Raw genomic sequence first — 57,671 nt, 5'->3', positions numbered from 1 at the left:
AGATTTTCAAAATATTGAATCTTATCGGTAATTTTTGTGTTGATCTGGTCTAATATTTCCTGTTTGTTCATTGTTATGAGTAGAATTATTTTTATTGTTAGCGGCGGGAAGAAATCCCCTCTAAAGAAGAAGGGAATTCAGGACTGTTTAAAACTAATGGTTAAGATTTTAAAATTTCGGGCAATGTTTCAATGGTATCCACTTTTACTTTTCAAATACAGCATAATCTGAAACCTTGAAAGTAAAATCTTTTCCATTATTGAAATCTCTTTTAGTTTTATCAAAAACATTTCTGAATGCCCCCTCTAAATGCTCATCCTGAACTGAAAAATTCACAGGTTCTTTGGACATATTTAAGACAACCAGCACTTCATTTTTTCCATTTTTTCTTATATACGCCAAAATTTTGTCATTGGCTGTTGTATTCAGAAAATAGGTTGTAACATTGGGATCTCCGCCTCTTAAAGCGGGATTGGAGGCTTTTAACTCTAATAATATTTTATAAAAGTCTGCTACCTGATAGGTATTGGTCCATTTAATAACATCTTTCTCGAAAAACTCCAGCCTTTTCATATTAGGAAGTTCCTGACCGGAATACAGTAACGGCACACCATTCCATGTTGCAGAAAATACGGCCATAGGTTTTGTGATTACTCCATATTTTTCATACTCTGTTCCGTTCCATGAGTTTTCATCATGATTTGATGTAAACCAGGCTCTCATAGAAGCATCACCTATATTGGAATATTGTATCAATAAATCCTTCAGCTCCTGAAGGGGTTCATTTTTCTTGTAATAATCGGCAGATTTATGCATCCATTTCCAGGAATAGCTGGCGTCAAAAACTTTTCCATACTCGGGGCTTTCCAGTTCATCAAATTCTCCCAGCCAGAAAAGAGGCTTTACTTTTTCCACTTCAGGGCGTGCCTGCTGCCAGAAATCAACCTCCACCCATGAAGCAAGGTCGCATCTGAAACCGTCAATATCAGTATCCTGCACCCAGAATTTCATTGCATCAATCATGGCCTGGCGCATTTCCTGATTTTTATAATCCAGCTCAATAATATCATCCATTCCTGATGCAATATGAAATTTCCCATCCGGATCTTTCAAATAAAACTCAGGATGTGTTTTGGTCCATACATGATCCCATCCGGTATGATTGGCCACCCAGTCGATAATGACTTTAAAACCCAACCTGTGAGCTTCATTTACCATATCTTTAAAATCCTGCAGTGTTCCGAATTCCGGATTAATAGAGGTATAGTCTGCCGCAGCATAAGGACTTCCTAAACTTCCTTTTTTATTTTGCTGGGCAATTGGGGTGACAGGCATCAACCAAAGGGTCTTTATCCCCATAGATTTCAGGCGGGGCATTTCTTTTGCAAATGCTTTGAAAGTTCCTTCCTGAGTATATTGTCTGATATTTACTTCATAGATATTGGTAGTATGTTTCCATTCTTTTGGCAGTTCTGTCATCTTCCTTGTATTTTTTTGAGTGGTACAGGAAACAATTCCCAGACCAATTATGCTTAATAAAATTAATTTATTCATGAGTCCGTTTTTAACAAAAGTAAGGATTGTTTTGTGGATGAAAAGACTGAAAGGCAAATTTATAAAGGCCCAGATCAGCAAATTTTCTTACAGAAGCATGAATATAAAGTATTGTTTTCACAAGTTCACCCTTGTAGGTTTCCCTGCGTAGCCGTTTTATCTTCATAAAAAAGCCCCAGACCAAAAATCCGGGGCTCTTATATCTATATCTTATCTTTCCTCATCATTGTCATCCTCATCATCAAAGACATCGTCGTTGTAGTCTTCTTCTTCCTCATCATCATAGCTGTCATCTTCATCAGAAAAGTTTCCTCCTGATCCAAAATCATCATCAAATCCGAACTCTTCTTCTGCCAAAGGCATTGCTGATTTCTTTTTGCTCCCTCCTGCACTTCCATTCTTGCTAGGTGCCTTCAGAGGAACATTTCCAAATCTGTATACCGTAATTGGATAGTTTACTCCTTTTGTTTCTTCTATTACTTCTACAAGCTCACAGAAAAACTCCCACAGATCAAGAAGTCCATACTGGAATTGTGCTTTGTCTCCTGCATTCGCAAAAGCCTCGTCAATGTACACGTCTGACATAATCTCACCATCACCATCATCACTCATATCTTCCAATGGGACATTCTTTACTATTGTTCCGTCATCTTCTAACAGATTAAAAGTAGAAAGTTCATCGCCCTGAAGACTGAATGCACTTTTAATTCCTAAATGTAAGTTCCATAATGTTTGTTTTCCCTTAACTTCAATATCACGGAAAATATCCTCTTTCGCATCTAATATTACGCGGATTTTGTAAACCATATCAGTTTCTTAAATTACTTTTTGCCTTTATAATTATGATAAATCTCTGTTGCAAATATATAATAAATGAAAGGTGACAAAAAAATATTTCAGGATTTTTTAAAATATTTTTTTTTCTTACATTTTGCCAAAATTATTTACTTTTTTCAAGCATAAAACTAAATTTGGTTCCTTCAAGGTAAACGCTTTCTACGGTAATGTTTTCGTTATGAGCTTCAAGAATGTGTTTTACAATGGCTAATCCCAATCCGGAACCGCCTTCTCTCCTGCTTCTGCTGGTTTCTACACGGTAGAATCTTTCAAATATTCTGGGAAGTATTTCAGATTTGATTCCCATTCCGTTGTCTATGACTTCTATCAGCACTTTATTTTTTAAGACGCTTGTTTTTACAATCACTTTAGCTTCCTGCCTGTTGGCATAATGGATCGCATTGGAAATAAGGTTAATAAAAACCTGAGAAATTTTCTGTTTATCTGCCTCCACAAAGATCTGTGGATGAAGGGTTTGAATCTGTAATGTAGTATTTCGTTTTTCGGCTTCAAGATCAAGAAGATCAAAAATCTCTTTAATCAGAAGGTTTACATCAAATTTTGAAACGTTAAGATTGATCTCACCTGCTTCCAGCCTGTTGATCATATCAAGATCTGTCACAATGGCGATAAGTCTTTCCACAGATTTATCAATCCTATCCAGATACTTATCGCGAATGGTAAGATTATCTACGCCGCCGTCCATTAAGGTCTCTACGTACCCCTGGATAGAAAACAAAGGAGTCTTCAGTTCATGGGAAACATTGCCGATATATTCTTTACGGTAGCTTTCCATTTCCTTCATCATATCAATCTCCGTTGCTCTTTGCTGATTGAGATCTGAGAATCTTTCACCCAATTCTTTAATGGTAATATTTTCATCATTATCATTAACCATTTCCTGGGGAAGAATTCCGGAAAGACCTCGTACCTGTTTCTTTCCGTAATAATTGAAAAGAAGTTCAAGCACAACATAGTTGATAATAAATATCAGAACCACAGAGATCCAGAGACCCGTCTTGAATAAAGGGGTTTCGTAATAAATATCCTTTAGTGAATCAAAAATGATTACTAAAAAAAGCATCACCAATGTCAGCAGACAGGAGGCAACGAGGGTAAGTCTGTAAAATTTCAATTTTACAACGTTTTAAGGATTGAACGTAAAGTTAGATTTTTTTTATGATTAAACGATTAGTTTATAACCAATACCTTTTAGTGTCTGAATGGTGTTGATTCCTAATTTTTCTCTTAATCTTCTGATGTGAACATCGATGGTTCTTTCCCCTACAATCACATCATTACCCCATACTTTTTCAAGAATTTCTTCTCTTTTGAAAACTTTTTCAGTATTGGAAGCCAAGAGGTAAAGCAGATCAAATTCTTTTTTAGGCAAAAGAAATTGCTGTCCGCTTTTGGAAACTCTAAAATTATCTTTATCGATAACAAGATCACCTATCTCTATAAGTTTAGCATTCTCGGAAACCTGAGAGGTTAGCTGTAATAATGCATTGACTTTGGAAATAAGGATTTTCGGTTTGATCAATTTTACGACATAATCATTAGCACCGGCCTGAAAGCCTGCCAACTGGGAAAATTCTTCGCTTCTTGCAGAAAGGAAAACAATAAGTGTTTTTTGAAGTTCTTTCACTTTACGAAGTTCCTGACAAGTCTCAATGCCATCTTTTTCAGGCATCATTACATCCAGAAGGATAAGGTCCGGAATAATTTCCTTTGCTTTTTCTATACCTTCATTACCATTGGTGGCCGTATAGATATCATAACCTTCTTTTTCTAAATTGTAAGACAGAATCTCTAAAATGTCCAGTTCATCGTCTATTAAAAGAATTTTTTTGCTCATCTTCTAGTTTAAGAATTCCCACAAAAATAGGTATTTTCACCGGTCTTCTCATTTATGTTATGTTAACTAATTATTAAAAAACAATTTATCAATTTTAAATTAAAAAATCAATAAAAATATCAATATAAAAATACAGATAAAACAAATATACGAAAGATTAATTAAAATAAAAACAAAAAACACAATCATAAAAAGTGAACTCTACTGCTTATTAATAGATATTATCTATTAACATAAACTTCACAATTAATTAAGATTCTCCTAAAGTTTTCTTAAAAACTTAGCCCTTATTTTGCCCTTGAAAAAGAAGTAAAAGAAGTAAAATGAAAAAACAACTCCACAAGAGCATTGTGCTACTTGCCTTGTTTTCTGCTGGCTATGCTTTTGCACAAAGTCAGGTTTTGGAAGGTAGGGTATTGGATGAGAAAGACAACACTCCTATAGAAGGAGTAAAGGTAAAAGTAAATGATAAGGAGGTAACGACTGACATTTCCGGCTACTACTCTATCAATCTATCACCCGGTGCCTCCTATATTGTAACAGTAAGCTCCAATGGATACAACAGAAAAGAAATCAGTGAAGTTATTGTAAAAAATGACGGTAACACGCACCTTGATATCGTGTTGGACAAGCCATCTGCCAAAGAAAAGGAAATTGAGGGAGTTGTTATAAAATCTAATGCAAGAAAGGAAACGATAGCCTCTACTATCGGATTACAAAAAAATGCCGGAGTAGTTTCCCAGGTTATAGGAGTAGAAGCTATTAAAAGAAGCCCGGACAGAAACACAGGTGAAGTTCTGAAAAGAGTTTCGGGAGTGAGTTTGTTTGACGGAAAATATATCGTAGTAAGAGGTCTTTCTGACCGTTACAACCAGGCGATGTTAAATGGTATCCAGCTTTCCAGTACGGAGCCTGATAGAAAAACATTCTCTTTTGACCTTTTTCCTGCCAACGTTATCGAAACCCTTGTCATCAACAAAACTTTTATCCCTGAATATACCGGGGAATGGGCAGGAGGATTGATCCAGGTAAATACTAAGGATATTCCTAATAAAAATTTCTTCAATGTACAGGTAGGTGTAGGAGGAAACACGGCTACAATGGGCCAGGAGTTCTTTATGCAGAAAGGCGGAAAGTGGGACTTTTTAGGAATTGATGACGGTACCAGAAAGCTCCCGACCAATATGCCTGCGAAAAATGCATTCAGCATTCTGACTGAAGCTCAGAAAACAGAAATTGGTAAGGGCTACACAAAAAACTTCGGATATAACAGTGTTGGATATCCTGAAAATATAAGCTTACAGCTGGACGGAGGTTTCAATACCAAACTTTTTGGAAAAGATTTGGGAGTAATTGCTGTTTTGAATTACAGCAACAACAAAAGAAGAACTGAGTCTACCAACCGTTTCTTTACCATCAACAATCAGCTTGCAGACACCAACTTTGATTATTTTACTGAAAAATACAGTAATGATGTTATTTTAGGAGGGATGTTGAACCTTTCTTTAAAGCTCAATAACAATAATAAAATCTCCTTAAAGAATATTATCACCAATAATACGGTGAATCATATGTCTTTCAGAACTGGAAAGGATTTTGAATTTGATCCGATCAACGGAACCAATATTATAGCCAGAGAAATAGGTTTTAAACAGACAACGTTCTACAATTCCACCCTTACAGGTACTCACAAAATAGAGGCTCTTGGAGGATTTAACGTAAACTGGTATGGAAGTTTCGGAATTCTGGATCAGTATATTCCTTTGCTGCAGCGTTTACAGTATAATCAGTATACAAATATGGACGGAAGTCCTTATCTGGCATTGATTTCCAATGGTCTTTCTCAAAAATCAGGAAGTGTTTTTTACTCTACTTTGAGTGACTATCTATATAATGCGGGTGGAGATATTTCCAAAACATTTACCCTGTTTGGACAGAAACAAACAATCAAAGGAGGATATTTATTCCAGGTAAAAGACAGAATATATAACTCAAGACCTTTCTCTGTAAGGCTTGAAAGATATAATGAAGGGTTACTTTCTCAACCTTTTGAAACCATCTTCAATCCGGGTAATTTTGGAAACGACGGAAGATTCACATTTGATGAAATTGCCGGAGACCAATACCGATATATTGCCAATACAATCCTTAATGCCGGATATTTACAGTTTGATAATAATTTCACACCATGGTTAAGAGCAATCTGGGGATTAAGAGTTGAAAATTTTGACCAGTTGGTAGGCAGTACAAAAAGAAGCGATGACCGTTTTGTAAATACACGTGTGACTGACTTTTTACCTGCGGTTAACCTGACATTCAAAGTAAATCCTAAAATGAATGTACGTCTTGCAGGTTCACAAACTGTTGTAAGACCGGAATTCAGAGAGGTTTCTCCTTTGGCATATTATGATTTCGATTTGGGAGCTACTGTGATTGGTAATAAGTCTATTGAAAGAACAAAAATTACAAACGTAGACCTTCGTTGGGAATATTATCCAAGAAACGGGGAAATCATATCCGTAGCAGGATTCTATAAAAACTTTAAAAAACCAATTGAATTATACTTCAACCAATCTGGAGTAGGAACCAGTAATACCTTCAATTATCTTAACGTAGATAAGGCTGATGCATATGGGGTAGAACTCGAATTCAGAAAAAAACTGGATTTCGCAAGCGCTCTAAAAAACTTTACATTGGGTGGAAACTTCGCTTTGATCAAGAACAGAGTAACGGATGAAGCAACTAAGATTGACAGACCAATGCAGGGACAGTCTCCTTATACGATCAACCTAAGCCTTCAGTATGATGCTGAGAAAAGCGGATGGTCTTCTACGGTACTTTTCAACATGATTGGAAGAAGAATTCTTTATGTAGGAAACGATCAGGTTCCGCCAATCTGGGAAGCTCCAAGACCTTTGCTTGATTTTCAGGTTGCCAAAAAAATATGGAACAAAAAAGGAGAGATCAAGCTGAATGTTTCAGATATTCTGAACCGTCGTGCCAAATTCTATCATGACCTGAATGACAATGGTAAATATGACAAAAGCGATGCACTTGCCATTGAAAGACTTACAGGAACCAATATCAGCTTAACACTGGGATACAGTTTTTAATATACTCAACAAATAATCTAATAAAAATAATTTAATTCTTTATAACATGAAAAAGTTCGTTTTATATTCTTTAATGCTTGGCGCTATAGTATCAACTACCGCTTGTAGAAATATAGAAGAAGATGGACCAACCATCGTTCAAGGTGGTAACGGAAACGGAGAGACTGAAAACCTTATTCTTTCAGGAAAAATCACATCGAATCTTACCCTTAAAGCTAATAAAATCTATAAGCTAAGAGGATTAGTATATGTAAGTAATGGAGCTACTTTAACAATCGAACCAGGTACAAAAATTGTAGGTGAGGCTGATAAAAACGGAGCTTTAATTATTACCAGAGGAAGTAAAATCATGGCAGAAGGAACCGCTGCCAACCCTATTATCTTCACATCAGAGAAACCAAGTCCTAAAAAAGGAGACTGGGCAGGTGTTGTAATTTTAGGAAATGCCCCTACCAATGCTTCTTTCGGAGGAGTAAACGGAGTTGGAGAGATTGAAGGTGGTATCAATAACTCTGAAGGTCTTGGTCTTTATGGAGGAACGAATGCTGCTGACAACAGTGGAATCTTAAAGTATGTAAGAATTGAATATGCAGGGTATGCTTTCTTACCGGATAAAGAGATCAACGGACTTACGTTCGGAGGTGTAGGTAATGGTACTACTGTAGATTATGTAGAAGTTGCTTATGCTAATGATGACAGTTTTGAATGGTTCGGAGGAACGGTAAACTGTTCTCACCTTATTTCTTATAAAGGCCTTGATGACGATTTCGATACAGATAACGGTTTCTCAGGAAATATCCAGTTTGGTATTGCAGTAAGAGACGCTCAGGTAGCAGACGTTTCGGGTTCTAATGCATTTGAATCTGACAACGATGCTAACGGTTCTCCTTTAACTCCGCAGACATCAGCTACATTCTCTAACATGACGATTATCGGGCCAATCAATTCTGCTGCTCCGGGCTCAATCAACTCATTATTCCAAAATGCATTGCAGATCAGAAGAAATTCAACAATTTCAGTATTCAACTCTGCTTTCACAGGATTCCCTGTCGGATTATTCATTGATGCTACCAAGGGTACACCAACTGATAACAACATTACAGGGAACAGACTATTCTTTGAAAACAATATTTTAGCAGGAAATACAACTCCTTTAAAATTCGGACCTTCTACTTCTACTCCAACGAATTATACATTAGCCGATCTTACCAATTGGTTTAATGCTAAAGGAAACACCATTCTTGCTTCTACAGCAGATTTAAAACTTGCCGGTGCATGGGCTCCTGCAGGAACTACTCCAAACTTTACTCCTTCTGCCGGGTCTCCATTATTGACAGGTGGAACATTCACAAATGCTAAATTAAGCACTTGGTTCAAGAAAGTAACCTACAGAGGTGCCGTAGCTGATGCTAACGATACCTGGTATGCAGGATGGACCAACTTTAATTTATAGGATTACATACAATATAGTACTTAGATTTAATTTCAAAAAAAAGCCTTCGGATGTATTTTCCGAAGGCTTTTTGATGCTCATCATTCGATATCACAAGAATCACGAATTTTCATTGTTAACAGATGTTTATATTGAATGAGTTTTCTCACTAAATTTTAAAGCAGACATGATACTGTTTGATTATCAGGTACCGGTTATTAATATTATATGAGTTTCAGCTAAAGCCAATTGGATTCATTTATTTCTTAAAGCGCGACAAAGCCCACTCCTATTGATGAAACAATTGATTTGAAAAATAAATATTGATACTAAGACACCCTTTAATTCTCAATTCCCCATTCCCCATTTTCAATTCTCAACTTTCAATTTTCAATTTTAAATTAACTTCGCCAAAATAAATTCCCGTTGTGCATCAGCGCTTTTATATCAGACATTCTGGAAACGGCTTCCGCTGAGCATGAAGCATCCGCCAGAACTATAGCCGCTTCATCACCTGCTTTCGGCCATTGCTGTACTCCTTTTTCATCCAGAGGAAGCGTGCTTTGTGTTGCAAACTGCAATGCTCTCGACAATGCAAATTCTGTCGCATAGCCATACAACTCTGCAATTAGATTTGCTTTCTGAAGCATACTTCCGGACCCGAAAGTACTCCAGTAATCCTGCACATTATCATTTCCTATTAATACGTTTACTCCATATTTTTTTAGCGTTGGAATTGGCATTATTGTTTTGTTGAAGGGTACAGAAGATGCTATTCCTACTTTTCCGGCAGCCAGTCTTTCCGCAATCTGCTCTGTTTCTTTTGAAGAAAGATGCGCCAGAGCAAAAGCATGGCTAACAAATGTTTTTCCCTGGAGTGCGGGATTCTCAATTGCCTTATCAATTAGATAATTGATGGTTTTCATCCCCGAATCTCCTACTTCATGAAGGTGAATATCAATTCCTTTATTGTGATCCAGGGCAAGCTGTACTGTGAAATCCATTACCTTCTCAATACTTCCGTCAATACTTAAAGGATCAAGTCCTCCAATAAAACTTACATTTTTAAGCTTTGCTGCTTCTTTCATTAACGGGGCAGTTTCTGTGTAATATACACCATGTTGCGGGAAGGCAACCAGTTCAGCCTTAAAGGAATCTTTTTTATTTTCAAGAGCCTGTTCAAGGTGTTCCAATGATTTCATTCCTGATGTAGCATCAATATTGAAATGAGTTCTTGCAAAATGAGTCCCGTAATGCTGCTGGAGGCTGATCAGCTGTTCCGCTCTCTCAACGGAAGTTTTCAACAGCTCAGGAATGATTTCCTGTTCATACGCAATCATATCTTTTACGGTTCTTCTTTTCGGAGAAAGTGCCTGCCATGGAAGTCCGTACCATGTTTTATCCAGATGGATATGCATATCCCTGAACGCGGGAAGCATGAGGTATCCCTGGGCATCTACAGCATTGGAAGCAGGATCGTTGGTCTTTACCGCTTTTATCTTTCCGTATTCAATCTCAATACTGAAAAGATCTGTTTTTGTTCCGGTTACCTCTTCATTTTCGTATTCAAAACCTGTTTCCAAACGGACGTTTTTCAGTGAATATGTTCCTTTTGCAGTTAATTGATAAGGGAATTGCATGATTTTAAAATTTTAATAACTACAAAATTACACCAGACGCTGTTCAAAACCGGTGTATCAATTATGTCTTATTTTGTATCAATTATTCTTTGAATTGTGAAGGAGTCATTCCGGTTTGTGCCTTAAAGAATTTTGAAAAACTGGCATGATCATAAAAACCGAGGTCGTACACAATGTCTTTCACTGACATTTCGGAAACTTTTAAGAGGCGTTTTGCTTCCAGCAGAATTCGGTCCTGAATAAGAGAAGAAGCTGAAGCATTAAGATTTTTCTTGCACACAATGTTCAGGTAATTGGCAGAGATATTAAGTTTATCAGCATAAAAAGAGACGGATCTTTCCGTTTTGAAATGTTCATCAATAAGGTGTAAAAACTTTGAAATGATTGGATTGGAATTATACACTTCAAAATCTTTGAAAGCACCTTCTACGGTTTTACTCACCAACAAACCAATCAGTTCACTTCTTTTTTTGATAAGTTCCCAAAAAACATTTTCGCCATTAAGCTCTTTTTGAATGGCCTGAAACTCATACAGAAAAGCATCAAAAACATCCCAGGAAAGATTGATAACCGGATGATTCTGATAATAAGAGGCAGAAAACCTTAAGGATGGCAGAAAAGTTTCAAACCAATCCCTGCTGATCATCAGCTGATACCCTATTGTTTCTTTTTCAATCACCCATTGATGCACCTGATCCGGAAAAACGAGATGAATCTGATGGTCTTTAACCGGATATTCGGTAAAATCTATGGTGTGTGAGCCTGCTCCATGCTCAAAAAGATTAATGATAAAGAAGTCATGTTTGTGTGGATCATCTATGGAACGTGCGCCATAGAGTTCATTGAACAGCAGATTGCAACCCCTCAGCTGATTTTCACTAAACTCCTGAATTCCTAAAATAGGAAAATGATCCGTATGATACCCCACTCTACCCGATTTTCTCCTAAAATTAATAAAATTTATGCAAGAACAAATATAAAATAGCCACAAAAGAAGCCAATGCTCCTTTTGTGGCTCAACACAACAACTAAATATATATCTAAGTCTACATAATATTAAACTCTTTCAGAAATAGCTTTTTAAAACTAAAAACTATGTTCTATCACTTTAATATTCTGGCAATCTCTTTAAATTCTAATGATTCCGCATGCTGCAAAGGTGTTTTTCCTGAATGATCAGGAATATTGAGATCAGCTCCGTTATCTTTCAAAATATGTACAATTTCCTGATATTTTTGAGTTCCGTTTCCAAGGATTACAGCTTCCATTAAAGCAGTCCAGCCTAATCTATTCACATGATTAATTGGAAATCCCTTTGCTTCAGCCAAAACTTTTACTGTTTCTACATGACCACGTTCACATGCAGGAATCAGAGCTGTACCATTATAACGGTTAAAGACCTCAAAACGGGCACCATGATCAAGGAATAGTCTTACCAACTCGGTCTGCCCGCTTGCTCCTGCATATAAAAAAGGACTGTCAAGCTGATCATCCTGAAGGTTAACATCTGCTTTATAAGAAATGAGCATCTTTGCTATTTCGGTCTGCTTCCCTATAGTGGCAATAAGAAGTAAAGAACGTCCATTATTATCCTTGGTATTGACATCAGCACCTTTATCCAAAGCCGATTTTACAGCAGCTCTATTATTTTTATTTACCTGATTTATGATATCACTTTCCTGCATCATCTCTTGTTTTGGAAAATCTATGGGCTTCTCTTCACAGGCACTCAGACTTCCAAATGCCAAAAGAAATACGAATACTTTCATTGTCATTCGTTTTTTGAATTAAAAAACAACATTTCCCTGATGTACCAGCGACTTCACTTCTGAAATCCTTGACACCGCTTCCGCTGAACAGCTTGCATCTATCAGTACAAAATCTGCCTGGTCTCCGGATTTAGGCCATTGCCGGGTTCCTTTATCATCCAATGGAAGAATGTTTCCTGTAGCCAGTTTTAAGCTTCTTGACAATAGAAATTCTGTTGAATATCCATACAATTGTGCCATCAGATTAGCTTTCTGAAGTACACTTCCTGTTCCGAAGGTGTTCCAATGATCTATAATACTGTCGTTACCTGTCAAAACAGTTACATTATGCTTGTACAATGTTGGAATCGGCATAATCATTCTTCCAAAAGGTATAGTAGAAACAATTCCAATCTTTGCATCCCCTAATTTTTCCGCTATTTCTTCCTGTTTGGCCCCTTCCAACTTAGCCAGTATAAAACAATGGCTCAAATAGGTTTTCCCTTTTAAGGAAGGATTTTCATTAACTTTTTTAATCAGATATTCTACTGTTTTCAAACCGGAATCAGCAGTTTCATGTAAGTGAATATCTATTCCTTTTTTGTTATCCAAAGCAAGCTGAACCGTGAAATCAACTACTTTTTCAATATTGCCATCAATGTTGAACGGATCTACCCCTCCAATGAAATCAATATCCATTTTCGCGGCCTCCTTCAGGTAAGGCGCTGAATCTGTATAAAACACACCATGTTGCGGAAATGCCACCAGCTCTGCTCCAAAGCCCTTCTTTTTATTTTCTAAAGCTTTCTGAAGATTCTTTAAAGACTGAAGTTTTGAAGTGGGTTCAATATTCACATGGCTTCTGGCATATGAAGTTCCTTTGGACTGCAATAATTCAATCATTTTTTCAGCTTTAAATGTTGAGTTTTTCAACATTTCAGGTAGAATTTTCTTCTCCAGCTCAATCATTCCCTTTACTCCTCCGGTTCTTTTTCTGACGGCTTGCCATTGATCTCCATAGAAAGTTTTATCCAGATGGATATGCATATCTTTAAATGCAGGCAGCATCAGCAACCCTTTTGCATCTATAGCTTTTGCATCAGGTTGGTTGGAAGCGATTTTTGTTATCTTTCCATTTTCAATTTCTACATAAAACAGATCGGTTTTGGTAGAAGAGACTTCTCCTTCTTCATATACAAAACCCGTTTCAAGACGGACATTTTTAAGGCTCTGTTTTCCTTTTACTGAGATGTTATTTTCATCAAAAAACGGGGATGCTGTCATGATGTTAGGGATTAAAGTAAGTCCCGCCATTGCCAATGCTGAATTTCTGATAAAATCTTTACGGGATATATTGTTGTCTGAAGCCTTCATTTCCAATCTATTTTATGACAAAATTAAAAAGTTCTGTCATGAACGAAGTGTATGGTTTATAACAACATCTGTATAATTTATTGATAAGTTATTTCATATCAATAAATTTATGCAGTATTCAATGCTCATTGGGAATTATAAAGAAGCGTGTTCATTATGTATGCGGATTATTTTTCAGATAAAAAAACCGGATATAAAATCCGGTCTGTTTATATTACTTATTAGAATATTCAAATTTTCTTACAGCTTCCAGCGTTATATCAAGCTCTTTATCTTTGATTGCGTCACTGATAAAGTATGTTTCATAACCACTTGGTGGAAGATATACTCCATTCTGAAGCATTTGATGGAAGAAGTTATTAAATAATGAATGATTAGCTTCCTGCGCCTCATCAAAGTTGGAAACTCTGTTGGTATCGAAGAATACAGACATCATAGAACCTTTTCTGTTAATTCTATGAGCAATTCCCTTTTCGTTCAGAATTTTTCCTATTTCAAAATCTAAGATCTCAGTTGTCTTCTCTAATCTGTTGAAAAATTCAGGATCATTTTTAATCAGCTGAAGTGTTTTTAATCCCGCTCTCATTGCCAATGGATTTCCACTTAATGTCCCGGCCTGGTATACTCCTCCTTTTGGAGCAAGATGATCCATAATTTCATTTTTCCCTGCAAAAGCTCCTACCGGAAGTCCTCCTCCGATTACTTTTCCATAAGTAACGAGGTCTGCTTTCACATTAAAAAGTTCCTGTGCCCCACCAAAAGCCAATCTGAAACCGGTCATTACTTCATCAAAGATTAATAAAGCACCGTTTTCATCACAGATTTTTCTTAAGTTCTGAAGGAAACTATTTTCGGGTAATACACATCCCATATTTCCGGCAACCGGTTCAATAATAACGGCTGCTATTTCTCCCTGGTTATGACGGAACAGATCTTCAACCTGCTCAAAATCATTATAACGGGCCAATAAAGTATCTTTTGCCGTACCTGCAGTTACTCCAGGAGAATTTGGATTTCCGAATGTAGCAGCACCACTTCCTGCTTTGATAAGGAATGAATCTGAATGTCCGTGATAACAGCCTTCAAATTTTACAATCTTATCTCTTCCAGTATATCCTCTTGCCAGTCTGATAGCACTCATACATGCTTCTGTTCCCGAAGAAACCATTCTGATCTGGTCAATATTCGGAACATTTTCAACAATGAATTTTGCAATTTCGGTTTCAAGTTCTGTAGGAGCCCCAAAAGAGAACCCTTTCTCTGCCTGGATTTTAAGCTCTTCAAGCACTTCAGGATGTGTATGTCCTAAAATTGCCGGACCCCATGAATTGATATAATCGATATAGGTATTATCGTCTGCATCGGTAAGGTAAGCACCTTTAGCAGATTTCATAAAAACAGGCACTCCTCCTACGGATTTGAATGCTCTTACCGGAGAGTTTACTCCTCCCGGAATGTATTTGTAGGCTTCATCAAATAAAGCCGAACTTCTTTGATACTTCATATAGTAGTTGATAGCTAATAGGTGATAGTCAGCAATCCAATGTCAACTACCAGACTATTAACAAAAATTAGTTTCTAGGTTTTTTGTCTATTAAATAAATCAATTGTCCTGCAGATGGCTGTTGTCCTTCATCCATTCTGTTTTTAGCATATAATTTATTTAATTTGATTCCGAATTTCTGAGCGATATCATGCATATCTTCTCCAGATTCTGCTTTGTATGTGGCTGTATTTCCTGTAGAGTTTTTGGATTCAAGGAAAACAATATCATTCTTCTTCAAAGTTTCACCTTCAAGCTCGTTCCATTTCATCAATCTGCTTTCGCTGACTTTGAATTTGTTGGCAATGAACTTTACGTCTGTATCTTCAGGGATTACAATATATTTAAGACCGTCATTAGGATGGCTTTTAATAAGAATTGAGTTAAGAATTTCAGCTTTCGTTTTGATTCTCTCTACTCTTTTCTGCTGCTGTGCGTAAGAAGTCTGTTTGTAAGGAACTTCTACGGTAACCGGCTCTTTGGCTTTTCTTCCTGCTTTTGCAGGTTCCAGCTGTGCCATGAAAGTTCTGTCGTCTTTCAGGTCCGGATACATTTTAAGAACGGCATACAATACTTCGTTAGAACTGGTATTGTCGTACTCATATAATTTATATTTTTCAATTTTAGTGATCAGGATGGCAGCATAGCGGGGATTGGTTGCATAACCTGCCTTTTTTAAGCCATATGCCCACGCTCTGTAGTCTTTCATATCCAGTTTGAAAAGATTTGCGTAATATTTTCTGGTAGATAAGAATATGGAATGGTCTTCATAAGACTGCCTTGGGTCTTCATATACACGGAAGCATTCATTGGGAGCGTCGTCAGTATGTTTCATCGTTTTACCGGCCCAGTCTTCTTTACATTTTATGCCGAAATGGTTTTTACCTTCCAACGCTAATCTGCTTTGCCCGCCTCCGGTTTCCAGAAGTCCCTGTGCTAGTGTAATAGAAGCTGGAATTTTATATTTTTCCATTTCTTCTACTGCATATTTAGCAAACTTCTGAATGTACTGATCTTCGGTTGCCCAGCTCTGGGCTGAAAATTTTGATAAAACTAAAAGGCTTATGGATAGAAAAAGTCTTTTCATGTTTTTCAATTTTACTTATATAATTAAATTTCTATTCTGTTTTTCTAAAAGCAGATTAGCGCCTTCAATTCCCTGTAGTCCTCCAGTATGAAAGCATAAAATCCTGCTGTTTTCAGGAAAAAAATCTTCTTCAATGAGTTCAAAAATCTTATGCATCATTTTTCCTGTATATATCGGTTCTAAAGGAATACCATATTTCTCTTTGAAATCATTGATAAAACGGATATTCTCATCATTTATCCTGCCATAACCTCCGAATCCTGAATCTATTAGATTAAAATTCTCTTTCAAAGTTAATTCAGATATTTTATTTTCCAGTGAAGCATCATTAACTACTTTAAATCCTACAACTTTCTGATTGTCTTCACAGAATTTTGAAATTCCGGCAACGGTTCCTCCGGTTCCGACTGCCGTGCAAAGATAGTCAAAATCTTTTGTTTGCTCATTGAGCATCATTTTCACCCCTGCCACAGCATCTTCATTGGTACCTCCTTCAGGAACCACTAATGCCTCCGGAAACTCTTGCTGAAGGAATTCTGTGAGTTTTTCTTTATGACGATATTCTTCACGGCTGACAAATTTCAGGTTCATTCCGTTTCTTTTGGCAAAAAGTAAAGTAGGATTATCTCGCCACTTATGTTCCAGCTCTTCTCCTCTTATGATCCCCAAGGTAGGAATGCCTGCGAGATTTCCTACTGCAGAAAGGGCCGCAATATGGTTGGAAAATGCTCCGCCAAAAGTGATAATATAAGGTTTATCAGGATCTCCTGCCAGATAGTTATTAATATTATAAAAAAGTTTCCAGTATTTGTTCCCCGAAATTTGAGGGTGGACCAGATCTTCCCTTTTAATGAAGAGCTTTATATTTTTATGGATTGGAATTTCCTGAATAGGAATAGGTTCTGTAGGAAGTTTTAATAGCATTTCAGTTTTGACTATTCAAGATTTATTTTGCAAAAGTAGGAAAAGATTTAGTGTTGTGGAGGTTTTATGTTTTTATAGAGTAAGGGTTCTTTTTTTGACCACAGATGACACGGATTTTCACAGATGATTGGACTTGAGATGAGAGGGGTTTGGGTTTGAGTAAAATTATATGTGTTTTGACTTATTTGGTGAGAGGGATGAACCCGCCGATCTTATTGGATATATGGAATATTGGGATTCATGAGCCTACATACATATCCCGAAATGGGAAATTCAACATTTATGATTCTATAAATATTTTCTGAAGTTCCAGAATTTTCTTTTTTTGAGATAGTTTAGGTTATTTTCATTGGCGTAGGCTTCTCTTTCAAATGAGATTCTTCTGTAAGCCTGATAGCTGTCTTTGAGTTTGAAAAACCAGTAATAATACTCAATGACATAAAAAATGTAGAAAAAAATAATGAGCATTTCCAGCTGCTGGCGTAGATGGATTTTTTCGTGATTGAGAAGTACTTTATTTTCCTTATCTTCGGGTTTCCTTATGAAGATAAAGGGAAAAAGAGCTATGCCGTTAATTTTTAATTTTTTTAATGGCTTTTGGCACACAATTATCATATAACAAATATAAAAAGTTTTTTGACTTGCATTTAACTTATGGCCCATTATGATATCAAAGAAGGTGAAGACTTTTACTATAACGAACAGGGATACAAAGTTTTTACAGAAAAGTTCCATCTGAAAAGAGGTCATTGCTGTAAAAGCGGCTGCAGACACTGTCCTTACGGGTACGACAAAAAGACTGATACATTCATTAAAAGTGATAAAAAAAATAAATAAAATAAAATGAGAAAATACATTTTTATTTTGTTGGCATCAGCTACATTAGGTTTAACTTCCTGTAGCCCTTTTCAGATACGCTCAGATTATGCTGAAACCGCCAATTTCAATTCTTACAAAACATATAAAATAAGAATTGACGATTTGAAACTGAATGATATTGATAAAGACAGAGTTCTGAATGAACTGTCGAGACAGCTTCAAAGCAAAGGACTTCAGTCCGGAGAGAATCCTGATCTTATTATCAACGTAAAAGCGAATCATAAAAAAATCACTGACATCAATACGACTTCTCCTTACGGTATGTGGGGATGGGGCGGCCCATTCGGATGGGGGGTTGGTATGAACAGGACATGGACCAGCAATTACAATGAAGGAGCACTAATCGTAGACCTGATTGATGCAAAAACCAATAAATTGGTTTGGCAGGGTATAGGAAGCGGAATTTCTGTAGATTCTCCAAAATCTAAACAGAGACAGATTCCTGAAATCATGGCTGAGATTATGAAAAATTATCCGCCACAACTGAAAAAATAAAATTTAAATCATCCATTATATAGCCGGTACATCTCTTGTGCCGGCTTTTTTATTTGTTTAAACGGTCTAAAGCATACCCTATTCATATTTTACAACTCAACTTTTTCTTTTTGCCAATTCATGACCCGCTCTACTAAGATTAAAATGTATTTTAAAGGTGAAATATTGATCACTTATTTAGTATTGCCTGTCAATTTTTGAATGTTGTACATTCAAAATTAATAATAATGTAATTTTTGATTGATAAAAATGTAGTATTCTTGCTAAAACTTGTATTGATATGAAAAAAATCATCTTATTCTCTGTATTTGCGGGACTTGCCCAAGCTCAGGCTCCTGCAGGATATTATAATTCAGCCAACGGACTGAGTGGCGCAGCACTGAAAACAGCATTAAGCAGCATTGTCACCAGCGGACATCAGGACAAAGGGTACAATGGGTTGTGGACGGCCTACAAAACCACAGATATTGATAAGGATTACGAAAATGACGGGTCTATTCTTGACATTTATTCCGAAAAACCTGTAGGTGCTGATCCTTATAAATATACGCCCGGAACAAACCAGTGCGGGACTTATTCTACAGAAGGAAACTGTTATAACAGGGAGCATATTATTCCTCAGAGCCTGTTTAATGAAGCTTCCCCAATGGTAGCTGATATTCACTTCATCAGAGCTACTGACGGGAAGGTAAACGGAATGAGAAGTAATTATCCTTTCGGAAAGGTAGAAAGTGCGACTTTTACTTCTAAAAACGGATCAAAACTTGGAAGTTCTGCTTCTTCGGGATATGCCGGAACCGTTTTTGAACCTATCGATGAGTTTAAAGGGGATGTAGCCCGTATGATCTTCTATTTTGTCACCCGTTATCAAAGTAAGCTTTCTTCTTTTACATCGGGAAATATGCTGGGAAGTTCTACGTTTCCAGGATTACAGACCTGGGAACTGAATGTTCTTCTGGCGTGGCATAATCAGGATCCTGTTTCTCAGGCAGAAATCAAAAGGAATAATGCGTCTTACAGTTATCAGGGTAACAGAAATCCTTTTATTGATAATCCCAATTATGTCAATCTTATCTGGGGCTCTTCCAATACAAACGGAACAAATACGAACCCTACTACTCCTTCAACGAACTGTGGAAGCGAAAGTTTTGAAACTATTCCGGCTGCCAGCGCTTCTTATTCCACTACTACCTGGAGTAACAACGGTATTTCATGGACTGCCACAGATTCGAGAACTGACCAGACAATCAATAATAAAGCGATTACGGTAAGAAGCGGCTCGTTAACTTCCGGTAATTCCGGAAATGGTATTGGTTCTTTAACGGTAACCACTCAGCTTAAGTTTACGGGAACTAACGGAACTTTTGATGTAAAGGTCAACGGAACTAAAGTGGGGACTGTTCCTTATAGTGCAACAGCGGCAACCACAACCATCAGTAATATCAATGTTTCAGGAAATGTATCGGTAAGCCTTGTGAATACTTCAACAAGCAACAGGGTCGCGATTGATGACCTTACCTGGACCTGCTATTCCGGATCTGCTTCAAGACAAATTCAAAGTATTGCAACTGATACTTCTGTACAAGGCTTTACCATTTCTCCTAACCCGGTTACCAATCAGGAGATTTTTGTAAACGGCGACCTTCAGCATGTTAAAAAGGCAGAAATCTATAGTCTTCAGGGTAAGGTTTTGCAGAGCATTGACCAGCCTTTCAAAAATGGCAATTCAATCAGGACGAGAAATCTTGGCCAGGGAGTTTATATTCTAAAACTGGATCAGTCTACCATGCAGTTTTTAGTAAAATAATCTTAAGATTTAAGGATATAAAAAAGGTTGGTCTCTGTTTTTGAGGCCAACCTTTTGTTATTTATTAATTCTCCCATTGATTATAACAGTATCGATTTTTTGATATGTTTTTTGACATAAAATTTACTGTAAACCTTTTGCTTATTCTTCATTATCATTTTAGAAAAATTTTATCTGCGTCTGGATATCCGGAGCTTTCCAAAAATTCTTTCCACTCTTTGTCTTTGAAAACAAACAGATTGCAACGGAGTTCATCGGGTTTATTTTCCATTTCCGTTTCATAGTAGTAATAAGTAAGATTTTTACTTTTCCAAATGGCAACTTCCTGACGAAATTTATTGGGAGTGCCAGCAATTTCATTGCCAGTAATTTTTGATTCAAAATTATTATGTATGGTATCAAAAACCGGAGTGTGAAGGGTTTTGTTTAAATTTTCAAAAAGTGCTTTCTGTTCTTTTTCTGTGTAAATATCGAGCTGATACATTCCCAGTTTGTCATTTTTTTCGTTGGCAACAGGCCCGATTTTCGGATCTACATTTCCGTAATGGAAAACTACTTTATTGGTGTTTTTACTGTTTTTACCGTCTAAACTTATTCCGTTAAAATGCAGTAATTTTTCTGATGAAAAAGCAAGTCTGTCATTCCCAATCAAGGTCATTTCATCAGCCTTTACCGTATCACTGGCGGCCATTGCCCCTGCGGATTTTAAGATGGTATTGATGTTTTCCCCCATGGGAAGAGCCGAAAGATTAAATGGTTCTGTCTGAATGCTGTTCTGAACTTCACTATGGTGTTCACATCCTTTCTTTTTATGCCCACTGCATGACATCACCGCTATACAGAGGAGTGGGATTATGAAGTATTTCAATGTTTTTGTACTCTTGTTCATGTATGGTTATTAAAAATCAGGTTATATTGTTTAATACTGACTTTTCCCGGCAATATAAAGTTTCCGGATACCTTTTAAGGTAAGATGTTTCAAATTCTTTTATGTTAAATGAACTGTGATAAAAAAGCTTATTTTTTCGATCATATGGTTTATTTCCACAATAGATACTGATTACGATCCAACTTTTTTTTAATATTTTTTCCTTGAATTACTGATTTTGTTTTTCTCTCATTATTTTAGACCAATCGGTAAACATTTTGGTAATAGTATTGGCATTTATCAGGCTGAAGAAGAACATTCCCATGAATACGGTAAGCCAGCAATATGCCAGTTTCACTCCATTTTTATCGGTAATGAAAAAGAGTATAAATATCGTGATTGCTCCTGCTATAAATGTAAAAAGCAATGTATACAACAGTGCATGAATGATATACATATTCAGTTTAAGTTTTCTTAAAACCCACCCAATCACCGCAATTGGAATACACAACAGGATCGGGAGAAACATGGCGCCAAATATGGCTACCTCCGGGTAATCAGCTAATTGGTCTTCCAATCCGAAAAAGCTATTAAAACTGAACCCCGTCATAATGTTTCTCTGAGTTTGTAATTTCCAGTAACGTTTTGTCTTTGTATCCTAACATTTTTGCTAATATAACGTTAGGAAATTCATGCGTTCCAATATTATAAAGATTTACGCTGTCGTTAAAAAATTCTCTTCTGTCTGCAATTTTATCTTCCAGTTAAGAAATCCTTTTCTGCAGTTCAACGAAATTATTATTAGACTTCAGCTCGGGATAGTTTTCAGAAACGGCAAAGAATGAAGAGAGTGCTTTTGAAGTTTCATTGGCTAATTCTGTTCTTTTATCTGCATCCGTACTGTTGTTATAAAAAGTTCTGAGTTCTGTAAGGCGGGTAAGCAGCTTTTCTTCGTAGTTCATAAAATGTTTGGCTACAGTAACCAAATTGGGAATTTCATCTGCGCGTTGCTTCAGCACAACATCAATATTGCCATAGGCTTTATCAACATTAAATTTAAGCATAACCAGCTTGTTATAAAGGTTGGTGAAAAAGCTGATGATGGCTATACCAAGCAGAATAAGTAATATGATTGCAACCGTCTGATTCATTATTGTGTAAGTATATAAATAATTATTAAAAGGATAATGGAACAGGTAAACATAAATGATCTCAGCAATGGCTGATATTTATTCCAAACTGTGATTCCTGATGATGAAGTAATTCCGAAGACTTTATGATACTCGTCTTTTCTGATGAAAGGAACTCCATTTTTAGAATCTGCATAGCCAACCAGCAGCATCTTCTGACCCTCTTTTAAAAGGGTTTCTGTGTATCTTTTACCACTGTGGCTGCTGCTATTGGTTTCTTCTAACAAAACCAACTCTATTCCTTCGGGCTCTACTTCGATCGTTCCGGTATCATCTGTAACCTGAAAGATATTGCATTGTGTTTCCTTATGAATGGTTCTATAACTTTCTTTACCGTCAGAATCTCTATCGATATCCTCGATGGTGTAATAGTATCCGATACAGGTTTCATTTTTTACTGGTGAGAATAAAGGATTCTTCATAATCAATTTCCCTTCAATTTCTGCCAGACCTTTTGCCACTGAATGTATCTTCGAGGTAGGAAGTGACGACTGGAGGCGTAAAAACCGTTTGGCAGCCGTGGGTCTCATCAGAGTAATAAAGATCAGTACAACAATCACCAGAGGTATAATAATGATGGCTTTTTTTGCATAAGCATCATAATTATTGGCCATTTCAAAAGCATATTCATGCAGCGGCATCTTATCTTTAAAAATAATCCACAGAATAAAATAAATAAAGCACGTGGCTATTATTCCTAAAATGATATATGCGATGTACGGTCTTCCCTTTTTTACTCCCATCTATTTTGTTCGTAACCTGAATAAAAATATCTGAATGCTATTCCAGTATTTCTTTTTTTTAAATGACTTTAAATTCTTCTTTTCCCTGTGGTATATGAAACATCAGATCTTCACTGGTTCATTTTTCATCCCATAAAAATTTGGGTGGCCTGCTTTATTATTGGTTTAGTTCATATATTTATACCAGGGAGAAGCCGGAGGTGTCGGATATTTTAATCCAAAAACAGCATTATTACGATAGGCATCTTTCGTCACGGAAATGTATTTATTTCTTATTTTACCATCATCTTCAACAGAGATACTGAGTATAGAATAATTTTTTCCATCATCCCAGAAGAAAGAAGTTGGATAGGTAAAAGAGTTTTTTTCATTTTGATTCCATGAAACTTTTTCCGGAGAAAGTTTTTTCAGCTTTTCAAAAATGGGTTTTACAAGTTGGGCATCCACAGTTGCTTTATCGGTAATAGAAGCTGTAGGCTTTCCATGTTTTTTTACAATTTTTTCGGCAAATTCCAGAGAGTATTTTTCGGCTGCATTGGTATCAACAGCTCCCACTTTTCCTTTGTATACGGTAATTCTTGTGCCCATTGTATTGTCTAATGGTATATTTGCATAGGATACTCCTTTGTTTTCATCAGCGTAATACTGAATGATATCTGCTTTTGCTGCATCTTTCATAAATACATCTTTGTTTTCAAAATCATACTTTTTCGCATCATCACCTAATGAAACTGATGACAGGTCAAATGATTTATTTCCACAACAGATATTGATCAATACTACAAAAATCAATATCAGAACTCTTGCTTTTTTCATAATGCTTTATATTTTGATGATTACTATAATCCGTTAATTTTGGTTATTAACCGTTTTTTAAAATATTTTTCATGATTTCAAATATATGAATACTATACAGGAAATATTAATTAAAATAAGCAATAATGCCAGCTTGAAAGACCAGTTTATTCTTTTTTTCATAGGATATGATGTGGTATAGGTAGAAATCAGGGATGCAAAAAATGCAGCAAATCCTGTAAAAATGCAACCTGCTGCAAACATTATCCAATCCAATTGGATAGCATTTGTATTCTCTGCTCCTGCTTTATCTGTTATCTTTAGTTTCTGTCCCAGAGCTGGTGGATTGTCACTGGTAATATCTATGGTTTTTATTACTTTATCACCATTGCCATCTGTATATTCTACTTTAGGAAAAAAAATTGCTTTGTCTCTATAGGTAGAATTTGAAAAGTTTTTAAACTTTGTTATTTCTTTTTTATATCCTACCACTGTCGCTTCATATTGTGGTTCATCAAAAGTTCTATATGCCTTTTCCCAGAAAAAGGTATATGATAATACGAACGCCATTGCATTCACGGAAATCATTATAGTTGAAATGATAAAAAGAAGGAAGGCTTTCTCCAGAAGGCCTCCTTTTTTTCCCGAATGATCTCTGTTACTGGCAAATTTCAAAAAGATTTTATATCCTTTGTACAGAGAAAATATGACAATAATTGCCACAAAACATCCTAAAAAAGTCATTTTTAAATGATTAAATAATACTGAATCCTTTTTCTTTTGTTCTCATATGAAGTTTGACTTCTAATTCTATATTGCTTTGTTTTTCAATATCCGGACTTTTGAATTGCAATGGTTGTGAGCCATCTTTTCTCATCAGCCTTACCAATTTTCCATATCCGATTATTTCAAGTTTCAGATCAGCTTCATTAAGTTCTTCGACTTCTAAGTTCTGAGAAAATAATTGCCCCGCGCTCTCCAAAAAGCTTTTTTTTCTTTCTTCTGTGTAATACAAAGCCTGTTCCTGCAATTTCATTTTGTCTTGTGACATTTCCAGATATTTCCCTGCGTTATGGCTTTGCAATACAGTTCTGATCTGTTTATAATATTGTAGGACATCTCTGAAAAGGTCTTCTTTTTTGATGTCTTTCAAGTCTACTGAATTTTGCCATCCGTCCAGTACAAAAGGAAGTTCAATTTCTATTTCACTTGTGATTTCAAAATGAGGATATTTTACATTTTCACTCAGTCCATCCCATGGTGATTCTATTTTCGGATGAAAAGCATACCGCGAGGCTTTCCAGTTATCAAGTTCTGCACAGAAAAAATCTATAGACATTGTATCATCTTCATCCAAAATATTTTTTCCTGAACGGGGATACATTCTCCCGGTCACTTTATACTTCCCGCTCTGAAGCAATGCCTGATTGATCATTGTATCACCTCCGAAGCCTCCTTCTTTTGTCTCATCTCCGTACCAGTCTGTCACAGGAACATCGTTTACATATATGGTTCCAGAACAGTACATTCTCGGATATACAGAATATAGTGGTTTTTTAAAATTATGCATAGATCAATTTAAGTTAAATATTTTTTTTCCAAATAGAAGGTTTCTTCTTTTATTGCTTTTTCTTCTACTTTAAAATTACTTTTCCACCAGCCTACTTCTCCTTCTATTTCTACCGACAGTACTACTCCCGAGAATTTCAGGATGGGCTGTATGAATAATCCTTTAGCATCGGAATCCAGTACAATATCACCTCCAAAGTAAGAATCTGCCTTTGCAGCAGCTTTAAACGTCATAATAGGTTTCGATTTTGTTCCTTTTACTTTTCCGATTTCAACACTGACACTAAGCTCTATGGTAGCTCCCATTTTTCCCCCTATGGTTGTTTTTCCCTGCATATTGATCCCGTTGATACTATCAATTTTCAAGGCATCAACAGTGATTTCCAGTTCTCCATAAAATGTTGCTGTAAAAGTTACGGAGGCCCCTAATTTTTCTAATCCTCCCCGAAATTTATTAATAATTCTTGCAGCAGCCGGGTTTCCGGTAGCTCCATACGAGGCCGCAGCAATGGCAGCTCCCAATATATCAATAATTACTTCGGCTCCGATTAAAGGTTTAAAACCAAACCCCACTTCACCAATTACGCTGAGTGTATTGTTTTCGTTCACCCTTTCCAGGTACCATTTTCCTACAACTGTAAATTTCGGATATCTGATATTAAAACCTACAGGTATTGCAGTTTCCTTCGCTGCACTCTGTGCATAGTTAATTGCATTTTGTACAATATTCACAGATGTTGCAATCATTTTTGCTACCAGCTCAATTTTATCTGCAAATTCATTGGTGAAACTTCTCTTTTCTCTCCCGGCGTCCCATTCAGCAGATAAACCTACCCCTATTGAGATCGGGACTTTACCTGTTTCATTCATTCTCCATCTGTTATACCCCGCCTGCCTGGATTTTTCCTGATGTTTTGCGTAGATATTTCCCGCTGGCATATTGGCTGCCTTATAATTAGATACATTCACCAAAAACTCAAGAGCGAGTTCCCATTTAATATCCGGATAGGCTTTTATCAGTACAGTAGTTGTTTTTTCATTGCTAAAATATCTGCAGCTATGAACATGCAAATGAAACTGATTCGGATTGGTAGCTGAAGGCCAGATGTATTCTATTGGAAAAGCATTCACTCTGGACAGGTTTGAGTATACTCCATAATTGAAAGAAGGTGTAGTAAATGTTTTTACAGTGTCTCCTTTATCTATTGCCTGTCCTACGTCTACCAGCAGAGCTTGTTTTTTATGTTTTCCTTTACTATCTCTGAAGCATTCATTGGTTTGAAAGCCTGTAATATCAATGATCAGATTTTTTTTTGTAGATATGCTAGGTGCTGTTACTTCATAATTTATAGTCTGTGCATCATGGGCGTTGAATACGAATGAGATGTCTACTCTACGGTTGTTTTCGTAGTCTTTCTCATTTTTGTATTTGATATGGTCTCTGCCCATTTTATCATCTGTAGGATCTACTTCTCCTTTTCCTACCGAGATTATTCTTCTGGGATCTAATCCTCCATCGGCAAAGAATTTTTTGACAACATCTGCTCTTCTCTGAGAAAGTCCTTTGTTGTAGTTTTCTTTCCCTATCACACAGGCATAGCCACTGAGATTCATTGTAGAATCTTTGTGTTCAAGAAGGAATTTGAGTACGTTATTCAGAATGGCTACTCCGTCTTTATCAATTACTGTGGAATCGAATTTATAAAAGATCGTTCTCTGAATATGTTCCTGTAATGCTGCGGATTTTATCTGGGTGACACCCTCTCCGTTTTTAAAGACTGTAACTGTTGTATTGCTGGCTTTTCCGTCCTTTGTTTCATTTTCAGTGATCTTGATGAGTTCAAATTTACATGGTTCCTGCCTTACGGAGTTTACATCCGGCATATATACTTTCGTCGGAGTCTGGTTTTGGGCTCCGTTGGTATTGGTAGTAACTATTTTATTTTTTACGTTCAGATAGATCGCATGAAGGTCATCACCCCGATTATCTTTAATATATTGTTTTGATGCAATATCTTTTACTTTAACATAAAACTCCTCTACATTCTGAATGTTGTCCACATACGCCATCCAGGCAAAGGTATTTTCTATTTTCAGATTTACTTCACCGTCTATTACGTCTACATTATTATATACATGTACCAGTTTATCTTTTTTCGCTGTCTGCTGGTTCCAAAGTTCAATGATAAGAGCGTTTCCATTGAGACCTTCTGTCATCAGGTTCAGGTGAACAATATGTCCGTAGGAAATATATTCAGATTTTTTATTGTTTTTAATGCTTTTGCTGTTCTTTTGTGTAGACCATTTGCTGCTTACAATTTTCGGATCACACCAGCCTTTTACATATAAGCCTGTATTATTTTTAGTATCTCTTACTCCGGAAAGACTGGCTTCTATATAAAACTGATAGCTTCCGCAGTACTGTTTGTCTATTAAAAACTTATAGCCGCCGGCAGAAGGCATCTGATTGATGATAATCTTTCTGCTGCTATTCTGCCTCATCCAGATAAGGGGCTTCTTTTTGTCTGCATCTGTGGTATCCGGCAGCCATTCATCAATACCGAACCGTACCCACTGATCAGGTTTTATGGTTACCCTTTGTCCTAAGACAGACATTTTCGGATAATAAAGTCCGCTTACAATTTTTATTTTTTTTACGCCTTTTGCCATTTTTTTATCATTTAGATTGCCGCATCCTGCCCTCCTCCTGAAGGCTGCTCATTATACATTTCCTCAGAATCTACCATCGGATTGATCTGCTGTTGAATATCTTTGTCGGCATTTTTAAAGTTCTGCTGGCTGGCTTCTGCTCTCTGTCCATGGTCTATAATCTCAATACAAGGTGTCCCGGCAACGGCACATACTGCTTTACTGTCTTCTATAATGATATACCCACCATTACTGAGCTGTACTTTCTCATAAAACTTCTGCCATTCTGTAACCATGATCTTGCAGGGCGGAGGCGGTCCTCCCATTTTGGTACAGTTCCCGAATGTATTTTTTTCAAATGTGGCTCCTCCTATTTCTTTCGTGGTAACGATGAGTTTTTTAGAAGCGCTTTTATCATTGGCATATTCTTTTTGATGTGTAAGTACTTTCAGCTTGTCGGGAATCTGCCCAAATTGGCATTTGCACATGGCGCCCTGTACTACAATATGTTTTTCTGCCATATTAATTTTATCTTTAGTGAAATGGTAATTTAGTTTTCATCAATTCCTGACACTGATACTGAAATCTTTTTCTCTTCCTGCAGCATAATACTGCACTCCAGATAAAGGGATTTCGGCAGTGAGGTTTTTTCTTTCATATAGCCTATTATTCTGAAATTTCCCTCTTCGTTCATCACAGGCTCATCTTCTATAATCAATGAAAAAGGTGATTTTCTTATAAAATCGTCAATATCTCTTTCTTCATGTAATTTTCCCGATCCTTCTACTGTAATCAGACCTGTTTCTCCTTTTAACGGATCTGCCTCCAGTGTAATTTTGTATCTGGGTTCAACAGCATTGTCCACTACCGGAAAAATTGTTGTCATTTCTGTTATATAGTCCTTTCCAAAACTTTGGTAAATCCCAAAGAATAAAGTCCTGATGAAATAATCGTTTTTAAGATACAGATCAATAGCTTCAGGCTCGCTGATTACTTTTTCAATCCTCCTGCAGTATTCGTCTACAGTTTCTCCATCAAATTCTTTATACAATTCTTCTTTAATTCCGGGCCATCTTTTGAGAAATACCTCAGCATTTTCAACGGCTTCAAATTTCCCGTTTTCATCTGTGCAGATCTGTAAAGGATATAAAACCTTTGAGGTCCTGTAAGCCAGCAAATCTGCAATTTCATTGACTTCCTCTTCATTAAGATAAAGGTTTGATGTACGGTCTATTTCAAAAAAATGATTCCCTTTTTCGGTTTTCAGCCAGCGTACTGATGTTTCATATTTGAGTTCGCTTTTATCTTCTCCTTTTTGAATGGTAATGACAACACTGTACCTCCGTACTGAGTTTTCAGGCTGAAAAACGAGTCTGTTTCCTTTTCCGAATTCTACCAATCTGCTTTTATCAGTAACAGCCGTTCGTGGAATAAATATTTCTTTTTGTACGGTCAGCTCTATCAGAATCATGTCTTTTACAGTGCATAGGTTATTATGAAATAACTTTAAAGCATCTGTACTCAGATTGTAAAGTGCTGCAATACTTTTTAAGGTTTCATCTTTCTGAACGCTATGTTTATTATATTTCTGCATAGATTTTAATGAATAACTCTTCTTCTATCTGACCTTGGATCCATTCCAATGCCTTCTCTTCTTGCAGACCAGTGCAGATATTTTTTGCGAAGATCTCTTAAATCATCCTGTTCTTTCACTTCTTTCTGATAGGCAGTATATTTTTCTTCCGGAATCGTTTCTCCTCCATAGGTATCGCGCAGTTCTTTGAATCCTTTAAATGTATAGGGTTTATTATCTCCCATTACATAGGTTCTGAGACGGTCTTTTACTCTTATTAGCAATGCATCGGATGAGATGGAATAGGTCTCATTAATCATCTTTTTGTCAGTAATGGGCAAAGTTTTCTCTATGCCATATTCAGCCATAAAATGTAAAGGAATGTAGCTGAATGTTTTCAGCAGGTATCGTGTTCCTCTTAATGATAAATAGAAACCGGGAGTAATGGTAAGCTGATCTTTCTCATACCAGCCTTCTGTTACCAGCTGTGTTTTTAACGCTTCCAGTTTACTGCTGGTTGTCCATGATGTTTCAACCTCTTCCCAGGTTTCCTGCCCGTTTTCATATGCTCCTCCTACGTCACAATGCACTCCGGGGAATGTTTTCTCTGTTCCGATATGCACTCTTGTAAGGTCAAAATTTTCCCTGTGTTCGTTTTCAGCAATGAAATGAATAATAGTCTGAGCTTTTCCTATATCATTAAGGCTTAGCTCCTCTACGTCGTTGGCAAAGTTCGGTACAGGTGACAAATATTTTGAATAGGAAGAAACGGTATCATAGATCCCGAGAAATCTGATTTTTAAAACGTCTACTTTAATTCCTGCTTCTTCCAGTTTGAGCCCAAGATGTCCCCATTTAGGAAGTTCTGCTCCTTCAACGTTTTTACCATCATCATCGGAGTATGAAGTAACGGTCATTCCATCATTCGAAACGGTATATGATTTCGCTTTATATTTTGCCTTTCCTATTTCATATACAAAATTGCGGGCAGCGGCTGCTCCGCGGCTGAAACCAAATACATCAAAAGTAATGACAGCTATTTTATCGGCTTTCTTTTCACTTTTTATGGTTTTTACTTTTTTTACAATTTCTTCGCAACCTTTTCTTACTTTAGCTCTGATCCCCGTTTCGCCTGTTCCGAAAGCATATCCCAGGGTGGCATCTCCTTTGGAATCTTCGGTACCAATACCTTCTATATAAATTCCAAAATTTTTATCATAGTTATCCCACATACGGGCCACATTACTCCAGTCGTTATTGTAACTGTTATTGTCTGAAGATTTACCTCCATATTTTTTATGGACCTCTGTTTTCCCTCTACGTTCTATAGTATTGGTTTTGTTATTTAACGTCCCGTCAAAAAATATCCCAATTGTAATGTCTAACACTTCCTCTTTGGATACGGACGGTGTATAACTTCCAAACTGATTGTTGTGCATCGTTCTTATTTTTTATGGATTGAAGGGAATATATTATTCTATCTTACGGGATACTCTGATTTTTGCTTTATTGATGGAAAGACTTTGTTTTTCAGCCACCAGAGAAAGCAACACCTGAGTATTGTCCTGATTTACTTTAATGGTAAAATCAATTTGTTTATCTTTACCCAACTTTTGAAATAATTCAAAAATTTCTTTTTCATCAAAAGAATCTACCCATACAGCATATTTATTCTTGTTCTTATCTCTCCAGTAAAAGCCACAAAACCTGGGAATGGCTCTGCTTTTATAAGTATTATCTTTTAAACTCTGATCAAAAATATTTTCCTGCTCACCATTATAACTGGTAAATCCAAAGTCTATCCACTCTGCTCCTTCCGGAAGGACCACAACTGGCTTCCAATTGTATTTTTCTCTGTAAACATTATAAATATCTGAGGGAGGGTAGCCTTGTTTTTTGATTTTTTCCAGAACTTCCGGTTTGAATGTTTTGTAAGAAGGATCGTTCAGCATTCTGTCTGCAAATCCCTCTTTAAACATATATTGAGCATTATCATATGCTTTTTCTCTTGTAATAAGAGTATCATGAGCCTGAAAAGCTCCAACCTCTTTTTGATTCCCCGGTCCTTTTATCCATAAAACAACTCTTCCCTGCGGAGCCAGTCCTACAACAAAAGAATTGTATGTCATTTTCTTATGAGTATCCTGGTCTACAAATCCTTCTTCAAAAAGGGTTTTAATTTTCTCTTTGTTAAGGTCCCATTTTCCAGTAAAAAACTTATTTTCCACCAAAGAATACCATGTAAAATCCAATTGATGAGGTATTCCCATCTTTTCAGTCTCTACACTCATCGTTCCTCCTTCTTTACCCCATCCTGTATTCTGAGTTCCCCAGATTGCATCAAAAGTGTAGCTGAAATCGTTTGCTACAATCGCTCCTTTATAAATTTCCATCGGGTATTCCTGTGGTGCAGAGACGGTTCCCAGCCAACTGTATTTTTCTTCCATTTTTTTATTCTGACAATTCGTTAATGAGAAACAACATATAATAAGAAGGGCCAGTATTTTACATTTATTTATGACCATGTGACATAATCTTCTTGTTACTTGCTAAAATCAGATTTTCCTTATGTGCTTCTACATTGATCTTCTTTGCTATTTTTTCCACCTTTTTTCCTACGCTCAGATGATAAGAATCTTTGACTGTTATGCGTAGATTGGCTGCTGTTTTTATAATCGCCATATCAGAAAAGTTTTGATTTTTCAGCACTGTTGAATTCTACGATCTTTCCACTCTGCATAGTCATATTTTCCAGCTCACTGAACATAGAGATTTCACCTGCGATTTCATTGGACGTTTCAGATTGTCTCTTGAATTCTTTCTCTATCATTTCTGTTCTGGTATCAGACGTTTCTGTAATATCTCCTGATGCGGTAAGTTTCATATCCTTTCCAGCTATAGAAATAATGTTGTCATTGGCTGTACTGGTAATACTTGCTCCTGCTCCTATCGTAATTTCTTTTCCGGCAGTGATATTGATATTGTCTCCTGCATTTAATGTAAAATTCTTAGGTGCTTTCATGCTGATATTCCCCTGTCCGTCCATAAAGTAGGTATTACCGCTTGGATCAAGAATCGTTACACTTCCTTCTTCATCATTCATTAGAATTCTGATTCCGCTTCTGGTCTGTATAGATTTCAGGTGATTGTTAACTCCCCCTCCTAAAGCGATTCCACCATGAAACATTCCTCCCATTACGAAAGGTCTATCCGGATGGCTGTGTACAAAATTGACCATCACCTGATCTCCGACTTCGGGAATAGCTATATATCCTCTGTTTTGGGTAACCTGGTCTGTTCCTCCCGCGTCAGGGCTCATCATTCGAATGAAATGAGTTGTATCATTGGTTTGCCAGTCGAATCTCACCTGTACTCTCCCCTGTCCTTCCGGATCAGTATTGGAGATTACTGTGGCTGTTTGTGGTTCTGCCTTTGGAATGGTATATCCAGGCTTTGGTAAAAATCCTGTATCTGCCGCTATTCCTACAAAAATACCATTATAATGTCCTCTTGTATCAATCTCATGTTCTACTTCTGTAATCATAATTTTTGTAAAATAAGAAGTTTCATTAGAATCAGGTTTACGCATTTGCACATCCACTACACAGCCGGGATGCAAAAAAGGAACTGTTGTATTTCCTGAGATAGAAAAAACATTTACAGCTTCACTTCCTGATGCACTTTTTTGTGAATATTCCACATCAAGATGAGTAGTAGCTTTAATAGGTGCAACTTGTAAAGCGGGTGTCTTATAGATAGAATCATTGTGACTATAAGCCGTATTTGCCAAATCGCTCACATGTTTTATAGGAGTAGAACCTGAAGTCAGCCTTTCATCTTTATTGCTGTTATACCCATAAAACTGTGGTCTGGTATGAACTGCTTTTAATTCAACTTTAATATTATGAGCGCTACTTCCATAGGTGAGAGTGATAGGTTTGTTCTGAGGCGGAAGTTTTCCAAAATGCAATACTTCACCGTCATAATAGAATTGCTCACCATAAGCTTCAGCCATTCTTGCCAGATAATTGTAGTGGGTTTCATCATACTGGCTGCTGTAAATAATCTGTGAAAAATTATTGGCATCTACCCTGATATCAAAACGGCTTTTATCCACTCCCTGCTTGATCACCTCTTCTGCAATCATTCCTATATTGACAGCCTGTGTACCTCCAAAACTCTGGATATGCGGTGCCCCGTCCAGAAGAATGGTCGGACTATACCCTGTAAGTACAATATTACCAAGACTCATCTGCTCCTGACTGAATCCTACTCCTGTAATAACTCCTACAAAGGTTCTTTCAGGACTGTTATCTATATCTTTATAGGAAATAACTACTGTAAGCCTTTTCCCAAGAAATTTATTGGCATCTTCCAATGAATGGGTCTGTCTGTCACCAAGCGTATCGTGAGCCAGGGTGAGTGTAAATTCGTGATGATACCGGGTACTTTGTTTAAGCTTAAAATGTTTGTAGTATTTGATAATCTTCCCTTCTATGACCACGGAAAGTTTTACCAGACGGTTGATTCCTGTATGGTGATTTTGAGATACACCATCTGCATTCTGCGTGGGGCGGAAAGACGCTGCTCTTGATGTTTCAGGATTATTTGACATATTTTGTGGTGAGTTGTTTATTTTTAGATTATTCAATCAAGCGGGATTTTTTTAATTAAACAAAAAAACTTACGCCCAGATTTCCTAAAGGGGTAAAAAAGACCGTCTTATAGAGACAGCCTTTTTTATATCTTTCTATGAAGATTTAGCTTAAAGGCCAAAGGCCATCATAAGATGAATTTCCGTAAGTGATACTTTCAGCACTAATGATAAAGCTGATAAGCATACTGTTACTGTCCAGAGCATCAAAATCCACTTCATGCTGGATTACATATCCGTTTTCCCATTTCAAAGAAATGAGTGTTCCTTCTTCATGAGATTTATTAAAAGTAATTTCTCCGCTAGTTGGTTTATATTTGCTGTTAAGTAAACTTTCCAGAATATCAGATTTCTCTGTAGCTTCAATTGTTACTTTAATAAGCGCATTGGATGGATCTGACGCCACACGTCCTGAAACGTCTGTAGATCTTGATACACTGTAATTCATTTTCAACAGCTTTTGAGCTTCACCTCCATTGAATTTTAAGATTCCTCTTGAATTTCCTGCCATATTCTTAAATTTTAATCTTTAATGATTACTTCCGTATATAAGGATTGTATAACAAAGATAGAGTTCATGGTCTAATTGAAAAAGTTTTTAGGCAACAGTTTCAGAAATTGTAGTAGTTCTACGACAATTTGAGATTTTCAAATTAGTTTTGATTATTTTCCTGCCTGAAAAACAGCATCATAGAGCTATATGGAAATACCAGAGATTTATTGAAAAACTCTGGTCTTTATCTTTTAGACCAATAAATTTAATAATGTTTATAAAAATAGGCACCGATCATAATGACAAGATTGATGGCAACCAAGCTCATTAAAATGGTTCCATACTTCCTCTTTCTATCAATAAAACTTACCCCTAGAATAAAAAGAAAGAGCAGCAAGGTATATACTGCCGGATACATATGAAATGCCTCAGAGAACTTTCCTTCAAAAACAAGGACTATAGCTCTCTGTGCTCCGCATCCAAGACATTCCACACCCAGAAATTTTTTACTGGGACAGGTAAGCATGAAGTCTTCAATATTCATCTTTACGGGTTTAAGCTACTTACTAGTTATGACGAAATTTTCGCTCTGGTATACTGATGTGGAAAAAAACACTCTTCTTTCATCTCAAAAGCGCCCTGTACGGCAATGTACGGGTTTCTTAAAATTTCCCTTGCTACGAAAATAAGGTCAGCATCTCCTTTCTGAAGAATTTCTTCAGCTTGCTCTACTTTGGTAATTAACCCCACAGCTCCCGTTTTTACAGCAGCTTCGTTTCTTATTTGGGAAGAGAAAGGAACCTGATATCCATCGAAAACAGAAATTTTTGCTCCATGAATATTTCCTCCGCTTGATACATCAACCAGATCAACGGAATGTTCTTTTAGAATCTTAGCTAACTCTACACTATTATCAATGCCCCATCCGTTTTCAGCATATTCTGTTCCTGAAATTCGTACAAAAAGGGCAGTATTTTCATTAAGTTCTTCATTCACTGCATCTACAATTTCCAGCAGAAACCGGATTCTGTTTTCAAAACTTCCGCCATATTCATCTGTTCTGATATTGGAAAGTGGTGATAGAAACTGATGAATAAGATATCCATGCGCGCCATGAAGTTCAATGATATCAAAACCTGCATTTACAGCTCTTCTTGCTGCTTTTTTAAATTCCTGAATCAGTTCTTTTATCTCGTCTGTATTTAGAACATGAGGAATTCTTTCTGACGGATGGTAAGGAATAGGGCTTGGAGCAACTGTTTCCCAACCTTCTTCAACAGAAATTTGAAGATTATTCCATGTAGAGCCTTTTCTTCCTGCATGAGCCAGCTGAATTCCTATCTTACTTTCTGAATTCTTATGAACAAATTCAACAATCCGCTGCAGTTTTTCAGCCTGTTCCTCATTCCAGATTCCCATACAGTGATTGGTAATCCTTCCTCTTGGTTCTATTCCTGTGGCCTCAACCATCAGTAATCCGGTTCCTCCCTGCGATCTGCTTCCGTAATGAACGAAATGAAAATCATTGGCTATTCCGTTTTCACATGAATACATACACATAGGAGACATTACCCATCTGTTTTTTAACTCTACGTTTCTGAATTTTATTGGTGTATATAACATTTTATCTTTTTAAAAATTGAACTTCATCTTAGGAAGAATAAATATTGCCCACTTCATTAAAAAGAAGTACTTTTACCCCCTTTTTTAGTCTACAATATATGAAAAAAGACATACAGATCAGTTACGAATATTTTAAGAATAGCGGTGAACTGAATGATATAGAAAAAAAACTATTTGAAAGAGCCAAGGAAGCGCGTGCAAATGCCTATGCTCCCTACTCTCAGTTTTTTGTAGGATGCTCCGTACTATTGGAAAATGGAGAAATCTATTCCGGAAACAACCAGGAGAATGCCGCTTTTCCCTCGGGGCTTTGTGCTGAAAGAACTGCCTTATTTTGGATAGCAGCCAACTTTCCTTATGTGAAAGTAAAGAAGATCTTCGTAGTGGGTGGTCCGAAAGAGTTCCATGAGAAGAATCCACCGATTCCTCCCTGTGGAGCCTGCCGGCAGAGCTTAATAGAATATGAAACCAAGCAGAATGAGAACATTGATCTTTATTTTTCAAGCATGAATGAAGAAGTTGTAAAAGTGCACGCGGTGAAAGATCTGCTGCCTTTTTACTTTGATTCAACATTTTTGTAAGATGTACAGCGTACAAAAGCTGTCATCTACAGTTTTTACCGTGATATAGAGTCTTATGGGATTTTATAGATGATAATTAGTTTAAAACCTGTAGAATTTCTGCAGGTTTTATTTTTTTTATTTCTCTTATCTAAAAATATAAAACGCTCTGTACCTATTTTTTTAAAATCTATAGAATAAACATAAATAAGGCTGCCTCTATCACTGAAACAGCCTTATTTTTTTTACTAATCTACTGATTCTACATCATCTTCATCCTCGTCTTCGTCTTCATATTGCTCAAGGTAGTAAGTAAAACTAAAGTCTTCTACTTCTTCTTCAGCGTCTTCCAGTGTAGTCAGCAGATCTTCAAAAATCTCCAGCTGATCTACAGTCATGTTTACGAATTCAAGGTGGAGAGGCATTTCGAGTTCTCCGGTAATGGTATCCGAAAGCGCATCAAGATTATCTCCAAAATAGTCAGGAAGCTGAATTTTTTCCTTTAATTGGGTGTAAAAATCTTCATAATCACCTATGTCTGTAAAATCTATATATACTGTCTTCATATTGAACTAAATTTCCAATTTTTATTGATTAAAAAAGTTTTGCATTTTTTGCAGAAGTCCGTTTCCACATTAGTTGGATTTTTACCTTCTGCATTTCTCATAAAACACGTTTTTTCAGGGCAATGCCTCAACCCTTGTGTATGTCCCAGCTCATGAATGGCTACTTTATAGAACTGTTCATCTGAATTTTCTTTGCTCAGTCTAAAGTTTGAAGCCACACAGGCTTTTCCAGGTGTATATCCCAGTCCCATAATTCCAAAGTCTTTTATTTTACCTCTGGCTGCACTTATATCTTTAGAAGTTAAGCCAATTGTTACAAAACCTTCTTTAGTTTTATGGCTTAAAAACTTAATAATTGAATCTGCCCGATAACGGTTTCTTTCTTTATAATAAGTATTTTCCGGAAAATCTATCACTTCAAGAACCTTTACATTAGGATATACTTTTTTTATTCCGTTCGCTATCTTTATCACCTTCTCAGGTTTTAGGTCTTTAAATGGTTGTATAAGGATAGTTACAGCCGGCTTTTTTTCATGTTTTTTTACAGTATTTTTCTTTTCTGAGCAAGAGAAGACCAGAAATAATACCAACACATAAAGAAGGCTGTGATTTTTCAAAATTAAAATTTACAATAATTTAAATACAAACTAAATTTGTCATGGCTTCGCCACTATCGCTTGTTGCAATGACAGTTTATATTTTTCACCATTTACTGTTTTTCAAAACTCTTATAATGGTTTTTGGTAAGGTACACGTCTCCATCGCTGGTATAGATGATTCGGTCTGCATTTCTTCCTCCGCAATGATAATTGACATCTGCTTCAAAATATTTCTCACTATCCGGCAGTCTTCCTTCCCTGTTGCCAAATTTATCTCCACCAATAGCTTTTCCGGGAATGGCATCGCAAAGATTTCCTTTTGAAGGATTCCACCCCTGACGTCTGGCTTCATTTTTTGTAATATAATAATCCGGCAACCTGTGATTCTGTTTTATATAACTAATCACCGTTTTTTCTTCTGTCAGTTTTTCAATAGAATTCTGTGGAGTTGAGTTTCCGGTATCATACTGCTCTGCTGTTGAGGTGCTGCTATAATTTACAACTTCTGACTTTGCAGAGTTTGGCTGATCTTTTTTATCTGTAATAAAGTTTTTATAGATATACATCACAGACATCCCGAAAAGAAGTCCCAGACATATAAAAAATACAGATCTTATTTTACCGTTCATAATAGTGTTGTATTAATTTAACAATGCAGCAATGAAAGTACAAAACATTGGTAAACTGTTATATTGCTCTATTCATATTATCTATTCACTTCTCCATTCTTCAGGAATGTCACAGATAGGAATAGGGTCCATTTTATGTTTTGCCGCTTTATGCATTCTGTCGAAGATCAGGAAAACTTCTTTATCTCTTCCTTCGTAATCCTCAGCAGTCTTGGTTCCATATTCTTTCTGAATTTTTTCCAGTTCCGGATAGGTAGCACCAATCTGTTGTTCATCTGTTCTGTCTACATCCCAAAGCCCATCAGTGGGGATTGCTTCCTGAATACTTTTTATAAGGTTCAAACCTTTTGCCAGGGCATAAACTTCTGTCTTGTAAAGATCAGCAATTGGAGAAACATCTACCCCGCCATCACCGTATTTGGTATAAAATCCAATTCCGAAATCTTCCACTTTATTTCCTGTTCCACATACCAAAAGTCCGTTTAGCTGTCCATAATAATAAAGGGTAAGCATTCTCAGACGTGATCTGGTATTGGCAAAAGCCAGTTTTTCATTAGGATACAGATCATCCTTTACATCAAACGTTTTGTAAAGTTCTTCAAAAGCAGGAGTAAGATCAACAGACATTACTTCTACATTCGGGAATCTTGATTTCAAATCATCCATATGTTCCTTTGCGCGGTCTACCTGATCGGCTTTTTGACGGATTGGCATTTCGATCAGTAAAGTTTTCAGCCCGGTCATTGCTGCTAAAGTAGAAACCACACCGGAATCTACACCTCCGGAAACCCCTAATACATACCCATTCACTCTTGCTTTTGTAGCATAATCTTTTAACCAGCTTACAATATGATCTATCACTTTTTGTGTCTGCATCGTCTATATTTTTTAATCTATTCCAAATTCTTTAGGGTATTTTACCATCCCTTTTTTATTTTTTAATCCGTCATTTACCAGCTCTATAGCCATTCCATTTTCTTCGGGAATTTCAAACGGAAAAGAAATCCCAAAATTACTGGTTTTTTCGTAACCAAACCTAGGATAATATTTTTCATGTCCGATAAGGATGACTGATTGATATCATAATGCCCTAGCAATACGATGACCTTCACGAATAGGCAGTCCACCAATTCCCTGATTCTGAAATTCAGGTTTTACCGAAACAGGAGCTAATGCCAGAGATTCAAAGGATTCCTGATCATTTACAATTTTTATTTTTGTAAACAAAATATGCCCTGCAATGCCGCCGTTTTCATCTTCAGCAACCAAAGAGAGCTCTGGAATAAAGCATCAGATTTTCTTAGCTTTTCAACAAGAAACTGTTCTTGATGATCACTATGTTCCATCTCTCTGAATGCCTCTTCTGTCAATTCAAAGACCTCTTTGTGGTCTATAGCCTCCTCCTGCAGTATTGTTACCTTACCATCTACTTTGCCTGTTTTTCACGCTTCAGTTCATACCAGAAGCAGATTCCATCCGGTTCTTTAAATTCGCTTGTTTTTTCAAATCCTAACTTTCTTAAAATATGATTGGAAGCATCATGTTCAGAATGTGCATAAGCATAAATGGCATCTGCACCCAATTCTTTAAAACCATAATCAAGGGAGGCAATTCCTGATTCTACGGCATATCCTTTGCCCCAGGCTTCAGGTAAGAAGCGGTATGCCAGTTCCAAAACATTTTGATAGCCATTAACTTCTTTAGTTAATAATTTTAATCCGCTCCATCCCACTACCACTGCTGTCTCTTTTTCTACAACAGCCAGTCTTCCTACTCCATTTTCTTCGTACTGCTTCTGAATCATCCTGATGACTTTTTTTGACTCATTACTATCCGTCAATGGAGGAACTCCAATATATTTCATCACTTCAGGATCAGAATCCATCATAAACATACGCTCAAAATCAGCATCTTCCAGCTTTCTCAAAATAAGTCTTTTAGTTTCTATTTTCATAGGATTAGTTTTATTGTCTGGTAACAAAAATAGTAATATCGGTTTTTGTACCTTTTTTTACATCCGTTTCCTTCATTTTATTTCCGGTTACATTCAAAGTTTGCAAGCTTTGACTGCCAGAAACATCTATTTTCTGAAGCTTGTTATGTTCTACGTTCAGCTTTCTTAAATTTTTAAGTGAAGTAACATCAATTGTTTTTAATTGATTTAAAGATAATGTTAATTGCTCAATTTTTGGTGTCCCTTTCAGTGAAATCCCCTCCAAAAGGTTATGATCAAGATATAATGAGGTAAGATTTTTCAGATTTTCGGCTTTGAATGAAGATATTGTGCATCCTGTACAGGAAAATAATTCCAGCTTGTCAAAATTATTCAGTGTAATTTCAGGAATAGCATTATCATCTATAATGACCATTTTTATATTCTTAAAAAAATGCAGATCATCAATGGATCTAATCCCTTTCTGAACCAAGAACAAGTTGAAAACCCTCTCTGCTTCCAGTATTTCGAGTGTTCCATTCTTGTTTTTATCAAAGTTTTCCAGCACTGCTTTTTCAAAATTCTTGTCTTTAAATTCAAGTTTTTGTCCATGGAAAAAAGGAAGTCCCAAAATAAGGCTGAGGGCTGTAAATATTTTAATTTTCATCATGAATTGTTTATTTAATCCTTATTTTTGTAAACTTAAATTCCATGTAAAAATAATGAAGATTTTTAGATATATAGCGCTTTCTTCTATTTTAGCTGCCGGACTTAATTCCTGCAAAAAAGAGTCTCAAAACCAATGGAAAGTAGAGGTAAAAGATACTGCCGGAAAGATTGAGATGACAGATATTTCCAAAGAATTCTACAATACCGGTGTTCCGTTGGATCAGTTTAAGGCAAAGTTCCCGTGGTTTCAGGGAAGTGTTTCTGATGCCGATTTTGGAAAGAGAAGAACAGATGCCGAAGAGGTAAAAATCTACAAGGAAGCTATTGGGAAAATAGATCAGGCAAAACTTCAGAAGGAGCTTCAAAATTTATTTTCGCATATTAAGTATTATTTCCCACAATTCAAAAGCCCTAAAGTATACCTGTTTTCATCTGCATTGCAAATGGTTCAGGATCCTATCTTTTATGATCAGAAAGGAAATCTTCTGTTCATTGATATTACCGGCTTTATGGGAGATGGAAATACTCACTATAAAGGACTTGAGCAGTATTTTCAAAAATCCATGAACCCTCAGAACATTGTTCCAAAGGTATCACAACTTTTCGCTGAAAATATTGTTACAGAATCTTCAGATCATCAGAAATTTATTGACCAGATCATTCTGAATGGAAAAGTAATGATTCTTCAGGATGCTTTTCTTCCGGATGTCCCGGATTACCTGAAAATGAACTATACCAAGAAGCAGTATGAATGGGCAACCAGTAATGAAGCCAATATCTGGAACTATTTTGTGGAAAGCAATCTTATTTTCGGAGATGATCCGAGATTGGGTGAACGTTTTATCTCACCGGGTCCGTTCTCAAAATTTTATACTGAGATTGATAATGAATCTTCGCCACAAATCGGAATTTTTACAGGATGGCAGGTCTGTAAGTCCTATCTTAAGGAAAAACCTGAAACAAAACTTACTGATTTCCTGAAAATGGATGCTACAACCATTTTTAATCAGTCCGGTTATAAGCCGAAACTTAAATAATAGAAAATTTTAGAATTTAGAAAAAATAGAAAAAATGAGAAAGACTCAGATTACGATAGATGTAGAGCTTGATGAAAACCATATCCCGGAAAGCATCACATGGAATGCTCAGGATGGAGGTATTGAAAAGGAGGAAACTAAAGCAACAATGATCTCAGTATGGGACGAAAAAACAATGGAAGCTTTAAGAATTGACCTTTGGACGAAAGAAATGCCTGTAGATCAAATGAAGATGTTTATCCACCAGATTTTAGTTTCTTTAGGAAATACTTACCAGAGAGCTACCGGAGAGGAGGATGTAGCACAGTGGCTGGAAGAAATTGCTGAGGAGTTTGCTGTAAAGTCTGCCATTAAGTAAAAATACACAATATACAACGAGCTGCAGGCAGTAAGCGGTAAGCTTTTTGTATTCAGCTATAGAGCAAATTTTAATAAAAACAATCAGCTTAAGCAATATATCCTATTGTTTAATGCTCAAAGCCTAAAGCAAAAAATTATGAATTTTAATACAAAAGTAATTCACGGAGGGCAGCATCATGAGTCTGCAACAGGTTCTGTAAATGTTCCTGTATTTTTAACTTCTACGTTTGCACAGAAAAGCCCGGGAGTACATTCCGGATATGAATATTCAAGAGCAGCCAACCCTACCAGACAGGCATTGGAAGATTCTTTAGCAAGTATTGAAAATGGAGCTAGAGGATTGGCTTTCGGTTCAGGTCTTGCAGCAATCGACTGTGTTTTGAAATTGTTAAACCCAGGTGATGAAGTAGTTGCAGTGGATGATCTTTATGGAGGCACCTATAGAATGTTTACCAGACTTTTTGAAAAATATCAGTTAAAGTTTACTTTCGTAAATTTTGATGATGTTTCTAAAATTGCAGATGTTATCACTGATAAAACAAAGCTTATCTGGGTAGAAACTCCTACCAACCCGTTGATGAAGCTGGTAGACATCAAAGCAGTTGTAGAAATTGCTAAAGGAAAAGATATTTTAGTAGCAGTAGATAACACTTTTGCTACTCCTTATATTCAAAGACCCATTGATTTGGGTGCTGATATTGTAATGCACTCTGCTACCAAATATCTTGGTGGGCACTCTGATGTTATTGCAGGAGCACTTATTGCTAAAGATGCTGAATTGGGAGAAAAACTTCACTTCATTCAGTTTGCCAGTGGTGGTATTTTAGGACCACACGATTCTTATCTTGTATTAAGAGGGATCAAAACACTAGCCTTAAGAATGCAGAGACATTCTGACAATGGTCTTGCGGTAGCAAAATATCTTGAGACTCACCCTGCTGTAGATAAGGTAATCTATCCAGGACTGGAATCTCATCCTCAATATGAGCTGGCAAAATCTCAGATGAGGGAGTCAGGAGGAATGGTTTCATTCACTTTCAAATCCGGAAAGAAAGAAGATGCAATCAAATTCCTAGAAAAGGTAAGGGTATTCACACTTGCTGAATCTTTAGGAGGGGTTGAATCTTTAGCTAATCACCCTGCATTAATGACTCACGCGTCTATTCCCGCTGAAAAACGTGCTGAACTGGGAATCACGGATGACCTGGTTCGTTTAAGCGTAGGTATTGAAGATGCTGAGGATCTTATAGCAGATCTGGAAAAAGCTTTTTCTTAATATACAATAAACTGAAATGAGAAGGATGAATCATCCTTCTCATTTTATGATCACCACCCAATATGAAAAGCACAAGAAAAGCAGTTATCTCTGATTTACCTCAACTGGCAGAACTATTTGATCAATACAGAGTATTTTATCATAAAGAATCTGATATTTCTGCAGCTAAAAATTTTCTAAGAGAAAGACTTGACAATAAAGACTCTGAAATTTTTGTATCAGAAGAAAACAGAATACTGACAGGTTTTGTACAATTATACCCCATATTCTCATCTACAAGAATGCAGCGCTACTGGCTGCTGAATGATTTATACGTTAATCCTAATCACAGAGGAAAAGGTTACTCAAAAAAACTTGTCGAGGAGTCTAAAGAATTATGCAGATTTTCAAAAGCCTGTGGAATTTTACTGGAAACAGGGAAAGGCAACGACATTGGAAATCAGTTATACCCATCCTGCGGATTTAAACTTTACGACTCTGTCAATTTCTACGAGTGGAACAATTCATAATATATATATTGTATAATGTATTTATGATTACTGTTTATCTTGTACCTTGTAACTCGTATCTTAAGACCTCATATTACAAAACATTATTCACAACTTATACTATAAAAAAATGACAGATTTTCAAAAATATATTCAGAGATATTTAGACCTTATTCCTTCTGATAACTTATTAGGAGAGTTAAAAAAATCAGCAGATAAAACCATAGGAATTTTTTCTAATCTTACAGAAGAACAATCTACATTTGCCTATGCGGAAGGAAAATGGACATTGAAAGGAGTACTGCTGCATCTAGCAGATACGGAAAGAGTATTTCAGTATAGAATATTAGCTTTTGCCAGAGGAGATCAAAATAATCTTCCCGGTTTTGATGAAAATGAATATGCTGAAAAATCTTTTGCGGATAAAAGATCTTTAGAATCACTATTGGAAGAATACAAACTTGTAAGAAGATCATCTCAAATCCTGCTGGAAACTCTTCAACCTTCTGCCTTACATAATACAGGTATGGCCAATGGCCACGAAATATCGGTAGAAACCATAGGAAAACTCATTGTAGGTCATAATTATCATCATCTTAATATCATTGAAGAAAGGTATTTATTGAAATTAGGATGGATGTAAAGTTTTGGCTAAAGCCAGAGGATTTTTTTCTTAATTTTTAAATGGGCTAAAGCCCATTTCTGTTGAATTTGATAATGTATGGTATTATTATTAAGCATATAATATTTAACAGCTTATATCGATTTTAATAAATATGATATTACTATTTTAAGCATGAAAATTACATCCATATCAAAATGTAGTTTAAATTATATTAAATTTCACAAGCATACCATAATTACTTTAATCAATTAACACATTCACAATAAAAACATCAATAGGAACGGGCTTTAGCCCGTTTTTCATATAAGCAAACCCTCCATTGGCTTCAGCCCAAACATAATTTTAAAATATTATATTTGATAAAAACAACGCAAATGTCATTTATTAAAATTTATATCCATCTTGTTTTTTCAACAAGAAACCGAGCTCCAATTCTTAACACCTTCGATGTAAGAATAAAGGTCTGGAAACATATTAAAGAATACGCTACAGAGAAAGGAATCTTTTTAGATATGATTAATGGATATTCGGATCATTGCCACTGTTTAATTTCTCTTGGAGCCAATCAGAATATTGAAAAAACTGTACAATTATTAAAAGGTGAATCTTCTTATTGGATTAATAAAAACCATCTCACAAAAGAAAAGTTTGCCTGGCAGGATGAGTATTTTGCAGTTTCAGTTTCTGAATCAATCGTAGACTCTGTAAGGAATTATATTAAAAATCAGGAAAAACATCATCAGAAAAAAAGTTATACCGATGAATATAAAGAGTTTATTGAAAAATATCATTTTAAAATATAGGTTTTAGCTAAAGCCGAAATTTCTTTTTTATTTTTTGTTGAATTGGATAAAACCGCAACATTACTATTGAATAATATTCGCAATACCCATTAATAGGAATAGCCTAATGCTCATTTAAAAATAAATTCCCCTTCATTGGTTTTAGCCGAAACCTATAAAACCAATCATATTTATATCTTATTTTTTTGCCCAAATTTAACAGATTCTCTACCTTTATAGACTGGTTTGAATTCAGGTAAAATTATGGAAAACATTATCGAAATATTAAAGTCTGGCGGAACTATTCTTTACCCTACAGATACCATCTGGGGAATTGGCTGTGATGCTACTAATATAGAGGCGGTCAATAAAATTTTTGACATTAAGAAACGTGAAAAAAATAAATCTATGATCATCCTTGTAGAGTCAGAAAAAAGACTCCAGGATCTTGTGGATGTTCCGGAAATGGCTTGGGAAATCATTGATCTTAGTGAAAAACCTGTGACTATAGTTTATGAAAACCCTAGAGGCTTACCTAAAGAACTTCTTGCGGAAGACGGGAGTATCGGTATTCGCCTTGTAAAGAATGATTTTTGCAAGAAACTGATTTCAAAACTGAATAAGCCATTGGTTTCTACTTCTGCCAACTTCAGTGGTGAGAAAAGCCCTTTGAAATTTTCTGATATTTCTGAAGAGATGATCAGTCTTGTGGATTATGCCGTGGAAGAAGATAGAGAAAAAGTATCTGAATATTCAGGTTCTTCGGTGATCAAAATATGGAGTGACAACAGGATAAAAGTTCTTAGAGAGTAAAAACCTTTACTGATCAGTTTATTTTTTAGAGTCTTGGCGGTAAGCATCGGCAGGATTTCTTTTTTTTAATTCTATCTTTGCAAACTCAACTCATAAAATATAGGCTATGAATCATCAAGAATTTGCTAAGCTATGGGTAGATGCCTGGAACTCTCATGATTTAGAGGATATCCTATCCCATTATTCTGAAGATATTGAGATTACAACTCCAATGATAGTCTTGGCTACCGGAGGTAAAGAAAGCTCTTTAAAAGGCAAAAAAGCAGTTCGTGAATACTGGAGAACGGCATTGGAAAAATTCCCGGATCTCCATTTCGATTTGATCCGTTCAACAGCGGGAGTGGATTCTGTAGCATTATTTTATAAGTCGATTATGGACAAGCATGCCGTAGAGGTCATGCTTTTTAATGAAGAAGGAAAAATTAGTAAAATGTATGCTCATTATGATTAATGAGATCCATTGGTAGAAATTGACACTATTATTAACGATGAAAATTAATCTTAACCAAAATAAGAATTTAAAACTTTTTAAAATTATTTCTGAAGCGGCAGAAAGAAACAACCAGTCTGTCTATATTGTGGGTGGATATGTTCGTGACCTTCTGATGAAAAGAAAGGCTTCTACGGATATAGACTTTGTAACGGAACAAAGCGGTATTGAGCTTGCCCAGAATGTTGCTCAGGATATTGATCCAAAATTAAAGGTTTCTGTTTTTAAAACCTACGGAACTGCGATGATCAAGTACAAAGAACTTGAACTGGAGTTTGTGGGTGCAAGAAAAGAAAGCTATACAGAAGACAGCAGAAAACCTGAAGTAGAAGGTGGAAGTCTGGAGGATGACCAAAAGAGAAGAGATTTTACCATCAACGCGATGGCTATTTCTTTAAATAAGGATAATTTTGGTGAACTTATCGATCCATTCAATGGGATTGACGACCTTGAAAAGGGAATTTTACGAACGCCTTTAGAGCCAGCTCAAACCTACTCTGATGATCCGTTAAGGATGATGAGAGCAGTACGTTTTGCTTCTACTTTAAATTTTACGGTAGAAGAGAATTCTTTGCGGGCAATACAACAGGAAGCTGAGAGAATCAAGATTGTTTCTATGGAAAGAATCATGGTGGAATTCAATAAAATCATGTTATCAGAAAAGCCTTCCGTAGGATTAAGCCTAATGGAGCAAACAGGCCTGCTAAAACTTATCATTCCTGAACTTATTGAACTGAAGGGTGTGGAAGAGGTGGAAGGTCAGACTCACAAAGATAATTTTTACCATACACTTGAGGTTGTGGATAATATTTCTGTGAATACGGACAACCTTTGGCTGCGCTGGTCGGCGTTGCTTCACGATATAGGAAAAGCTCCTACGAAAAAGTTTGTGGAAGGTACAGGCTGGACTTTTCATGGGCATGAATTTTTGGGTTCGAAAATGGTTAAAGCTTTGTTTCAGAGGCTGAAACTGCCTTTGGGAAGTGATATGAAGTATGTTCAGAAAATGGTAAAGCTTTCATCACGTCCTATCGCTTTGATTACAGACGATGCTTCAGATGCTGCATTAAGAAGGCTTTTATTTGATGCCGGTGAAAATCTTGAAGATCTTTTTACTTTATGTAAGGCTGATATCACCACTAAAAATTCTAAAAAGCAGGATAAATTCAAAAGAAATTTTGAGTATGTAGCGGTAAAAATAAAAGAGGTAGAAGAAAAGGATCAGGTAAGAAACTTCCAACCGCCTATTACCGGTGAGGAAATCATGGAAATGTTTAACCTTAAACCAGGCCGTGAGATTGGAATTTTAAAAGAAAAGGTAAAAGAAGCTATTCTTGAAGGCGAGATTCCCAATGAAAAGGAAGAGGCTACCAAGTTTGTAATTGCTGAGGCTGAAAAGTTGGGATTAACACTATAATCTTATTGACAAATAAATAAAGAGCCCGGCGGGATGTTCCATCCCGCCGGGCTCTTTTGTATCTACTATTAAAACAAACCCGGGCGGTTTCTGAGAAACCGCCCGGACAAAAAACACAAATGATGAAAAAAAATAAAAAATTATATTTTCATATGCTGTATTTTATTATGGTCTATTATGGATTTACATAGGTTCCATTAGCTCCCAAACCTCCTGTTATAAAAGATCTGATTTTACCTCCTGTACTTGCAGAATATACTGTCATTTCACTATTTCCTTCGAATTTCTTAACATCTGAAGCGAAAATTCTTCCGTCTACAACTGTAAATCCATATAGAACATAATAAGATGGTCCGTTATCTGCAACAGTAAGTAATGGATTAGCAGGAACTACTGGAGCAGCTATACTTGTTGTATAAATTTTGTTTCCTGAACTAAAGTAAAACTTACCATTATCAATCTGAAGATTCGTTCCGTTTGGAATTCCCGTTAATGTAACAACTGGTGTCAAAGTTCCTGTACTTGAAATTTTATAAATATAAGAATTGGCAGTAGTACCTGAAATTGTGTACACATCAGAGTTATAGGAAACTGTTCTACCAATCTGACCATTTGGAATAGTAATCTCAGTCTTATTATCAGTAGCTGTATTAATATAAGTAATCTTATTTCCATACCCTGATGAAGCATTCTGTACAAAAACATTTCCACCTGCTTCTACAATTTTATCTGCAACTTCAGTAAAGTCGATTTTCTTTACAAATGACAGGTCAGAAATTTTATACTTCGTTACACTGTTAACATTGGTAGAGAAATTGGTATTAGCTACATAGATAAATCCATTCGCGAAGGTAATACCTCTTGGATTGTTGATCTGATCTGTGATTGTACCCAATTTCTTAAAAGTATAACGATCCACCACTACAATTTTATTAGAATTGTTCATCACAAGGTAAGCTTTATTTTCGTTAAGACCTATTGCCTGAAGAACATCTCCCAATATTTCATTGTTATTATTATAAGCATAGATATTATCTTGTTGCAGGCTTAAATCTCTTGTAAGAAACGTTACATTAGCACCGTTACTTTTAAAGTTTCCTTCGTTAGAAATAAAATACCCATCCTGATACGTGATTGGCGAAATTTCATAACTTTCATTGTCACTGCTACAAGAAATGTTAAACAATAGTACAAATGCAAATAGCACTGTTAAAATTCTGGTTATTCTCATAATATATTAATTTTAATTTTTAAAAATTTATTGCCGCGTAAACGCTGTAGTTCCTTTTAGGCAAAGGGTAGAAAGAAACTGTTTTATAATAGGTATTTGTTACATTATTGACTTTAACTCCTAAGGTATATCTTTTGGAAACCGTCGCCGAAATACCGGTATTTAAAATAAAATAAGGATCAATTGCTGTTTTCCTGTCTTCATCACCTGTTATATAAGTAATCCCATTGAATAGTCCCTGTGCAAAGAATTTAAGGAAGCTATACTCATAATCTACATTTGCTGTTGCTCTGTGCATTGGAACGTACGGTCGCTGTTTATGGGTTTCCTTATCAATCGATCTCGTGTAATAATACCCGGCATTCAGCCCAATCTTATGATTCCCCAATTGTTTATTAAAAGACAATTGAGATTCCAATCCATATGATTCGGATTTATTAACGTTGAAAGCCTGCCAATACCCAAGAGCTGTAGGCAGCCATACAATAAGATCGGTCACTCCCATGTAATAAGGGGAAACGGTAAGTTTAAAATTCTTCACTTTAAACTCGTGGTTCATATCTACCTGAACAGAGGTTTCCGGTCTCAGATCCTTATTCCCGCCCGGCTCATAATAGATATCATTAAATGACGGATATCTGAAATTCTTGGATAAATTAAGCCCTACATTATACCATTTTGAAGTATCCCATTTTCCGGAGAAAGAATACAGAACCGGAGAATTGATATCTTCCACAAAATCTTTTTTAAACCCACTTTCAAAACGCAGGTCCTTTGTTGCGAAATATCTTAACAATGCGGAAACTGAACCTACATTTCTGCTTACATCCCCTATTCCACTTTTATAACCTTCTCCTTTATTGACCTGAAATTCTCCTATAAGATTAATATTCCACTTTGAATTCAGAAAATAATTGAAATCATTTTTCAAAATATAGTTTTTTCCTGTACCACCACTGGATTTAGGCAGATCCAAAGCTCCAAAATACTGAAAATTTTCTTCTGTATAAGCAGTTTTGAAAGAGTTGCTGAATTTTGTTTTATTCCAGTCCCATGAGATAAGGCTTCTTACACTCTGGCTTTTATATTTCGTTTTCGTTTCTGTTTCTTCATAGATAGGATAATGCTGTGAAGAGTCAAAAAACTGGCTTTGCCACGAAACTTTATGCTCATCAGTTATTTTATAGGAAGCTCCTGCATTAAATGTAGTATTGTAGTAATTTCCGTTCCTGTTGATATAATTAAGGTCGCTTACCTTATAATCATTTTCACTTACTGAGTAATTTCCCGAAGCTTTAAAGCTGAACCTGTCATTGCTGTAAGATCCTTTAACAAAGTTATTAAACGTATTAAAAGAAGCCACCTCTGAAAATAGTCCCCCATGAAATCCCTTATTAAAATCAAGAGTATTGTTCATATGAATACTTCCTCCGATAGCCCCACTTCCGTATACCACACTTCCACCACCGGCTTTTATTCCGATCTGATCATACCCGAACAGCGGCATATTGTTGATATCTCCTTGTCCCAGAAAGTTGGAATTGATATTAATTCCGTTCCATACAAAGGCGGTCTGCTGTGCGGTGGTTCCTCTGAAAGAAGGTGAAGAAACAGCCCCACGTCCATTTTCTTTAATATAAACCTGAGATTGAAACCTGAGCAGTTCTGAAAGGTTAGTAGAATTTTTCTCTGTATCTTCGGCTGTAATGGTTTTCACCGGATGAAAGAGTTTTACCCTGTTCATCTGGTTGTCGAAGATGTAAATAGTATCAATGGCTTTCTCTTGTCCGAAAAGAAAACAGCCATAAGATGAAAAAAGCAGTGCTAAAGATCTTTTTATATCCATATTATTTTACTTTTCCTCCGAAAGCAATATGTTTTTTGGTTATAACTCTGGCAGGTCTCCTGACTTTCGCATTCTGCACCTTCCCGTTGTATACAGTGGCTGCTTGCAGAAATTTTTAGTTGCGATTTACAGTTGCGGGGACAGTCCGGGGCTTTCACCCGATTCCCTTTTCATTCCAATATACTGGAAACCAAAATTTTTGCAAAGATAACTTTTTATATCTATTAGCCAAAAAACCAATCTGCAAACCACGGCTTCTTTTCCCATAGATTCTTCTTTAAAATAAACAAAAGTAAAATGACTGTTCTCAATATCAAAAACAGCCATTCGAAACATCATCTCTACTAATGATTTGATGAACAACACTCCTAAAGCGTAAATTAACCTTTATAAGTAAAATAAAAAACTGCCCTCAAATGAAGGCAGTTCTATATGATCGAATCATTTTGTTCAATTATTTACCAATAACCTCTGTGATTGGATTTCCAACATTTCCGCTTGGAAACTGAATTTTAAGTAACGAAGAAACAGTAGGAGCAATATCGGTCATATAATAAGCCTTATTACTTTCTCCCTGCTTAACTCCCCATCCCATAAAGATTAATGGAATATGTGAATCATAAGAATTCCATACACTGTGTGTAGTTCCTGTTTTAGAGTATGGAGGAAGCATAGAGTCATGAGAAATCAATTGAATATCACCACTTCTCTGTCTGTTGATTCCGTTGATAATTCTTTGTTTGATAGGTTCCGGAATACTTGCTTCCTGAACTTTATCTACAGAAACGGCATATAAAACAGTAGGGTCTTTTTCAAGCTCCTTAACGGCGAAGTTTCTTACGTCATCTAATTCAAGCTTACTGTCAGCCAATACTTTTCTGTCGAAATAGATCTGATAATTATCGATAGCATTGATTAATTTATCAGCTCCGAATTTCTCTTTCAGTTTTTGGTTAAGATCTTTCTGAGCTCCTTCTCCAAAGAAACCTGTCGGGATCTTATGTTCTTTCAGGAATCCTACAGAGTGTGCTCCACCATGGTCAGCAGAAAGGAAAACAGTATACTCTCCTTTTCCAACTTTTGAATCCAGATAATTAAAGAATTCTGCCAGATCCTGATCTAATCTGATATAAACATCTTCCACTTCAATAGAGTTAGGCCCGAATTTGTGTCCGGCATAATCTGTAGAAGCAAGGTTAATTGCCAAGAAGTCTGTAATATTGTCACCACCCAGTTTTTCACCTTCTACAGAAGCTTCTGCCAGCTTCAGTGTCAGCGTATTTCCGAAAGGAGTATAGCGGATATTATCTTTTTTATCCTGATAATCTTTAGCCAGATTGCTGTAAGGGAATGTAGGGGTCTTTGCACTTCCCAGTAATCCTTCCCATGGAGAATTGTCAGGCGCACTTTCTGTATACTGATTGATCGGGAGTAAGGTATTCCAGCCATTTGCTACCAGTTTTTCCGGTAGGTTCTGTGTATTGAATGATTTTACCCATTGAGGAAGATCATTCATATACCATGTACTTGTAATAAAATTCCCTGTACTGTCATCAAACCAGAAAGCTCCGTTTGGCGTATGTCCTGCCGGAAGTATAGAGGCACGGTCTTTCAGAGAAACACCAATTACCTTTCCCTGGAAGTTGGTTGCCAGTCTCAGCTCATCCGTTACTGTGGTAGACCAAAGGTTTTTGGGAGAGTGGCTGCCAATTTTTGTATTGGTGGTTCCTACAGGCTGAACGCTTTCATCTGCCGTACAGTATACACCTTTACCTGTTTCTTTATCTGTCCAGTCATTTCCTGCAATACCATGAATTGCCGGTACAGAACCTGTATAGATACAGGTATGCCCCAAAGCTGTAATAGTAGGAACATATGGAATATGTACATTATTTAAAGAATATCCTGTATTCAACAGTCTTTTGAAACCGTCATTTCCGAATTTGCCATAAAAACGGTATAAATAATCCCAACGCATCTGATCTACGACCAGACCCACCACTAATTTCGGTCTTTCCAGCTGGGTATTTTTATTCTTCTGTGCATTGATTGTAACTACGGACAAAAAAGTAACTGCCGCAATTGAAATTTTCCTAAGCATCCAAGTAAATTTTTATTGAAGACAAATTTAAGGGTTTTGAAAGTCTTGGAGTGTGAAATTTTATTTAATTTTGATATTTATCCAATTCATCAACTCAACCAACCATGATTTTAGGAGTATACTGGTATTTTAAGTTTCCTGAAGATTTATACCATTTCAAGTTTTTTAATTTTTTTGAGGGATATGGAGGTCATATCGATAATGAAGCAAATCTGGCAGCCAGAGTACAGGTTGATCATATTAACAATTTTATCCAAAAGCTGGAAGATCTGAAAAAACAGTTCAAAGAAAGCTTCATACTTCTTAATATCAATGAAAATCGATTGATTATTAACATTTCGGACCGTCAGCTTTTTGATTATCATTTCCAGCTCGCCACTGAAATAGAAAAATTACTGATTCATGAAAATGCAATATTACTGGATTCCGGTATTCCTTTCAAAATCCAGACCACTAAAAGTTGGTCTCCGGAAAGAGAAGCGTTTGAAAATATAAAACATCGGTTTATTCAGATGACAGGTTCGGAATTTAAGAAAAGTAATGCTGAAAATTACTCTATAAGAATAGACTGTAACCTGCCTTTAGATCATAAAAAAAACTTCATTAAAGATTTGGTACAGATCTGCAGGGAAGAAAATCTTCATGTATTTTACTATCATGATTTTGATTTTAAAAACCATTGTAACCTGATGCTTTTTTTCTCCAACGGCAGACAGAGAAAAGATAGCATTCAAAAAGTTCATATCAATTCTTTTGGAAGTAAAGTAAGATATCTTACAGAAAAATACCCGCTTCTAAATTTTGGACATCTTGAAGGTCTTACTTATTATCCATTGAACGGGCCTCATGTAGAACTGATGGTGGATGAAGCTTATATTTTAAATAAATAAAACAATTTTAATTCAGTACTCATTACTAAATCTGATATTATGATCAAGTTCAAATATGTTATTCTATACGTTGAAAATGTGGAGCAGTCTATGAATTTTTATAAAAACACATTCAATGCAGAAATAAAGTTCATTACTTCTGAAAAAGATTACGGAGAGCTGATTACCGGAGAAACAGGTTTATCATTTGCTTCTATTGATCTGGCCGGTTCCAATATAAAGAAGGGGTTTTTAACCTCAAAAACAAGCAGCAAACCTTTTGGAATAGAACTGGGATTTGTAACAGATGACGTTGAGGCTCTGGTTGAAAAGGCCATTCAAAACGGGGCTGTTCTTTATGAAGATATTACAGTAAAACCGTGGGGACAAAAAACCGCCTATATCACAGATCCTGATCATTATCTTATAGAAATCTGTACAGAAATTAAATAATTAAGCGGGACTATTTTGGAAATAAAAACATTGGAAAAACTAGTGCATAACCCCAGCGTAAACTGGGGGCATAATGGCTATACCACAGACAGAATATATTCAGTTTCGTCTATTGAGCTGGCAGGGTCTCTTGAATTTATTTTGAAAGAAAAATTGATTTCATATAGCAAAATCTGGGAAACCGGTTCAGATGAACTTGAAGAACTTAATCATATTGTTGAAAAAGGAAATTCTTTTGGTGCCTATATCAATGGAGAACTGGCAGGCTGGATCATCTGTGAACAGAGAGCATGGAATAACAGTTTTTATATTGAAAATATTTTAGTTGACGAAAAACACAGACGACAGGGAATCGGAATCCAACTGATTAAAGGCGCCATTAAAGAAGCCAGAAAATTAAAAAGCAGAGTCATTGAACTTGAAACCCAAAACACCAACTACCCTGCTATTCAGTTTTACAGAAGAATGGGATTCAATATTACAGGGCTGAATACAAGGTTATATGAAAATCCCGAAGAAATAGCTCTTTTCATGACGTTAGATATGGATTAATTATGGTGAAAAATTTTTATTGCAGTTATAATTAAACACTATCAGAACTTCCACTCCAATAAGAAATAATATAGGCTGAATAAAGTAAATAGGGCTCAAAGTAATTCATTACTCTTTTTCAACTAAAACACTCACAAGTGTTTTAATATTTTTATATATTAGTAATCAACAAATTAAACATTACTTACTATGAAAAATTTGAAAAAATTAAAAAGAAGTCAGCTTGTATTAATTAGTGGAGGTGATAGTGCCTATGCATTCTGTGATATGGACGGCTATTGTCCTCCCACCTCCGGTTCATACTACTGTAGTAATGGTACTTGCTATAGAGTTTCCAGTGGTGGAGGTGGCAGCAGTAATCCTGGAGGCGGAGGCGGCAGCAGCTGTAATGAGCCTATGCGTTTTTGCCAGGAATGGGAAACAGGATGTGGTTGTGTATACGGATAAAAAATATTGTCAGATAATTGGGGCGGTCTTTACCGCTCTTTTTATTTAAGAGATAAAAATGCATCTTTGCATGAAAACTAATATCTGAAATTCCATGGTACGAACAATCTTTCTTATCACTGCGATAGCTGCCTTTTCGTTCATTAATGCTCAAAAAACTACATTTAAGTGTAAAGAAGTATATGATGCAGTCAAATTGATTGATGAAGAAAAATATGATGAAGCTATAGTTATATTGAAAGAATGTGAAATAAAAGATCCGGAAGATTATACTTACCCTTATGAGATTGCTTTAGCCTATATCAAAAAAACAGATTACAAAAATGCGATATTGCTGTTGGAAAAAATCAAAGGTTATTCCAATATCAATGACTATTATTATGCACTACTCGGAAATGCTTATGATCTTTCCGGTAATCCTGAACAGGCAATAAAAAGTTATGATGAAGGGCTAAAAAAATTTCCTGCTTCCGGAAGATTATATCTGGAAAAAGGTGTTGTTCTGGAATCTCAGGGAAAAATAAAAGCAGCTGTTGAAACCTATGAAAAAGGGATCAGAGCAGAACCAATGTACCCATCAAATTATTACAGAATTTCTCAATTATATCTGAACTCTAAAGATATTTTGTACGGTCTCATGTATGGTGAGATTTTCTTAAATCTGGAACGTACTACTTCCCGTTCGAAAGAAATGAGTAAACTTTTATACAACAGTTATAAAAGTGCTGTAAAATTCACGAACCAGGATACTACAATTGATCTCTGCCAGGCCGTACTGATTATTGAAAAAAATAGCAAGCCTGGTAACCTTCCTTTCTGTATCGTTTTCAGCAGACACTTCGCAGTGGCTACAGCTGGTGAGAAAGAAATTAATCTGGAAACGCTGTCATCCATAAGGAAACGATTACTGAAAGAATATTTTAATAATAATTACAGTCCTTCAAATGTATTATTAAGCTATCATAAAACAATGGAGAACAATGACCTGTTTAACGCTTATAATCATTACATTTTTCAAATGGGAGATCAGGAAGCTTTTAATGAATGGCAGACAAACAATAAGCCGGAATACGATAAGTTTGTAGACTGGTATACTGAAAAGACAAATCTTCTTAAGATTACCAAAAGCAGTCTGTACCTATCTGATCAGATAAAATAACATTATGAAAATTATAAGTTTGTGCTGGAAGCAGTACAATATGCTTATAAAATATCCTATTTTTGAAATACCCCTCTTTACTTACCTGAACGGCTAACTTATAGAATTTAGTCTTTGCTTAAAAACTATAGGTATGCTCCTAAACCTTTGTCACTAATTCAAAATACTTCAGAAATTCAATTAGTACCCTTAGGCTAAAACCCAAATACTATTCTCATAACCAATCCATTAACATCTATAATAAAATGATTTTATTGTAAAATTTTATTCTTTCGGTTCATTTTATTAACCAATTTCACCTCAATTTTACAAAAGAGGCAG

59 protein-coding genes, 1 pseudogene and 1 riboswitch (1 of these 61 running past the window's edge) are annotated in these 57,671 nt (G+C 36.1%); of the genes and pseudogenes, 20 read left to right on the top strand and 40 right to left on the bottom strand.

Going from position 1 to position 57,671, the window contains the following annotated elements:
- The 5 genes from AC27VX_RS15235 to AC27VX_RS15215 all read right to left on the bottom strand — a co-directional run.
- Positions 1 to 71, bottom strand: partial view of a hypothetical protein gene (locus AC27VX_RS15235; RefSeq protein ID WP_488696471.1) — the 5' end (the start) only. Its footprint begins 370 nt before the window's first position; 71 of the gene's 441 nt are visible here — the first part of the coding sequence; the start codon lies at positions 69 to 71; its stop codon lies off the left edge, out of view.
- A 133-nt stretch (positions 72 to 204) separates the two neighbouring features.
- The gene (locus AC27VX_RS15230; RefSeq protein WP_488696469.1) at positions 205 to 1,554 is read right to left on the bottom strand and encodes an alpha-amylase family glycosyl hydrolase; all 1,350 of its coding nucleotides are present in this window, start codon (positions 1,552 to 1,554) and stop codon (positions 205 to 207) included.
- Positions 1,555 to 1,764: 210 nt separating this feature from the next.
- A complete protein-coding gene (locus AC27VX_RS15225) occupies positions 1,765 to 2,361 on the bottom strand; it encodes an IS1096 element passenger TnpR family protein (RefSeq protein WP_236855588.1) in 597 nt (198 codons plus the stop codon).
- Positions 2,362 to 2,494: 133 nt separating this feature from the next.
- The gene (locus AC27VX_RS15220; RefSeq protein ID WP_236855589.1) at positions 2,495 to 3,526 is read right to left on the bottom strand and encodes a sensor histidine kinase; all 1,032 of its coding nucleotides are present in this window, start codon (positions 3,524 to 3,526) and stop codon (positions 2,495 to 2,497) included.
- A gap of 48 nt (positions 3,527 to 3,574) precedes the next feature.
- Positions 3,575 to 4,249, bottom strand: a complete 675-nt coding sequence (locus AC27VX_RS15215; protein WP_236855590.1) for a response regulator — start codon at positions 4,247 to 4,249, stop codon at positions 3,575 to 3,577.
- A 323-nt stretch (positions 4,250 to 4,572) separates the two neighbouring features.
- On the opposite strand from AC27VX_RS15215, the gene AC27VX_RS15210 reads away from it, so the two are divergent.
- A complete protein-coding gene (locus AC27VX_RS15210) occupies positions 4,573 to 7,362 on the top strand; it encodes a TonB-dependent receptor domain-containing protein (protein WP_236855591.1) in 2,790 nt (929 codons plus the stop codon).
- Between the two features lie 46 nt (positions 7,363 to 7,408).
- Entirely contained in the window at positions 7,409 to 8,815 is a 1,407-nt protein-coding gene (locus AC27VX_RS15205) for a hypothetical protein (RefSeq protein WP_488696466.1), read from the top strand.
- A gap of 380 nt (positions 8,816 to 9,195) precedes the next feature.
- On the opposite strand, the gene AC27VX_RS15200 is transcribed toward AC27VX_RS15205, so the two are convergent.
- The 8 genes from AC27VX_RS15200 to AC27VX_RS15165 form a co-directional block, all read right to left on the bottom strand.
- Entirely contained in the window at positions 9,196 to 10,434 is a 1,239-nt protein-coding gene (locus AC27VX_RS15200; protein WP_488696464.1) for an amidohydrolase, read from the bottom strand.
- Between the two features lie 82 nt (positions 10,435 to 10,516).
- Complete coding sequence (locus AC27VX_RS15195) at positions 10,517 to 11,362, bottom strand: AraC family transcriptional regulator (protein WP_488696462.1); 846 nt, start codon at positions 11,360 to 11,362, stop codon at positions 10,517 to 10,519.
- Positions 11,363 to 11,537: 175 nt separating this feature from the next.
- The gene (locus tag AC27VX_RS15190) at positions 11,538 to 12,203 is read right to left on the bottom strand and encodes an ankyrin repeat domain-containing protein (RefSeq protein WP_300689653.1); all 666 of its coding nucleotides are present in this window, start codon (positions 12,201 to 12,203) and stop codon (positions 11,538 to 11,540) included.
- Between the two features lie 18 nt (positions 12,204 to 12,221).
- Positions 12,222 to 13,556, bottom strand: a complete 1,335-nt coding sequence (locus AC27VX_RS15185; protein ID WP_488696460.1) for an amidohydrolase — start codon at positions 13,554 to 13,556, stop codon at positions 12,222 to 12,224.
- A gap of 214 nt (positions 13,557 to 13,770) precedes the next feature.
- A complete protein-coding gene (hemL, locus tag AC27VX_RS15180; RefSeq protein ID WP_488696458.1) occupies positions 13,771 to 15,060 on the bottom strand; it encodes a glutamate-1-semialdehyde 2,1-aminomutase in 1,290 nt (429 codons plus the stop codon).
- Between the two features lie 67 nt (positions 15,061 to 15,127).
- Complete coding sequence (locus tag AC27VX_RS15175; protein WP_236855598.1) at positions 15,128 to 16,186, bottom strand: glucosaminidase domain-containing protein; 1,059 nt, start codon at positions 16,184 to 16,186, stop codon at positions 15,128 to 15,130.
- Positions 16,187 to 16,201: 15 nt separating this feature from the next.
- The gene (locus AC27VX_RS15170) at positions 16,202 to 17,110 is read right to left on the bottom strand and encodes a 1-aminocyclopropane-1-carboxylate deaminase/D-cysteine desulfhydrase (RefSeq protein ID WP_488696456.1); all 909 of its coding nucleotides are present in this window, start codon (positions 17,108 to 17,110) and stop codon (positions 16,202 to 16,204) included.
- Positions 17,111 to 17,398: 288 nt separating this feature from the next.
- Complete coding sequence (locus tag AC27VX_RS15165; RefSeq protein WP_488696454.1) at positions 17,399 to 17,725, bottom strand: hypothetical protein; 327 nt, start codon at positions 17,723 to 17,725, stop codon at positions 17,399 to 17,401.
- A gap of 39 nt (positions 17,726 to 17,764) precedes the next feature.
- Here AC27VX_RS15165 and AC27VX_RS15160 point away from each other — a divergent pair, with 39 nt between their 5' ends.
- The 3 genes from AC27VX_RS15160 (at position 17,765) to AC27VX_RS15150 (ending at position 20,291) form a co-directional block, all read left to right on the top strand.
- Positions 17,765 to 17,947, top strand: a complete 183-nt coding sequence (locus AC27VX_RS15160; protein WP_047420972.1) for a C1orf53 family protein — start codon at positions 17,765 to 17,767, stop codon at positions 17,945 to 17,947.
- A 6-nt stretch (positions 17,948 to 17,953) separates the two neighbouring features.
- Complete coding sequence (locus AC27VX_RS15155) at positions 17,954 to 18,484, top strand: DUF4136 domain-containing protein (RefSeq protein WP_236855601.1); 531 nt, start codon at positions 17,954 to 17,956, stop codon at positions 18,482 to 18,484.
- Positions 18,485 to 18,764: 280 nt separating this feature from the next.
- A complete protein-coding gene (locus AC27VX_RS15150; protein WP_488696451.1) occupies positions 18,765 to 20,291 on the top strand; it encodes an endonuclease in 1,527 nt (508 codons plus the stop codon).
- A gap of 154 nt (positions 20,292 to 20,445) precedes the next feature.
- Here AC27VX_RS15150 and AC27VX_RS15145 read toward each other — a convergent pair whose 3' ends face one another.
- From AC27VX_RS15145 to namA, 17 genes and pseudogenes are all read right to left on the bottom strand, one after another.
- The gene (locus AC27VX_RS15145; RefSeq protein ID WP_488696449.1) at positions 20,446 to 21,180 is read right to left on the bottom strand and encodes a hypothetical protein; all 735 of its coding nucleotides are present in this window, start codon (positions 21,178 to 21,180) and stop codon (positions 20,446 to 20,448) included.
- Positions 21,181 to 21,388: 208 nt separating this feature from the next.
- Positions 21,389 to 21,769, bottom strand: coding sequence for a hypothetical protein (locus tag AC27VX_RS15140; RefSeq protein WP_300689684.1), 381 nt, complete (start codon positions 21,767 to 21,769; stop codon positions 21,389 to 21,391).
- A pseudogene (locus AC27VX_RS15135) lies at positions 21,750 to 22,223 on the bottom strand (LemA family protein). The gene AC27VX_RS15140 and the pseudogene AC27VX_RS15135 overlap by 20 nt, the downstream one beginning before the upstream one ends.
- An 86-nt stretch (positions 22,224 to 22,309) precedes the next feature.
- Positions 22,310 to 23,092, bottom strand: coding sequence for a hypothetical protein (locus AC27VX_RS15130; protein ID WP_488696447.1), 783 nt, complete (start codon positions 23,090 to 23,092; stop codon positions 22,310 to 22,312).
- A gap of 165 nt (positions 23,093 to 23,257) precedes the next feature.
- Positions 23,258 to 23,908 (bottom strand): hypothetical protein, encoded by a 651-nt coding sequence (locus tag AC27VX_RS15125; RefSeq protein WP_236855607.1) that lies wholly within the window; start codon positions 23,906 to 23,908, stop codon positions 23,258 to 23,260.
- A gap of 69 nt (positions 23,909 to 23,977) precedes the next feature.
- Entirely contained in the window at positions 23,978 to 24,631 is a 654-nt protein-coding gene (locus AC27VX_RS15120) for a hypothetical protein (RefSeq protein ID WP_488696445.1), read from the bottom strand.
- A 10-nt stretch (positions 24,632 to 24,641) separates the two neighbouring features.
- The gene (locus AC27VX_RS15115) at positions 24,642 to 25,457 is read right to left on the bottom strand and encodes a hypothetical protein (RefSeq protein WP_300689695.1); all 816 of its coding nucleotides are present in this window, start codon (positions 25,455 to 25,457) and stop codon (positions 24,642 to 24,644) included.
- Between the two features lie 8 nt (positions 25,458 to 25,465).
- Complete coding sequence (locus AC27VX_RS15110; protein WP_488696443.1) at positions 25,466 to 28,126, bottom strand: OmpA family protein; 2,661 nt, start codon at positions 28,124 to 28,126, stop codon at positions 25,466 to 25,468.
- Between the two features lie 11 nt (positions 28,127 to 28,137).
- Positions 28,138 to 28,626 (bottom strand): DUF4280 domain-containing protein, encoded by a 489-nt coding sequence (locus tag AC27VX_RS15105; protein ID WP_236855611.1) that lies wholly within the window; start codon positions 28,624 to 28,626, stop codon positions 28,138 to 28,140.
- Positions 28,627 to 28,655: 29 nt separating this feature from the next.
- Entirely contained in the window at positions 28,656 to 29,699 is a 1,044-nt protein-coding gene (locus tag AC27VX_RS15100; protein ID WP_488696441.1) for a hypothetical protein, read from the bottom strand.
- A 5-nt stretch (positions 29,700 to 29,704) separates the two neighbouring features.
- Positions 29,705 to 31,117 (bottom strand): T6SS phospholipase effector Tle1-like catalytic domain-containing protein, encoded by a 1,413-nt coding sequence (locus tag AC27VX_RS15095; RefSeq protein WP_488696439.1) that lies wholly within the window; start codon positions 31,115 to 31,117, stop codon positions 29,705 to 29,707.
- Positions 31,118 to 31,150: 33 nt separating this feature from the next.
- A complete protein-coding gene (locus tag AC27VX_RS15090) occupies positions 31,151 to 32,125 on the bottom strand; it encodes a DUF2931 family protein (RefSeq protein ID WP_300689706.1) in 975 nt (324 codons plus the stop codon).
- Between the two features lie 64 nt (positions 32,126 to 32,189).
- Positions 32,190 to 32,360: a hypothetical protein gene (locus tag AC27VX_RS15085; protein ID WP_236855615.1), complete on the bottom strand. Its 171-nt coding sequence runs from the start codon at positions 32,358 to 32,360 to the stop codon at positions 32,190 to 32,192.
- Between the two features lies 1 nt (position 32,361).
- Entirely contained in the window at positions 32,362 to 34,293 is a 1,932-nt protein-coding gene (locus AC27VX_RS15080) for a type VI secretion system Vgr family protein (protein WP_488696436.1), read from the bottom strand.
- Positions 34,294 to 34,438: 145 nt separating this feature from the next.
- On the bottom strand, positions 34,439 to 34,843 hold the full coding sequence (gene tssD / locus AC27VX_RS15075; protein ID WP_236855617.1) for a type VI secretion system tube protein TssD: 405 nt from the start codon (positions 34,841 to 34,843) through the stop codon (positions 34,439 to 34,441).
- A gap of 247 nt (positions 34,844 to 35,090) precedes the next feature.
- The gene (locus tag AC27VX_RS15070; RefSeq protein ID WP_236855618.1) at positions 35,091 to 35,369 is read right to left on the bottom strand and encodes a DUF2752 domain-containing protein; all 279 of its coding nucleotides are present in this window, start codon (positions 35,367 to 35,369) and stop codon (positions 35,091 to 35,093) included.
- A 26-nt stretch (positions 35,370 to 35,395) separates the two neighbouring features.
- The gene (namA, locus tag AC27VX_RS15065; protein ID WP_488696434.1) at positions 35,396 to 36,448 is read right to left on the bottom strand and encodes an NADPH dehydrogenase NamA; all 1,053 of its coding nucleotides are present in this window, start codon (positions 36,446 to 36,448) and stop codon (positions 35,396 to 35,398) included.
- Positions 36,449 to 36,546: 98 nt separating this feature from the next.
- Here namA and AC27VX_RS15060 point away from each other — a divergent pair, with 98 nt between their 5' ends.
- The gene (locus AC27VX_RS15060) at positions 36,547 to 37,029 is read left to right on the top strand and encodes a cytidine deaminase (protein ID WP_488696432.1); all 483 of its coding nucleotides are present in this window, start codon (positions 36,547 to 36,549) and stop codon (positions 37,027 to 37,029) included.
- Positions 37,030 to 37,256: 227 nt separating this feature from the next.
- Here the strand turns inward: AC27VX_RS15060 and AC27VX_RS15055 are convergent, their stop codons facing one another.
- The 7 genes from AC27VX_RS15055 to AC27VX_RS15025 form a co-directional block, all read right to left on the bottom strand.
- Positions 37,257 to 37,574 carry a barstar family protein gene (locus tag AC27VX_RS15055; RefSeq protein ID WP_236855621.1) on the bottom strand — a complete coding sequence of 106 codons (318 nt, stop codon included), beginning with the start codon at positions 37,572 to 37,574 and terminating at the stop codon, positions 37,257 to 37,259.
- Complete coding sequence (locus tag AC27VX_RS15050) at positions 37,571 to 38,167, bottom strand: matrixin family metalloprotease (protein WP_262912556.1); 597 nt, start codon at positions 38,165 to 38,167, stop codon at positions 37,571 to 37,573. Before AC27VX_RS15050 ends, AC27VX_RS15055 begins: the two co-directional genes overlap by 4 nt.
- Positions 38,168 to 38,283: 116 nt before the next feature.
- Positions 38,284 to 38,802 carry a ribonuclease domain-containing protein gene (locus tag AC27VX_RS15045; protein ID WP_488696430.1) on the bottom strand — a complete coding sequence of 173 codons (519 nt, stop codon included), beginning with the start codon at positions 38,800 to 38,802 and terminating at the stop codon, positions 38,284 to 38,286.
- An 81-nt stretch (positions 38,803 to 38,883) separates the two neighbouring features.
- Positions 38,884 to 39,678 carry an NAD(+) synthase gene (nadE, locus tag AC27VX_RS15040; protein ID WP_488696428.1) on the bottom strand — a complete coding sequence of 265 codons (795 nt, stop codon included), beginning with the start codon at positions 39,676 to 39,678 and terminating at the stop codon, positions 38,884 to 38,886.
- Positions 39,679 to 39,882: 204 nt separating this feature from the next.
- Entirely contained in the window at positions 39,883 to 40,071 is a 189-nt protein-coding gene (locus AC27VX_RS15035; protein WP_488696426.1) for a GNAT family N-acetyltransferase, read from the bottom strand.
- Between the two features lie 157 nt (positions 40,072 to 40,228).
- Complete coding sequence (locus tag AC27VX_RS15030; protein ID WP_488696424.1) at positions 40,229 to 40,756, bottom strand: GNAT family N-acetyltransferase; 528 nt, start codon at positions 40,754 to 40,756, stop codon at positions 40,229 to 40,231.
- 10 nt (positions 40,757 to 40,766) lie between these two features.
- The gene (locus tag AC27VX_RS15025) at positions 40,767 to 41,405 is read right to left on the bottom strand and encodes a leucine-rich repeat domain-containing protein (protein WP_488696422.1); all 639 of its coding nucleotides are present in this window, start codon (positions 41,403 to 41,405) and stop codon (positions 40,767 to 40,769) included.
- 52 nt (positions 41,406 to 41,457) lie between these two features.
- On the opposite strand from AC27VX_RS15025, the gene gldB reads away from it, so the two are divergent.
- From gldB to AC27VX_RS14980, 9 genes are all read left to right on the top strand, one after another.
- Positions 41,458 to 42,441, top strand: coding sequence for a gliding motility lipoprotein GldB (gene gldB / locus AC27VX_RS15020; RefSeq protein ID WP_236855626.1), 984 nt, complete (start codon positions 41,458 to 41,460; stop codon positions 42,439 to 42,441).
- 34 nt (positions 42,442 to 42,475) lie between these two features.
- Entirely contained in the window at positions 42,476 to 42,799 is a 324-nt protein-coding gene (gldC, locus tag AC27VX_RS15015) for a gliding motility protein GldC (protein ID WP_236855627.1), read from the top strand.
- A 105-nt stretch (positions 42,800 to 42,904) separates the two neighbouring features.
- Entirely contained in the window at positions 42,905 to 44,077 is a 1,173-nt protein-coding gene (locus AC27VX_RS15010) for a cystathionine gamma-synthase (RefSeq protein WP_262912480.1), read from the top strand.
- A gap of 62 nt (positions 44,078 to 44,139) precedes the next feature.
- On the top strand, positions 44,140 to 44,586 hold the full coding sequence (locus AC27VX_RS15005) for a GNAT family N-acetyltransferase (RefSeq protein WP_300689731.1): 447 nt from the start codon (positions 44,140 to 44,142) through the stop codon (positions 44,584 to 44,586).
- A gap of 109 nt (positions 44,587 to 44,695) precedes the next feature.
- On the top strand, positions 44,696 to 45,208 hold the full coding sequence (locus AC27VX_RS15000) for a DinB family protein (protein ID WP_300689733.1): 513 nt from the start codon (positions 44,696 to 44,698) through the stop codon (positions 45,206 to 45,208).
- 356 nt (positions 45,209 to 45,564) lie between these two features.
- Entirely contained in the window at positions 45,565 to 45,993 is a 429-nt protein-coding gene (tnpA, locus tag AC27VX_RS14995; protein ID WP_300689736.1) for an IS200/IS605 family transposase, read from the top strand.
- Between the two features lie 243 nt (positions 45,994 to 46,236).
- Positions 46,237 to 46,785: an L-threonylcarbamoyladenylate synthase gene (locus AC27VX_RS14990; protein WP_236855631.1), complete on the top strand. Its 549-nt coding sequence runs from the start codon at positions 46,237 to 46,239 to the stop codon at positions 46,783 to 46,785.
- 106 nt (positions 46,786 to 46,891) lie between these two features.
- Positions 46,892 to 47,236, top strand: coding sequence for a nuclear transport factor 2 family protein (locus tag AC27VX_RS14985; protein WP_300689742.1), 345 nt, complete (start codon positions 46,892 to 46,894; stop codon positions 47,234 to 47,236).
- 37 nt (positions 47,237 to 47,273) lie between these two features.
- On the top strand, positions 47,274 to 48,692 hold the full coding sequence (locus AC27VX_RS14980) for a CCA tRNA nucleotidyltransferase (protein WP_236855633.1): 1,419 nt from the start codon (positions 47,274 to 47,276) through the stop codon (positions 48,690 to 48,692).
- 175 nt (positions 48,693 to 48,867) lie between these two features.
- Here the strand turns inward: AC27VX_RS14980 and AC27VX_RS14975 are convergent, their stop codons facing one another.
- The 3 genes from AC27VX_RS14975 to pafA form a co-directional block, all read right to left on the bottom strand.
- On the bottom strand, positions 48,868 to 49,923 hold the full coding sequence (locus AC27VX_RS14975; RefSeq protein ID WP_300689746.1) for a YncE family protein: 1,056 nt from the start codon (positions 49,921 to 49,923) through the stop codon (positions 48,868 to 48,870).
- 19 nt (positions 49,924 to 49,942) lie between these two features.
- On the bottom strand, positions 49,943 to 51,769 hold the full coding sequence (locus tag AC27VX_RS14970) for a TonB-dependent receptor plug domain-containing protein (protein WP_488696417.1): 1,827 nt from the start codon (positions 51,767 to 51,769) through the stop codon (positions 49,943 to 49,945).
- A gap of 32 nt (positions 51,770 to 51,801) precedes the next feature.
- A riboswitch (cobalamin riboswitch) is annotated at positions 51,802 to 51,979 on the bottom strand.
- Between the two features lie 244 nt (positions 51,980 to 52,223).
- Positions 52,224 to 53,870, bottom strand: a complete 1,647-nt coding sequence (pafA, locus tag AC27VX_RS14965; RefSeq protein ID WP_236855636.1) for an alkaline phosphatase PafA — start codon at positions 53,868 to 53,870, stop codon at positions 52,224 to 52,226.
- Between the two features lie 104 nt (positions 53,871 to 53,974).
- Between pafA and AC27VX_RS14960 the strand changes: the two genes are divergently transcribed.
- The 5 genes from AC27VX_RS14960 (at position 53,975) to AC27VX_RS14940 (ending at position 57,350) form a co-directional block, all read left to right on the top strand.
- Positions 53,975 to 54,760: a hypothetical protein gene (locus AC27VX_RS14960; RefSeq protein ID WP_488696415.1), complete on the top strand. Its 786-nt coding sequence runs from the start codon at positions 53,975 to 53,977 to the stop codon at positions 54,758 to 54,760.
- A gap of 39 nt (positions 54,761 to 54,799) precedes the next feature.
- Entirely contained in the window at positions 54,800 to 55,192 is a 393-nt protein-coding gene (locus tag AC27VX_RS14955) for a VOC family protein (RefSeq protein WP_236855638.1), read from the top strand.
- Positions 55,193 to 55,222: 30 nt separating this feature from the next.
- The gene (locus AC27VX_RS14950) at positions 55,223 to 55,744 is read left to right on the top strand and encodes a GNAT family N-acetyltransferase (RefSeq protein ID WP_488696413.1); all 522 of its coding nucleotides are present in this window, start codon (positions 55,223 to 55,225) and stop codon (positions 55,742 to 55,744) included.
- A 189-nt stretch (positions 55,745 to 55,933) separates the two neighbouring features.
- Positions 55,934 to 56,191: a hypothetical protein gene (locus tag AC27VX_RS14945; RefSeq protein WP_488696411.1), complete on the top strand. Its 258-nt coding sequence runs from the start codon at positions 55,934 to 55,936 to the stop codon at positions 56,189 to 56,191.
- A 94-nt stretch (positions 56,192 to 56,285) separates the two neighbouring features.
- A complete protein-coding gene (locus AC27VX_RS14940; protein ID WP_488696409.1) occupies positions 56,286 to 57,350 on the top strand; it encodes a tetratricopeptide repeat protein in 1,065 nt (354 codons plus the stop codon).
- The last annotated feature ends 321 nt before the right edge of the window (positions 57,351 to 57,671 follow it).

This window comes from Chryseobacterium sp. 14P4.3.2 (assembly GCF_057799275.1).
Note: the sequence above shows the minus strand (reverse complement) of the source record. Positions and strands in the feature narration are given on the sequence as shown.

Excerpts from the sequence above, each read along its gene's own strand:
- tssD (WP_236855617.1), bottom strand. The coding sequence starts at position 34,843 with ATGGCAGGAAATTCAAGAGGAATCTTAAAATTCAATGGAGGTGAAGCT.
- AC27VX_RS15175 (WP_236855598.1), bottom strand. The coding sequence starts at position 16,186 with ATGAAAAGACTTTTTCTATCCATAAGCCTTTTAGTTTTATCAAAATTT.
- AC27VX_RS15115 (WP_300689695.1), bottom strand. The coding sequence starts at position 25,457 with ATGCATAATTTTAAAAAACCACTATATTCTGTATATCCGAGAATGTAC.
- AC27VX_RS15170 (WP_488696456.1), bottom strand. The coding sequence starts at position 17,110 with ATGCTATTAAAACTTCCTACAGAACCTATTCCTATTCAGGAAATTCCA.
- AC27VX_RS15105 (WP_236855611.1), bottom strand. The coding sequence starts at position 28,626 with ATGGCAGAAAAACATATTGTAGTACAGGGCGCCATGTGCAAATGCCAA.
- AC27VX_RS15060 (WP_488696432.1), top strand. The coding sequence starts at position 36,547 with ATGAAAAAAGACATACAGATCAGTTACGAATATTTTAAGAATAGCGGT.
- AC27VX_RS14945 (WP_488696411.1), top strand. The coding sequence starts at position 55,934 with ATGAAAAATTTGAAAAAATTAAAAAGAAGTCAGCTTGTATTAATTAGT.
- AC27VX_RS15225 (WP_236855588.1), bottom strand. The coding sequence starts at position 2,361 with ATGGTTTACAAAATCCGCGTAATATTAGATGCGAAAGAGGATATTTTC.
- hemL (WP_488696458.1), bottom strand. The coding sequence starts at position 15,060 with ATGAAGTATCAAAGAAGTTCGGCTTTATTTGATGAAGCCTACAAATAC.
- AC27VX_RS15210 (WP_236855591.1), top strand. The coding sequence starts at position 4,573 with ATGAAAAAACAACTCCACAAGAGCATTGTGCTACTTGCCTTGTTTTCT.
- AC27VX_RS15200 (WP_488696464.1), bottom strand. The coding sequence starts at position 10,434 with ATGCAATTCCCTTATCAATTAACTGCAAAAGGAACATATTCACTGAAA.
- AC27VX_RS14940 (WP_488696409.1), top strand. The coding sequence starts at position 56,286 with ATGGTACGAACAATCTTTCTTATCACTGCGATAGCTGCCTTTTCGTTC.
- AC27VX_RS15095 (WP_488696439.1), bottom strand. The coding sequence starts at position 31,117 with ATGCACAACAATCAGTTTGGAAGTTATACACCGTCCGTATCCAAAGAG.
- AC27VX_RS15070 (WP_236855618.1), bottom strand. The coding sequence starts at position 35,369 with ATGAATATTGAAGACTTCATGCTTACCTGTCCCAGTAAAAAATTTCTG.
- AC27VX_RS15100 (WP_488696441.1), bottom strand. The coding sequence starts at position 29,699 with ATGCAGAAATATAATAAACATAGCGTTCAGAAAGATGAAACCTTAAAA.
- AC27VX_RS14975 (WP_300689746.1), bottom strand. The coding sequence starts at position 49,923 with ATGAGAATAACCAGAATTTTAACAGTGCTATTTGCATTTGTACTATTG.
- pafA (WP_236855636.1), bottom strand. The coding sequence starts at position 53,870 with ATGCTTAGGAAAATTTCAATTGCGGCAGTTACTTTTTTGTCCGTAGTT.
- AC27VX_RS15150 (WP_488696451.1), top strand. The coding sequence starts at position 18,765 with ATGAAAAAAATCATCTTATTCTCTGTATTTGCGGGACTTGCCCAAGCT.
- AC27VX_RS15125 (WP_236855607.1), bottom strand. The coding sequence starts at position 23,908 with ATGAAAAAAGCAAGAGTTCTGATATTGATTTTTGTAGTATTGATCAAT.
- AC27VX_RS15230 (WP_488696469.1), bottom strand. The coding sequence starts at position 1,554 with ATGAATAAATTAATTTTATTAAGCATAATTGGTCTGGGAATTGTTTCC.
- gldC (WP_236855627.1), top strand. The coding sequence starts at position 42,476 with ATGAGAAAGACTCAGATTACGATAGATGTAGAGCTTGATGAAAACCAT.
- AC27VX_RS14960 (WP_488696415.1), top strand. The coding sequence starts at position 53,975 with ATGATTTTAGGAGTATACTGGTATTTTAAGTTTCCTGAAGATTTATAC.
- AC27VX_RS14990 (WP_236855631.1), top strand. The coding sequence starts at position 46,237 with ATGGAAAACATTATCGAAATATTAAAGTCTGGCGGAACTATTCTTTAC.
- AC27VX_RS14985 (WP_300689742.1), top strand. The coding sequence starts at position 46,892 with ATGAATCATCAAGAATTTGCTAAGCTATGGGTAGATGCCTGGAACTCT.
- AC27VX_RS15085 (WP_236855615.1), bottom strand. The coding sequence starts at position 32,360 with ATGGCGATTATAAAAACAGCAGCCAATCTACGCATAACAGTCAAAGAT.
- AC27VX_RS14955 (WP_236855638.1), top strand. The coding sequence starts at position 54,800 with ATGATCAAGTTCAAATATGTTATTCTATACGTTGAAAATGTGGAGCAG.
- AC27VX_RS15080 (WP_488696436.1), bottom strand. The coding sequence starts at position 34,293 with ATGTCAAATAATCCTGAAACATCAAGAGCAGCGTCTTTCCGCCCCACG.
- AC27VX_RS15160 (WP_047420972.1), top strand. The coding sequence starts at position 17,765 with ATGGCCCATTATGATATCAAAGAAGGTGAAGACTTTTACTATAACGAA.
- AC27VX_RS15110 (WP_488696443.1), bottom strand. The coding sequence starts at position 28,126 with ATGGCAAAAGGCGTAAAAAAAATAAAAATTGTAAGCGGACTTTATTAT.
- tnpA (WP_300689736.1), top strand. The coding sequence starts at position 45,565 with ATGTCATTTATTAAAATTTATATCCATCTTGTTTTTTCAACAAGAAAC.
- AC27VX_RS14970 (WP_488696417.1), bottom strand. The coding sequence starts at position 51,769 with ATGGATATAAAAAGATCTTTAGCACTGCTTTTTTCATCTTATGGCTGT.
- AC27VX_RS15005 (WP_300689731.1), top strand. The coding sequence starts at position 44,140 with ATGAAAAGCACAAGAAAAGCAGTTATCTCTGATTTACCTCAACTGGCA.
- namA (WP_488696434.1), bottom strand. The coding sequence starts at position 36,448 with ATGTTATATACACCAATAAAATTCAGAAACGTAGAGTTAAAAAACAGA.
- AC27VX_RS15165 (WP_488696454.1), bottom strand. The coding sequence starts at position 17,725 with ATGATAATTGTGTGCCAAAAGCCATTAAAAAAATTAAAAATTAACGGC.
- AC27VX_RS15155 (WP_236855601.1), top strand. The coding sequence starts at position 17,954 with ATGAGAAAATACATTTTTATTTTGTTGGCATCAGCTACATTAGGTTTA.
- AC27VX_RS14980 (WP_236855633.1), top strand. The coding sequence starts at position 47,274 with ATGAAAATTAATCTTAACCAAAATAAGAATTTAAAACTTTTTAAAATT.
- AC27VX_RS15090 (WP_300689706.1), bottom strand. The coding sequence starts at position 32,125 with ATGGAAGAAAAATACAGTTGGCTGGGAACCGTCTCTGCACCACAGGAA.
- AC27VX_RS15140 (WP_300689684.1), bottom strand. The coding sequence starts at position 21,769 with ATGACGGGGTTCAGTTTTAATAGCTTTTTCGGATTGGAAGACCAATTA.
- AC27VX_RS15130 (WP_488696447.1), bottom strand. The coding sequence starts at position 23,092 with ATGGGAGTAAAAAAGGGAAGACCGTACATCGCATATATCATTTTAGGA.
- gldB (WP_236855626.1), top strand. The coding sequence starts at position 41,458 with ATGAAGATTTTTAGATATATAGCGCTTTCTTCTATTTTAGCTGCCGGA.
- AC27VX_RS15055 (WP_236855621.1), bottom strand. The coding sequence starts at position 37,574 with ATGAAGACAGTATATATAGATTTTACAGACATAGGTGATTATGAAGAT.
- AC27VX_RS15025 (WP_488696422.1), bottom strand. The coding sequence starts at position 41,405 with ATGATGAAAATTAAAATATTTACAGCCCTCAGCCTTATTTTGGGACTT.
- AC27VX_RS15190 (WP_300689653.1), bottom strand. The coding sequence starts at position 12,203 with ATGAAAGTATTCGTATTTCTTTTGGCATTTGGAAGTCTGAGTGCCTGT.
- AC27VX_RS15215 (WP_236855590.1), bottom strand. The coding sequence starts at position 4,249 with ATGAGCAAAAAAATTCTTTTAATAGACGATGAACTGGACATTTTAGAG.
- AC27VX_RS15185 (WP_488696460.1), bottom strand. The coding sequence starts at position 13,556 with ATGAAGGCTTCAGACAACAATATATCCCGTAAAGATTTTATCAGAAAT.
- AC27VX_RS15120 (WP_488696445.1), bottom strand. The coding sequence starts at position 24,631 with ATGACTTTTTTAGGATGTTTTGTGGCAATTATTGTCATATTTTCTCTG.
- AC27VX_RS15045 (WP_488696430.1), bottom strand. The coding sequence starts at position 38,802 with ATGAACGGTAAAATAAGATCTGTATTTTTTATATGTCTGGGACTTCTT.
- AC27VX_RS15000 (WP_300689733.1), top strand. The coding sequence starts at position 44,696 with ATGACAGATTTTCAAAAATATATTCAGAGATATTTAGACCTTATTCCT.
- AC27VX_RS15030 (WP_488696424.1), bottom strand. The coding sequence starts at position 40,756 with ATGAAAATAGAAACTAAAAGACTTATTTTGAGAAAGCTGGAAGATGCT.
- AC27VX_RS15145 (WP_488696449.1), bottom strand. The coding sequence starts at position 21,180 with ATGAACAAGAGTACAAAAACATTGAAATACTTCATAATCCCACTCCTC.
- AC27VX_RS15205 (WP_488696466.1), top strand. The coding sequence starts at position 7,409 with ATGAAAAAGTTCGTTTTATATTCTTTAATGCTTGGCGCTATAGTATCA.
- nadE (WP_488696428.1), bottom strand. The coding sequence starts at position 39,678 with ATGCAGACACAAAAAGTGATAGATCATATTGTAAGCTGGTTAAAAGAT.